Source organism: Paenisporosarcina sp. TG-14 (assembly GCF_000297555.1).
Classification (GTDB): Bacteria; Bacillota; Bacilli; order Bacillales_A; family Planococcaceae; genus Paenisporosarcina; species Paenisporosarcina antarctica.
The window spans coordinates 1-41,819 of record NZ_AMGD01000024.1; the positions used below are offsets into that span (position 1 = coordinate 1).

The following is a 41,819-nucleotide window of genomic DNA, read 5'->3' on the forward strand; positions in this document are numbered from 1 at the left end:
GCGACGAGGAGGCTGAAGCCGTGTCCGCGGAAAGCGTCCATCTGAAACGGGAAGCAACGGGATACTTGGTAGACTACATAAAAAATAATGCCGTAAAAGAGCAGTTTTACTGACTTTCTAGACAGTCCAAATAAATCAATCAATTATAGCCGACTAAAATTCATCACCAACGTCATTTGAAAAAGAACCAACATGTGAAAAAATAAATATACAAGGCCAAGGGATTGTCCCTTGGCCTTGTATATTTTTAACACATTATACGAAGTACAATCAAACCGCCTTGCGCAATTCTTTTGGTTTTTTGATTTCCAATAAATCTGTTCTCTTACGGTTAGTTGCAATAATGTAAATAGCAATACAAGCAATGAGAACGGCAATAAGTGTACCTAGATTGAAGATACCTTTTTGTGAGTACCATACAATTGAGTATCCAATGGACCCCGTTAACAGAGCATAGTACACAAATGGTAGGAATGTTTTCCGGATAATATCGCCTTCTTTTCCTACTAAACCTACTACTGCAGACGCTGCTACAACGTTATGCACAGCAATCATATTCCCTGCTGCTCCACCCACGGCTTGGAGAGCCACAATCCATGTAGCGTCAACACCCATCTGTGATCCTACATCAAATTGGAATAATGAGAACATCATATTACTTACCGTATTACTTCCAGCAATAAAGGCACCTAATCCACCAATAAATGTAGCGAAGAACGGCCAAAAATCTCCAGCTAGTGCTACTGCACCATTTGCTAATTCAATTGGCATTCTATCAAACCCTGCTGCTCCACCACCCGTGTTTAAGAATACTTGAACCATTGGAACTGTGAAAATAAGGGCTGTCGATGCGGCAATCATCGTTTTACCAGACTGAGTCCAAGCACGTTTGTATGAGCTAAAATTCATCCCGTGAAGGAAGTATGTGATTAAGGAAACAGCAATAAAGATTGTACCTGGCAAATACAATGGCTGAAAGCTTGATGTAATGCCCGAATCAAAAATATTCTCAAACTTTACTGTCCATGATTGCGCCCACCCAAGAAATGGTAGCGTTTTCAATCTTGTTAACACTAAGAATAACCCGATTAAAATATAGGGTGTCCATGCACGAATCATGCTCATGCTTCCACTCTTATGTGCGATATCTTTTATTTCAAGCTGCCCAACCCATTCAGGATTCCACTTTGATTTTTCTTCAAAATCCCATATTTCATCTTTAGGAGGCATAAGGAAACCTTTTTTTGCTGCAAAGACGACAATTGTTAAACCAACTAATCCCCCAATCATCGATGGGAACTCAGGACCAAGAACATTGGCTACAATTACATAAGGAATGGTCATGGAAAAAGCTGCGAACAATGCAAACTTCCAAACCTTAATTCCTTCGCTAAACGATTTATTTTTACCAAAAAATCCTGTCATCAATGCCACTACAATAAGTGGTACGAGTGTTCCAGCAATCATATGAAGAATTGCCACTTGGCCACCAATCGCGGTGACTAGTGCAAGAAAGTTATCCGTGATACTTGCATCTGCAGATAATCCTGTCTGGATTCCAACGAGTATTGGAGTTCCAACAGCACCAAAGGATACTGGTGTACTTTGAATAATCATTCCCGCAACAACAGCCGGCATAGCTGGAAACCCTAATCCGACCAATAACGGAACTGCCACTGCAGCGGGTGTACCGAATCCTGCAGATCCTTCTATAAATGAGCCAAACAGCCAAGCAATAATGATAACCTGAATGCGTCGATCTTCAGAAATATCTGTGAATCCCTGGCGAATCCTTTTAATTCCTCCACTTTCTTGCAGAGTGTTTAACAGCAAGATGGCACCAAAAATAATGAATAATAAAGTCCCCGCTACAACAAGACCATTAATACTTGCAGCTGCAACAGTTGCACCCGGCACTTTCCATATAAATAACGCAAGTACAATTGCGACCAAATAAGAAATGGGCATGGCTTTACTTGCGGGCCATCTAAGACCAACTAAAAAAATTGCTACTACTAAAATAGGTAAAAGTGATAAGAAAGCTAACATCCCAGTACTCATTTATATTTCCCCTTTCAAGAGTGTGCATATGTCATACACATAGATTAAAATCTTTTTGTATGCAGTTCATTATAAATTCAAAGAATATTCAGGTAATTTATTCGAAAAGTGAAAGACTATTAAGGGCAGCATCTTACACACATTGCACTTTTTCTTACACATCTTCGTTTAAGGATGTGACCACTTCTGTCTGTCTCTCACTCCTTTCATAGTAGGATACATTTTGACATTTCTGGTTGAAGTAAGTTATAAATTCCTTTAAAGCCATAATAGATTCCTGCATCAATTAAAACCTTAATTGATGACAGTAGTTTACTTATATAATAATATTATTTAAATAGTCAGACTACTATAGAGTAAGGACCATATTTATTCATTAAATATTTACAATTTTTGTCCAATAATACAAAAAACACAATTTTAAAAAAGGGTAATCCATTACTTTTTTGATAACATGCAAATTGCTGTGTAAATCATTGTTAAATCTTTCTTATCATTTAAATCAATTCCCAGCATCATTTCAATCTTATTTAAACGATATTTTAATGTGTTTTTATGAATATGTAATTCTTCTGCTATTTCGTGGAGAGAATCTTTCTTATGAAGCCATACTTCCAGATTGTGCAATAATTCTTCTTCTGCAAGAAGAGGAGCAATCGTGCGACTTAAAAATTCGTCCTGAATCTCTTTTGGAATAGAATAATAGAGTAATTCCAGTTTTAAATCTTCCTCAAAAATAATTTTCTCTTGTCTTTCAGAAACATCGACTGCCATTTCAGCTTGTAGAAATGATTTAGGAAGCTGATGAAAAGTATTTATTTCTCCAACTCCAATATTCACTTTTTGTTTAGTAATTTTCAGAATTTTTACTGATAAACTTTCTAATCCTACTAACAATTGTTCTTTAGGAATAGTAGGAATCAATAAAACAAGTTTTTCCATTCCCCAACGTACGATTTTTAATTTAGGATGGATCGTTTGAATATGTAACAAGTTCTCAATAAAGGTGATGTCAAACTGTTTATATGTTTGAATGACAGCAACTCGTGTGTAAAGTGATGGATCAATATCCAATAATGTGGCGCGTTTATCTATCGAATCGATACTAGCTTCTGTCATCAATAAATCAAAAACAAAAAATTCAATTTCACGAAAAACACGTTCTCTTTGTTCCCGCATGATAAACTCTGTAACAAATAGTTCTGATACTTTCCTAACTAGCTTTGCATACTTCTCAATCTCTAGTGGCTTTCCCGTAATCCCTATAACTCCAATAGGCGTATCGGAAATAACAATTGGCAAAACAATTCCTTGTCTGACTCCTTGAAGTTCCTCACACATATCCTTCGTTATATGAAGTTCCTTGCGATTTTCCATCGAAATAAACGCACCTTCATGATACGTATTTAAACGTGATGAATCCTTACTCGCAATCACTATCCCATTTTTATCAGTCACAATCACGCTCTGCTCAATTAAGCTTGCAAGCTCCAGCACGATTTGTTTCCCTAGCACCTGTAAATCAAACACCATCTCACCCTCCGTCACCTTTTAAAACAATAAAATAGTTTACCTGAAATACTTTTTCGAAAGAATTCAGGTAAACTTATGCTAAAAAATATTATCGGGTTTTTGCTTCAACTTTTGCTGCAATAAACGTATTTCGAAGAGACCCGATTTCCTTGATTTCACAATTAATGACATCTCCTACGCCTACTAGCTCTGCACCAACAGGGCTACCTGTTAAGATCACATCGCCTGGTTTAAGTGTCATTACTTTTGTTAGATAAGAAAGCATTTTGCGAATTGGGATAATCATTAATTCGGTCTCGCTATTTTGTTTTTCTATATCATTCAGTCTTGCTTCTACTTTGACTGTAAAAGGATCAAGCTCTGTTTCAATAACAGGACCTAGTGGAGTAAATGTGTCAAACGATTTACCGATTGTCCAATGCCCATCTTGATGGAAAAACTGGGGTGCTGTGACGTCGTTTCCAACGGTATAACCAAATACATAATCTAAAATCTCTGATTCAGATACATTTTTAGCTTCTTTTCCAATCACAACCGCTAATTCTGATTCGAATTTCACTTGATCTATTCCCTCTGGAATGACAATTTCCTCTTCCGGTCCAATGACGGATGAAACTGGTTTAAAGAAAAACACTGGAATTTCCGGCAATACACTTGGAATATCAGCTATTTTGGTTACGTAGTTTGCACCAATTCCGATAATCTGGTTCGGCTCTAGTGGTGCTAATAATTTCACTTCATCTACAGAAAACTCCTTGCCCGTATACTCCCAATCACCAAATATATTACCCTTTATTTCTTTCACCTTATCCTCTATCATAACTCCCTTATATATAGATGAATCCTTTACTTTAAATCTAGCAAATTTCATTTAAGTGCTCCTTTTCAACTAACTTTTTTTGTAAATTAATATACGACTTATTGCATTTGAGTAGACAAGGCATCCCAATTCAATAGAATGCCTAGTTTCCTTCTTCAGCTGCTAATTAGTAAGTCCATTTTGATTATTGTTTTATTGCTAATTTTGCTTTCGCTTCTAGACGTCGACGATGTAAGATTGGCTCAGTGTAACCGCTAGGCTGCGCGTACCCTTGGAATACAAGTTCGGAAGCTGCCTGGAATGCTACTGAATCTTCATAGTCCTTAGCCATAGGCAGGTAATTAGAGTCTCCTGCGTTTTGCTCATCCACTACTTTCGCCATCCGCTGTAAAGTTTCTACCACCTGTTCATTCGTACAAATTCCGTGGTGCAACCAGTTTGCCATGTGCTGGCTAGAAATACGCAGCGTCGCTCGGTCTTCCATTAGCCCTACATTATTGATGTCAGGCACTGTAGAACAGCCAATTCCCTGCTCAACCCAACGAACAACATAACCAAGGATGCCTTGAGCATTATTATCCAGTTCTTGCTGAATTTCTTCAGCACTCCATTGAGGGTTTATTTCAACTGGAATAGTCAAAATATCATCTCGTAGATTTTCTTCCGAATTTTTCGCTAGCTCATTTTGTACCTTTGTTACATCCACTTGGTGATAATGCAGAGCGTGTAACGCTGCGGCAGTAGGAGATGGAACCCATGCAGTGTTTGCACCTGCTTGTAAGTGTCCTACTTTTTGCTCTAACATATTTTTCATCAGATCCGGCATTGCCCACATTCCTTTACCAATTTGGGCACGGCCTTGAAAACCACTAGCGAGACCAGTAATTACATTCGATTTTTCATAGCCCTGTAGCCATTTAGAAGATTTCATTTCATTTTTACGTATCATTGGGCCCGCTTCCATCGATGTATGCATTTCATCTCCCGTTCGATCTAAGAACCCGGTATTAATAAACACAACTCGGTCTTTTACCTCACGAATGCAATTCTTTAAGTTCAACGAAGTTCGTCGTTCTTCATCCATTACACCAATTTTAAGTGTATTTCTTTCCATCCCAAGTAAATCTTCAACCCGCTCAAATAACTGATTGGCAAAAGCTACTTCTTCTGAACCATGCATTTTCGGCTTGACGATATATACAGAACCCTTAGAAGAGTTTTGGTATACACCATTGTTTAATAAAGAATGCTTTGCAAGCAAGCTCGTGATGACACTATCCAAAATGCCTTCCTGGATCTCATCACCGTTGTGGTCTAAAATTGCATTATTTGTCATTAAATGACCTACATTTCGGGCAAACATAAGTGATCGTCCTGACAATGTAAATTCTTCGCCCCTTGGAGAAGAATAGCTGCGATCAGGATTAAGGGTCCGCTTAAACAATTTTTTGTTTTTTGTGAATTCCGCAGTCAAATCGCCTCTCATTAATCCAAGCCAGTTACGATACACTAGCACCTTATCTTCAGCGTCAACAGCTGTTACAGAATCTTCGCAATCCATGATTGTTGTTAAAGCTGCTTCCAATAAAATGTCTTTAACACCCGCTCCATCCGTTTTACCAATCGGATGACTGCTATCTACCTGAATCTCAAAATGTATGCCATTATTTTTTAACAGAATAGCTGATGGACTTTGTGGTTTTCCTTGATAGCCAGAAAATTTCTCCTCATCTTTCAAACCAGTTTGATCTCCATTGACAAGAGTAACGGACAACTTTCCTTCGACGATGCTATAACTTACAGCGTCTTTATGAGAAGAACCTACTAATGGGACGGCTTGGTCCAGAAATTCCCTTGCATACTGTATTACTTTTTCACCACGAACTGGATTATAGCCATCTCCGGTATGTGAGTCTCCATCTTGACTGATGACATCTGTTCCATATAAGGCATCGTAAAGGCTACTCCAGCGAGCGTTAGCTGCATTAATCGCATATCGCGCATTATTTACTGGAACTACTAGCTGAGGTCCCGCTTGAACTGCAACTTCATCATCGACCGATTCAGACGTAATCTGAAAATCATCTACTTCTGGTTCTAGGTAGCCAATCTCTTCCAAAAATGATTTATATTTGCCCAAATTAAACTCTTTATTTTCAATATGCCATCCACTTATTTTATTTTGAATTTCTTCTCGTTTAGCTAATAATTCTTTGTTCTTTGGAGTTAAGTCATGTACAAGCTTTGAAAAGCCTGACCAGAAAAGCTCTTTTTCTATTCCGCTACCTGGAAGAGCCTCTGAATTAATAAAATCATAGAGAATGGGCGCCACTTGAAGATTACTTTCTTTTACATAGTTTACCATTTTATAATTTCCTCCTTTAAAATACCTGTTTTTATTTTTTACTATTTTACTTTAAGAAAAGACCGCTTCTTTCATCACTCTCTTAACTTCCCCACAGCGTCCTGGCGTAGGGAATAATTTTCCAGCATTTAATAGATTATGTGGGTTGAACACTTCTCGGATATTTGTCTGGGCGATAATTTCTTCATCCTTGAATACAAAACGCATTTCTTCTCTTTTCTCGATTCCAACTCCATGCTCTCCAGTAATCGTTCCACCAACATCGGCACATGCTTGTAGACAAGCACTTCCTGCCTCGATTGCCTTTTCAGTTTGTCCTGCAACCCTAGCATCAAATAATACAAGCGGATGAAGGTTGCCATCGCCAGCATGAAAAATATTAGCAATACGTAGACCTGATTCTTTACTAATTTGATTGATTTTGTTTAACACTTCAGGCAGCTTACTTCTAGGAATAACGCCATCTTGTACTAAATAATCCGGTGAAATCGCTCCCATTGCGCCAAATCCAGTTTTACGATTTGCCCACCAGCTCGCTCTTTCCTCTTCATCCTTAGCCGCTCTTACTTCCCGAACGTTTCTGTTCGTGCAAACTTCGAGGATTTGATCAATTTGCTCATCAATTCCTGCTGAAATTCCATCCACTTCTATCAGCAAAACGGCCTCGATGTCCTTAGGATGCCCAACAGGAAAGGCGGCGGCTTCAACACCTTCGATTGCTGTTTTATCCATCATTTCAAGAGCTGCAGGAACTATGCCTGCTGAGATAATATCAGACACTGCCTGACTTCCATCGGCAACACTATCAAAATAAGCAAGCACTGTTTTCTTGCCTTCAGGATTTTTCAAAATGCGCACGGTTATTTTAGTGACAATCCCCAAAGTACCTTCCGAACCCGTTAGGAGACCAAGTAAATCGTAGCCTGGCGCATCAGGAATTCCATTTTCCCCTAATTCGATAATTTCTCCATTCGGCAAGACAACTTCCAGACCAAGAATATGGTTTGTTGTTACCCCATATTTGAGACAGTGAGCTCCGCCTGCATTCTCGGCTACGTTCCCCCCGATTGTGCAGCAAGACTGGCTTGAAGGATCTGGTGCATAATAATACCCTTTGTCAGAGATTGAGTTTGTTAACTTAAGATTGATGTAACCTGGCTCCACGACTGCACGCCTGTTCTCTAAATCGACACTTAACAGCTTTTTCATTTTGACTAAGCTAATAATAACCTCTCCATTTAGTGGAGTCGCTCCTCCACTAAGTCCCGTACCTGCTCCGCGGGCAAGGAAAGGAAGCTGATTGTCAGAACAGTACTTTACGAGCTTGGCCACTTCCTGTGTATCTTTTGGAAACACAACTGCTTTCGGCGAATGCTTATGAATGGTAAACCCATCGCATTCATACGCTAGCAAATCTTCCATATGATATAGAATTGAACGTGCACTCCCAACAATAGTGGCTAGATTATTTATATGTTTATCCTTTGTTTCAATCCCTTTTACTGCCAATTCTCTCCCCCCTCTAAGCCATCCTCTTTTTGATATGCCCAATCCAATAGTTGAATTGTATGAACTACTTTTTGATTTCTTCCATATTTCTCTACGCCCATTGCCATCTGAAGCATGCAACCAGGATTTCCCATTGAAATCATCTCGACGTCTTCAGGGACATTCTTCATCTTATTTTCCAGGATATCTCCTGCCATTTCCGGATTCGTAATGTTGTAAATACCAGCACTTCCACAGCATCGATCTGCGTTTGGCATATGGACCATTTCGACACCTGGGATATTCAGGAGAATGTCCCGCGGTTCCTGACGTACACCTTGACCATGTGCTAAATGACAAGCATCGTGATAGGTAATACGTTTGTTTAGTTGTGCTTTTGGTTTTTCATAGCCCGTGTCATGAAGGTATTTAGTAATGTCTTCTACTTTTGCTGAAAACACTTGGGCTTTTTCGTGCCATTCTGGTTCTTCTTCCCTGAAAAGTTCTGCATATTCCTTCAGCATGCAGCCACATCCAGCAGCATTCACAATTATTTTCCCTGAATCTTTGAATGCTTCTATATTCTGCTTCGCAAGCTTTCTTCCTGTGTCACGGTCTCCAGCATGAACGTGAAGAGCACCACAGCATGTTTGGTTTTGCGGAATCTTCACATCATTTCCATTGCGTGTTAAGACATTGATCGTCGATTCATTAATATCACTGAACATGACATCCATTACACAACCAGTTAATAATGCCACTTCGTTCTTACTTTCACCCTTAGCTTTGACAACACTTTGATTTTTATATTTTTCACGAACGGATTGGTTTACTTTTGGCATTATCGCTTCCATTTCGACCAAATGCCTAGGCATAACTTTAATCAGCTTTGTTTTTCGAACAATTTTTTGAATGCCACTTTTTTGATAAAACCTCAGAAAACTACCGAGTGAATTTAGTCGATTTTGATGAGGAAACAGGCCCTGAAGAAAGAATTTACTTACCACCCCTTTCATTCCTGTTAATGGCATCGCCTGACGAATTTGACCCCGTGCCTCTTCAATCAATCCACCTACATCGACATTTGCAGGGCAAGCTGTTGTACATGCACGACAGTCAAGACAGGCAAAAACAGAATTCGCAAATTGCTTATTTACTTCCATCTTCCCTTCCGCCACTGATTTAATGAGATGGACACGTCCACGGGGAGAATGTTGCTCCTGTCCGGTGAGTTCATAGGTAGGGCAAGATTCCAAACACATTCCACAATGTGTACAATCTGCCCATTTATTTTCGTCTGGTTTATCTCTCCAAAGATAGTTGCTTAAACTTAAACTTTTGTCTGTTTGACATGCTGGAACTTTAAGTAAATCAAGTTCTTTTACACTCATTTTTATATCCCTCCAACGAATCGTTTAGGATTAAGAATCTTGTTTGGATCAACCTTCGACTTAATTCCTTCTAGTAAGAACAAATAGGAAGGTTTATCTCCCCAAACATCTACTTTCTTACGGAGATTTAAAGGCAAATGCTTTACAACCACGTAACCACCAAGTTTAGTAACAAATTCTCGTAGGTGATGAATGGCTAATACGATATCTTCGCTAGAGCCTTTTAGATTTACTTGGCATAATCCATGACCAAGTCCCCCATGCGCCTCCACCATTAAACCGAAAGGATCCTTTAAGAGCTCGCTTTCTTTTATCACCTGAAGAACATCCAAGTTAACTACCCCAATTTTCAAAGCTGCCTCAGTCTTCTTTCCTGAAAGTACGTCGGCTCCGTTTGGACAGATTGTGTAAAACTGATTCCAAAATATATGGGCTTTTTGTTGGGAAAGAATGCTCATATTTGTATCGGATGGCTGCATACTTTTGACAAATCCCTCTTGATAATGGACCGAACTTTCAACATCCTCAAAACTCATTGCTAATGTATAAGTAAATTGACCAGTTAGCTTTTCTGATAAAGAAGGGCTTAATAGTTCTAGAGTGACTGGTTCCATTGTTGAATCTAATAGACTTTTTGAAAATGTTCTGATCGCATCAAGATTTCCTTCTGGGAAAGATAGTAGAATAAGACTTTCAAATTTTGCGAGAGGACGAAGCTTTACAGTTACCTCTGAAACAACTCCGAGTGTTCCCATTGCACCGATAAAAAGTTTGTTCATATCATAACCAGCAACATTTTTTACGACTTTACCACCTGAACGAATGATACTGCCATCTGGATAAATATTTCTAAGTCCAATTACTACATCCCGCGAAGAACCATATCCAAGCCGTTTGGGACCGCTTTCATTTGCTACAATGATTCCACCAATCGTGGCAATCTCAGGCCAAGCAGGATCTAGAGAAATTTGTTGCTTGTGGATCGCTAAGTATTCTTGCAATTGTTTAAAGGGTGTTCCGGCCTTGACGGTCAGGGTCATGTCACCTACTTCATGCTCGACAATTCCTTTATGATTGACCATTGAGAGAAGGATATCAGCAGATTCAATTAAGCCACCAAATCCTCTTTTCGTTCCTCCACCCATCACTGATATTTTTCTCCCATGAGTGTTGGCGTATTTTAAGATAGCCGCAATCTCTTCTTCTGAAGTTGGAAAAACGGTCACCTGCCCCCCGTTACCAAGTGGATGATTTACATCTTCTCCACCTTTAATTTGTTCCTCAGAAATAATTGATTTCAAGTCTGTTAATAGATCTGTAACGTTCAAAATACAAACACCTCCACTTGTTTTTTCATTACAAATGCTCGTTCTTTAAATTCTACTAACATTCGCTTAACTGAAATTCTTTCCTATTCATGCGATGACTGTTGCAAAATGTAGCTTTGCAACATCTCCTCTTCAACAAAATTCAAATGCTCGCTCATCATCCTATGCGCTCTAGCCGATTCTCTTTCTTTAATTGCTTCATAGATTTGAAGATGTTGGTTATCTATCTTTTTAACCGTTTCAGGGTTTTTCTGTATGTATTGATGAAAATCAATCATTGCTTTTTTTGTCGTGGCAGAGATAAATTGCATGAACTGTATTAAAATTTCATTACCTGTTGATTTAGCCATCGCCATATGAAATTGGTAATCAGATTCCCATTTATTCACTGATTGGTTGTAAATACACTCTTCCATCTTCAGCAAATCCTGCTCTGACCTGTGAATTGCAGATTTTTCGGCTATTCCAGTTTCTAAAATTTTTCTTACTTGAAATAGTTCGATGATTTCTTTAGAGCTTGGAAGCAATAGATGATAGTTAAATAATTTTGATGGATCAAACTCACAAATAAACGTTCCTTCTCCCTGCTTCACGTAAACGATTCCTTTTCCACTTAGTGTTGTGATTGCATCTCGGACAGAAGAGCGTCCAACCCCAAATAATTCACAAAGTTCACGAACTGATGGCAGCATCTCGCCGGCCTTAAACGATCCCTTTTCAATTAGCTTTTCAATTTCTTCTGCAACCGTTTGAGATACTTTCTTTGTAGTAATCTTTTCAACATTCACGAAATATCCCACCTATTCTTTCACTTATCACATATGTGACAAGTGAAATCTTTCCATAATTAAAACACTTATTTATACAAATTTCAATAGTTTTTTGAATTTAATAAATATTTAGTGAATTTTAATTGGAATTTGCTTTGGTTTGTGTTTAAGAAAAACCGAAAAACGTTCATCTGATACTTTTTAGTTAGTCTTAGTGCTCAAGTTGGAATAGATAAAATATGAAATTATATATTCGTTTTTTTCTAGACAAGTTCTAAGGGGAGTTCCAAATTTATATTTTCTTATCTCATTAAAAAAAGACCTTTCAACAGTTCAATTGAACTCCCAAAAGGTCTTTTTTAATTACAAATGATAGTAATACAGAAAATTCCTGAGTCGTGTGGAAAGAAATTCTTCATTCATTAACCAACAACATCAAGAATATTGATTGTCCATCTCTTTAACCATCGTCCTACCCGAATAAGTCAACGGGAGCTTCAACATAACAAACTTATTTAATTTACGATTCAACATAAATAGGTCCAAAATACCTTTATTCTCAAACCAGGCATTAATAAAGAGAATCGCCTCGTTCATCTGGCCAATAATAGCGCGCTGACTCGTCTTCATATAACGGAGCACTTCCGCATGCTCCATATACTGCTCAATCTGATTCGGGGTCACACCATCTGCCGCCAAATTCTCCCGGATTCCAACACAAATCATATTGTCCAAACCTTTCAAATCCTTGGCAAGCAATGGACCCAACACAAAATGGTAGCGTGTCTTACTGTTCATGACCACTATGTACTTCTTACGATTAAGTACGAACAAATGCGAATGCCATGAATAGAACAAATCCTGATCAGCATGTGGTTTCTCCTGCAAATCCTTCTTCAAATAATCCCCTAGCTTCTTCGTGCATTGAATCGATAACATCCCATTACCCCCTTAAACACTTTGATGATTATTCATACATCAACACTCTAACATTGGCAGACAAACACGCGTTACCTTCTAATAATTAAAAGAAAGTCACTTTGTGCCACAGCCAGACACACGCCTAAATAGGAAAACAATCGACTCTTGAATCCATATTATATTACCATCTATCTTTTAAAACTATTTTTATGGGAATATAAGTATAAAAAGAAAATTTTATTATAATAACTATATTTTAGAATATAATGTATAATAAAGTAATTATTATTAAATAAATACCAAAATATTGGAGGAATTATTATGAAAAACAAATCATTCAAACATTTATTGTCACTTTTATTAGTTGTAAGCATGGTATTACATTCATTTAGCTTAGCATTTGCTGCTACTCCGACAGAAACATCGACAGATCTCGCAGAACCAACAAACCTTGTTGCTACTTCTGGAGATTCACAAGTCAATTTGACTTGGGCGTCAGTTACAGGAGCTACCTATTATAATGTTTATCAATCACTAGACGGTTTAACTTATAATTTAATTAGCACTCCTGCTTCAACAACTTATGATGTGACTGAACTAACAAATAGTACATTGTATTATTTCAAAGTATCTGCTGCAAACACAGTTGGGGAAAGTACTTATTCAACTGCTTTAAGTGCAACTCCATCAGTTGGACCCGCTCCAGTAAACCTAGGCCTGGCTGGCAATTTTGCTATTTTATCAAAATCAGGAATTTCTACCGTACCCAATTCTGCAATCACTGGAAATATAGGCGTTAGCCCAATTAATTCTACAGCCATTACTGGATTTTCTCTGACAATTGATGCTACTAATGAATTTTCAGAATCCACTCAATTTACTGGGAAGGCATACGCTTCAGACTATGCTTCTCCAACTCCGAGTTACCTTACTACAGCGGTAAGCAACATGGAAACAGCGTATAGTGACGCTGCTGGCAGAGCTGCCGATTATACAGAACTTTATACTGGAGACATTAGCGGTCAAACACTTACAGCTGGTGTTTACAAATGGGGCACCGGTGTTTTAATAAATTCGGATGTTACTCTCCATGGTGGACCAAACGATGTGTTTATTTTCCAAATAGCTAAAGGAATTACTCAAGCCAATGGCACAAAAATTATTCTAACGGGTGGAGCACAAGCCAAGAACATCTTCTGGCAATCATCTGAAACCGTTTCGATTGGAACCAATTCACATTTTGAAGGAATCGTACTTGGTAAGACAAATATCACTATGGGCACTAATGCATCGATAAATGGCCGACTATTTGCACAGACTGCAGTCACTTTAATTAAAAGTACAGTTGTAGCTCCTTCAGTGGAACCTGTGGCTCATAATTATTCTATTGCTACTACAGGAAACCCAACTTTAGAACTTGGGCACAGCGCATCTTACAGCAGTCAAATATTTGATAATGGTATAGAAGTGTTTGACCAATCTGTCCAATGGAGTTTGAGAAACCAAGACGACTCTACACCAACCATGGGTAGTATCACTGAAGTCACAGGAAATAGTGCAACAGTAAACGTTGGCAGTGATTCTAGCTATGTAAATAAATACCTCGTCTTATCTGCCACTTTGACAGATGATCCAAGTATCACCATAGAAAAGTTAATCCAAATCAAATAAGTTTCGTTTAGTGAAAAAGACTTACCCTCGGGTAAGTCTTTTTTTCATTCTATGATAACTGGGACTAACTACGGTAAAACCCTCCCTCTGAATTAATAATTTGACCAGTTATCCATTTTGCATCGTCACTAGCAAGAAAAGCTACTAGTCGTGCGGCATCTTCAGGAAGCCCAATTCTCCCCATCTTAAATTTAGGTAATAGATTCTCCCTTATTTCTTCTGTCATCCAAGTTGAATCGGTGGGACCAGGGTTTACACCGTTAACCGTAATTCCTATTGGGGCAAGATCTACTGATAATGACTCAGTAAAAGCTGAAATTGCAGCTTTAGTGGCAATATAAGCTAACTCACCGGGCATTGGACCTAACCCTTGGCCTGAAGTCATATTAATGATTCTTCCTGTCTCCAGATTCAATTCCTTATAGCGACGAGCGAATTCTACACATAGAAGAAAAGTTGTCCTCATATTGACTGTATAATGATCATCGAGAGTTTTAGCATCCAACTCCATATAACCATCACTTGTCGAATGCGCCGCATTATTAACTAAAATTGAAGGAAATCCTAATTTACCTGCAATGGTATCATATATTTCATATACTGCATTTGCATCAGACAAATCAATTTCCATGCTTTCGCAGCGTACGCCTAATTTCGTAATCTCTTTTTGAAAATTCTCGGACCAATCCGGAGCAGAACCCCAATGAGTAAAGAAAATATCTATACCTTGGCTTGCTAATTTTCTGCAGATGGCCGACCCCACATCTCTTTGACTACTTGCACCAGTAATAAGAGCAATTTTATTTTGTAAATGATTCACTTACTTTCCCCCTTACAATACGGAATGAGACCGCAGGCGTGGATTAATAATGAGTTCCACTATTAATCGCCATAAACAGGTAGTCCTTCCTCCGAATATTCACTCCTCCCTCACATCTTCGACCAGCGCATTCCAATGTCCTTCAATAGCTAATTTTTAGATCAATTTCATTAGTTTTGGAAAACTAATAAATTGACTCCTAGAACACACAAAAACGGCTGAAGATACAATACCAGCGAAAATTAACGATTAAGTATATTGCCTTTATGGAATTGTTCCTTAATTAATTGGCTTGTAATAGGTTTATTAGAATTGATCAAGTTGATTGCTCGTTCTTGCAACTCCTTACTCATATCTAAACACTCTGCTGCATGTTTTTTAGTACACGATTAAACTCTTTTGATTGTAATTCCCTCTTTATAATAATCCACAAACAAAAAACCAGCGATATCAGTACTTTTACAAGTACTAATTTCGATGGCGTTTTAACAATGTAAGGAAATTGGGTTAGACTACAGGGTGTGAAAAACCCTTATCAATGTGCAAACCAGGCTTCATAGTATCGGCTGGCTGCGACAGCATAATCTCCTCTTGTTACATTAGTTTCAGGTTTAAATATTGCTTGGATTGTTGGCTCTAAATCATATGGACCTTGTTCCACATTAAAGGTAGCATTCAAGATATTTAAGTTTAAAGCAACTTGTACATAACCTTTCATTGCTTGTGAAATTGTTCCGCTATCATTGATGGTAATTCTTTCATCATTATAAAGTACTGTTACTTCACCGGTATGCTCACGTGCTTCTTTTTCCAAGCCCAAAGCTTGAACGAGTGAGTATGCAAGTTCAGTTCTGTTAACTTCTCCACTCGGATTGAATTGACCAGTTGAGTTAAGTTGCATTACCCCGTTCTTGCTATAACCGATATCACGTATTGATGCGCCTTTTGAAACTACAGCTTGAATAAATGGGACATCAGAGCTCTTCACATCTTTAGGAGCTGCTGCTTGGCTTTGGCGAATACCAGTCCCCATAACAAGCGAGCGTGCCAATTCGTTACGCACGAGATTTTGGTTCGGTTTAAATGATCCATCTGCATATCCATCTATTAACCTTTCGTTTACAGCCATTTTTATCGCTGAGCCTGCAGCGTGTCCTTCAATATCAGATAAGCCGGTAAAACCACTCACTTTTGATAAAGTGAGTGACCCTTTTACGGTCTCAGGAAGGGCAATTCCAACTGGATTAGCTTCGTCTCCTCTTAATCCACGGATTTCAGATTTCCATTCACCCGATTTCGGTGAGTTAACCGAAACCGTCCGATCTGTATTAAGTGGGAACAACAGGCTCACTCCTGAGCTGTACTCAGTGCCATCTGGAGCGATTAAGACTAAATTAATTGGATTTCCAGTTTCCTCTAGAACCCCTTTGCCATTAACCTTCGCAGTTAGTTGAGCGATTCCTTCTTCAACTTGAAAAGTAGAGCTATTTGAATCTAATGTAGCAGGATTGTAAGCTACCTCAAAAGACGTTTTTTCGTTAGTTGTATCTACATTGCTATTAAATTCTTGATTGTTATTGAGCGTACTTCCATATAAATTTCCGAACATGACGCTATCAAGTGCCGCATAGGCATTCAGATAACCTGTTCCCGCTTCCCATGTTTCATAGCCAGGCATGTTCGTTGCTGTTTCTTGCAACACTTGCTTAATTTCGTCTGGTGATAGATTTGGTTGAGCTTCAAGCAGTAAAGCCACGACTCCAGCCACATGAGGCGTCGCCATCGACGTTCCGCTCATCGTCGTATAAAAAGGTAAAAAAGCTGGTTCAATCATTTCAACATCTGCTGTTGCTCCTAATGATGAAACCGGGGCAATGACACGAGTTGAAATAATATCAACGCCAGGTGCAGTTAATGCTGGTCGGTCTTCCCAAGTCCACGTCTTGCCGTCCAATTCAAATGTTCCTCCAACGTCTTTCGTTCCTCTTGAAGAGAAACCAGCTAGCTTACCGTCTTTTTCACCCGCTGCAACTGAGATGACCCATGGCGCTTTTGCATAAGGATTATGCGTATCTTCCCCTGGTCCTTCGTTACCTGCGGCAAATAAAACTGTTATACCACGGTCGTAAGCTGCCTTACTTGCAACGTTGATTGGATGATTAGGATCGAAATCTTCCGAAGACCCCCATGAGTTGGTGATTACACGTATGTTGTATTGTGTTTGATGAGTGATTGCGTAATCAAATCCACCAATTCCATCTAAGACAAACAATGCTGCACCAGATCCATATCCAACTAGATCAGCCCCTGGAGCCGCTCCTTCATATTTCCCGCCTGAGCTTGCACCTGTCCCGCCGACTGTCCCAGCTACATGCGTACCATGCCCAGAATTCGTATCAGTATTTGGCACATTTTCTGTGTAAGTAATAGGTAATAGCTCTGGTGCAAAGCTATTTAAGTTTGTGCTTCCCATAACATTTTGCACAAGATTTTTTCCAAGTTCATGATCTTTATGTGTTCCGTCAACACCACTGTCATTGACAACAACACCCACTCCTTTTCCACTTACTGGAAATCCTCCATTTGCCTTTTTCATCTCATCATCGGTGCGAGCCTTGTCTACACCAGTTAATTGATTTGCGTCGTAATTAAAGTAGTTTAATTGACTATTTAGGTAGAGAGATTTAACTCCATCTTCCGTCGCTAACTTATTAATTTGTTCCTTCGTAGCCAAGACACCCGCTATTGGCAAGGACTTCATTGTTACCCCAGTTGAAATGTCATGCCCTTTTAAAAGGTTTAGCTGTTCACTTGTTGGTGCGCCATTCCCTTCAAAAGTAACAATAACTTGTATAGGATCAGTTGCTGTTTCTAGAACTTCCGACAGCTTACTGTCGATCTTCACTGTAGATGCTGCCTTTACATAGCTTGGCTGAGTACCGTTAAACAGAACAGCTGTAAACATCATTATGCATATGAAACTATAAATTATTCTTTTCATAATAAAACTTCCTTTCATATTTTCTTCGTACTCTTATTATCTGAAAATTACATCACTATTACTATTCAGCAAAGGACGTAAATTATCTCGGTAAATGTACTATCTTTATGTCGTACAAAAGTAGTAGAGTTTCTAAACGGAAAGGGAATAACCTGTTAATTAAATTCCTAAATTTAACTATTACAATATGGATCGCGATTTTACAACGTTTCCTTCCATGATCACTACGTCACCGCCAATAATTACAACTGAGCTATCGCTCGACACTAGACCAATAGCTTTTGACGATGCGAGACACGTTACAATGGAGAAATTCTTCATAGCAATATAGCAGATCCATTAAATTAAGTAATAAAGCGACCGATTCAGTGTTATTTTCGCTTTCTTATACCGCTAAAAAAATCCTCCGCATAAGCCTGCGGAGGATTTCATTGATAATATTTAGTTTAGTGATTAGCTTATTTACTCTTTTTCACTTTTGCATTTGCATTAATGGACTGATTCATATTAATTGCGCCCTCAACAGCTGCATAGGCATTAACGTAACCAGATCCTGTTTCCCATGTTTCATAATCTGGCATGTCAGTAGCCGTCTGTTCAATCAGTTGTTTTACTTCAAGTGGTGTAAGCTGTGGATTCGCTTCTAATAGAAGAGCGACGATGCCCGCTACATGTGGTGCTGCCATAGAAGTTCCACTCATTGTTGTGTAAAAAGGAATGTATTCAGGTGGAATATTTGCAATGTCATCCGGTGATCCTAATAAGGGTAACGGTGAAATGACTCGTGTGGAAACAATGTCCTGTCCAGGAGCAGTGACAGTCGGACGGTCCTCCCAGTTCCATGTCTCACCATCTACTATAACGGTTCCACCTTTATCCTTCACCCCACGAGATGAAAAATTAGCTAGCTGACCTTGTTTCGTTCCAGCAGCAACTGTAATAACCCATGGCGCTTTTTTATAGTTCCCAGAAATTGTTGAATCTCCTGGGCCAGAATTACCTGCAGAGAAAACTGTAATAATATTACGGTCATAAAGTGTTTTTGTAGCTACATTTATCGGATTGTATGGATCAAAATCAGTGCCTGAATCACTTGTATCTCCCCATGAATTCGTGATAACCCGAATATTGTACTGAGCTTGATGAGTCAGAGCATAGTCAAACGCTCCTAACGTATCTAGAATCGCTACTGCTGTGCCCGAGCCGTATCCAACCAATTGTGCTCCAGGTGCAACACCTTCATATTCTCCATCTGACATCGTTCCTGTAGCTCCTACAATTCCTGCAACATGCGTCCCATGCCCTGAGCTTGTATCTGTGTTTGGTACATTTTCTACATAAGTAATCGGAAGAAGCTCACTTTGTGCGTGTAAGTTCGCACCACCAAGAACATTTTGAACGACATGAGAACCAAATTCAAGATCTTTATGTGTGGCATCAACTCCACTGTCATTAATGACAACACCAATTCCTTTACCTGTTACAGGCAAATCACCATTTGCATTTCGTACATGTTCATCGGCACGAAGTTGGTCGACACCCGTCAATTCAGTTGCCTCTTTATTTTCATACTGTAATTCCTTGTTTTCATAAATAGAGAAAACATGTTCATTAGTAGCAAGTGTTTCTACCTGTGTTTTTGTTGCTATGACTCCAGCAATCGGCAGTTCCTTCAATACTATGCCTGCAGAAATACCGACATCCTTCAAGATATTTAAAATTTCCGCTTGTGATTCACTGTCTTTCTTAAAGGTAACAATGACCTCCTGTGCAGCAACTGTAGTATCGAGAAGCTCAGTCAATTTAGGATCCACAACCGCTGGCGAAGTGGTAACAGCACTTACAGTCTCAAACGGCGCTACTACAAATGAACCGAAAATTAGACTTAGTGTCATTAATGCAGATAAAACCTTCATAAAATCTCCTCTTTCTCTGAATATTCATTCTTTAATACCAGTATGGCATCCATTCATAAAAAGTCCTATTCTACAGAGGCTGTATCTTAAACTAGCAAAGGTACTATTTTTGCTACTACTAAAGTATTACGACAACGGAACGAGCTGGTTTTGCACGGCATAAATCACTACTTGTGTTCGGCTCTTTACATCTAGTTTTTTGAAGATTTTACTGACATGGATTTTTACTGTCTTATCACTTATAAAAAGAGCTTGAGCAATCTCCTTGTTGTTCATGCCTTGAACTAGACAAAGCAGTACTTCCTTTTCCCTTACCGTAAGCGTATCTTCTTTGCTCTGGACCGGCTCAGGCTGATTAAAGCTAAGAAACTTTTTTGTCATGGATGATTGAATGACCGACTGTCCCTTCGACACGGAACGTATCGCATCAACCACATGCTGAGAAGGTGCATCTTTAAGCAAGTAACCATCAGCTCCCGCGCGGATTGCTGACATAAAGTATTCATCATGGTCATACATCGTTAACATCAAAATTTTAATATCTGGATAGTCATTTTTTATAATACCGGTGACTTCAATCCCGTTTTTATCTGGAATATTAATGTCCATTAAAATCACATCTGGTAAAAGGACTCCAACTTTTTCAAGAGCGTCATTTCCTGAAACAGCTTCACCGATCACCTCAATATCCGTTTCCATATCCAATATATTTTTTAAACCGTCGCGTAGTACGGCATGATCATCGACCAACATGAGTTTAATCATCCAAGTTTCCCCCTTCAATTCCCATCTTCGGCACGCTCAGAACAATTTCTGTTCCAGTACCCTCCCTGCTTTCTACCTGCAGTGAAGCACTAATTTTCTCTGCAGCTTCATTCATATGAAGAATACCGAAATGTGGCTCTTTACGTGCTTTAAGCATTGCATTATATAGAGAAAAGCCTATACCGTCATCCTTCACTTTTAATAACGCATGCTCTTTTTGATAGCTTAAAAGAACAACAATCTTATTAGCTTGTGAATGTTTGACCGCATTTTGGAAGCTTTCCTGAAAAATGTCGAAAATAATTTTCTCCGCCATTGAGCTTAGAGCAAATTCTCTACCTCGTATCTCCAGTTCAATTTTAATTGAATGTTCTTTTTGTATTACCGTAATTCGCGAAGAAATGGCAGCTTGCAAGCCTACTCTTTCTGTTGGATAAGGACGAAGAGCATAAATGGATTCCCTTACTTCTTTCAAACTTTGCCGTAATTTCTCTTTACTTTCTCGAACAAGACGAAGCGAGTCATTTGGCATTTTACTGAATTTTCGTTCGGCTGTTTCCAACTTCATGACTGCACCTGCAAGTGTTTGTGCCACTCCGTCATGAATCTCCCTAGCAATCCGGTTTCTTTCTTCTAGAATAATCGTTTTCTCCTGTTGTGTTATTAGCATCTTCGTTTTAATTAACACAGCCAATTGATTAGCAATAGTCGCTGCAGGTTGAATATCTTCTTCATTAAAACTTTTAGTTCTACTGCGTCCAAAAATAAATAGACCAACTACCTCTTCATCAATTAATAAAGGGGCATATAAGAAGGTGCGAAATTCTTTATCAAAAATTCCTGAGGCAGGCCCACCATCTTTTTTTGCATCATGAAAGATCGTTAGCTGCCTAATGTTATCAAATGCGGCTTTTGCTTCTTCTAGTTTTTCTTGATGATTTTTCGACAGTCCTGATGCAAATTTCAATTGCCAGGTATTGTTTTTCTTAATCCATAAAGCACATGCGTCAACATCGATAAACTGCTGTAAATTGTTCTCTAGAAAGCTGAGCCACTCTTCTGTTGCAATCTTTTTATTTAGCTCTGTCGATATATTAAAAAGAGCTTTTAGCCTTGCCTTTTCTTTTTTCAATCGAACAATGATAGAACTTAGTAAGGCCAATGCCACTAGTGGTGAAAAAAAGAAGAAAAAGGAAATAACATCAATATCTCCTCTATTCTGGCTTCCTAATACATAAAAAAGGACGAGATACACAAAGGAAATGAAGAAACTATTTAATTCCTGCAAAGACTTTTGTTTCCAGACTTTATACAAATAAGGCTGGGGCCTAACGGTTAAAATAAAGTCGACAATTAAATTATTGATTACATAAAAAGGTAAAATTATTAAGATAAATTGAATAATCCCTTGGATCAGCAAGGAATAATTGTCTAGGGGTACCAATGGAAGAACAGATATAGCAATTAAATGCGCACTAACGAAGCTAATGATAAGCTGAGCTGGATTGAAAAAAACAATTCTTAACGGGCGTCGTTTTAACAAATTTATCGTACAAACAATAAGTGCATAGGCCACTATGCTATATCCCAATCCATGCATTATGTATATGGTGTAAACGAGGGGAAAGCTTATCGTGGTAAAACCGCGCCAAACAGGCATCGGATATAACTCTACAATAAAAAGGAATAGTATTAAAAATCCGAAAATAAGAGGTTCATTGAGGACAGTCAATTCCATTAAACCAAATTTCATAAAAACCAAGATGCCTAAAATAGAGATGAACAAAATCATATTTCGTGCTAGACTCTCTGTCTTTTGTATGTTGACATTAGTTTTCATTTGCAGCCCCCCCTGTCAACTAGTATAAATCATAACTTTCTGATAACAGTGGTTTATTTTTATTTATTACTACTTCTTTCTATTAACACTTAGGAATAAAAACCAGATAGTCTAAGTAACATCACAGACAGAGACTAGGACAAATTAATTTTTTTGAATCTATTTTTTAACGACACAAAGATAAATTTCGGATATATATAATAGTTCAACCAACTTCCGCTTACCAGTTATCAAATTAAGCTACAACCCGATTTCCAAGCTCAAAAATAAAGTGATTTTAAATATTTCATTTGGCAAAAAAAGTATTATTTACCTGTATAATAAATGTAAACTGTAATCATATCCGTCTAGGTGGTTATGCACATGAAGAAAATCATCATTATTTATGAAGTATTTATGCTGGTTCTTGTTCTTATTTCTATATTCTTTGGCCTTTCAGAAAATAGTCGATTTATTATTTATGATTGGATTATTTGGGTGGTCTTCGTAGTTGATTATAGTACTCGTTTCTTTCTATCGAAAAAGAAATGGCAATATGTAAAGCAACATCCGTTTGAACTTGTTGCCATCATTCCATTTGATTCAATTTTTCGCATAGCACGATTCATTCGTGTTTTTCGTGTTATTCGCTTGATTGGAATTGCCTCACATTACTTAAAACCCATCAATAGTATTCTAAAAACTAATGGGTTAGACAAACTTTTGACCGTGACAGTGGGATTGTTATTTATCGTTCCTATCCCAATTATTTTAGTCGAACCATCAATCAATACTTTTTCTGATGCTCTCTGGTAGGCTATTGTCACAACCACTACCGTTGGATATGGAGATATTTCACCTACAACACCAATAGGACGTATCCTAGCTGTTTTTTTAATGTTTATTGGCATAGGCGTTATAGGTACATTAACAAGTGCAATTTCGAGTTATTTCGGGCAAAAAACTACATTATCCCATGATAAACAACTGTTAGAAATCCTACATTCAATCGAAAATCTAGAACATATTACTGACGGGGATATTGATCTAATTCAGCTTTATTTAAAAAGGAAAATATAATTCCACAGGAGATGCAATACTATGAAATTATTAAAACTTTTGGACATTATTGCTTTGATATCTATTTCACTGTTGTTGATTTTTGATTACTTTCCAAACCTTCCACTTGCTCGTACAATTCCAAAAGGTTTTCTCATTCTTCTTATTGTTCTATTTGTCTTCAGTATTTTATTTAGACGCTATATAAATCCTTCTAGTTTAGAAATATTCAAGTGGATGCTACTTTCCACTATATATCTCCTTTTCTTAATGGTATTGTTAACTTTCCTAGGAGGGAAATCAACAGTTGGGATTGCATTTACTAATGTTTTTCTTTGGATGGCTTTACTTTTAGCATCATATGATATTTACTCCCAATGGAAGAAAGCGAAAAAATCTGATGCATAGGTTTTTGCACATAGAATGACACACTGACCACTAATTAAAATCGTCCCAACCAAAATTTAACTAACACGAAAGGTGACGCGCCATGTCCTTCTTTTCAAAAATAATTGAAGCAAAAAATCGACAAAAACTCGACCGCTCTATTGAACATTACAACACGAAACACGGCCGGCTGATGAGCCAAGTTTCCGAATATGAAATGATTGAAAAACTTGATCCAACCGCCGAAGTACTAACACCCAAACGTCAACTCATGAAAGAAAAAATCATTCTTATTGAACGTAAACGTAACCAACTTATCCAGCAGCTGGAAACTTACATTGCCAAACATAAACCTGCCTCTGACTCGCGCTACCACGTCATGCTCAATAAACTAAACAAATAAAAGTATAGCTTTGGGGGCAAACAAAATGGAACAAACTAAAAAAGAGAAAAACGAGTTTTGGGAATGGACAAAAGCATTACTCGTTGCATTTGCGCTTGCCGGGCTAATTCGTTATTTTTTATTTACACCTATCGTAGTAGATGGCGAATCAATGATGCCTACTCTTAAAGATGGTGACCGGATGATTGTTAATAAAATTGGCTACGACATAGGTGAACCAGATCGCTATGATATCGTTGTATTTCACGCACCTGAAAATAAAGATTACATTAAACGAATAATTGGATTGCCAGGCGATCATGTCGCCTATAAAAACGATCAGTTATATATAAATGGAGAACCGCTGGATGAACTTTACTTAAAATCTAATAAAGAAGATCTCAGCGAAGGTGAAGGTACTTTAACAGAAGATTTCACACTTGAAGAACTTACTGAAGAGACAATCATTCCTGAAGGCTACGTGTTTGTTATGGGGGATAATCGGAGAAATAGTAAAGACAGCCGCATTATTGGGTTGATTTCAATGGATAAAATGATAGGCAAAACCAGTGTTGTTTTTTGGCCTCCAAATGAAATAGGACTTGTGAAGTAGTATTTATGGAGAATTACCAAGTTGATTAGACAAATGACTATCGGGTACATGTATAAAATGAGGCGGCTGAAGATTCAATTCAGCCGCCTTTTGCGTGTATCAGAAATAACTTCAAGTTGTAAATCATATAATTCCAATACAATATTTAACTCTGCTCCTTTTAAATTCACTCCCTTTGCACTCCAATACAATATTGTGATTAAGGTTCATTAACAACCCACACTTTGGAGGATGAATAACATGAAGAAACTGATGTTCCTATCAATCCTTCTGATTATGTATGGATGTACACAACAACAACAACCACAGCAACAACCACCTATTGAACGTCCTTCTTTACCGAATTATGATTTTCTCATTATCGCCCATCGCGGCGCATCAGCCTATACAACAGGTCATACACTTGCTGCTTATGAGATGGCCGTAAACATGGGAGCGGATTACATAGAAATTGATTTGCACATGACGAAGGATGGAAAACTTGTGGCCTTACATGATTCAGTTGTCACGCTTCACAATGCACAGCAAGCAGTAGCTGATGTCACGTTTGATGAAATTCAACTTCTTTTCCCTGGCAAAGAGTTTCATAAAAATCATCTAGCGTACACGTTACCCAATTTAGAAGATTTACGAGTTGTTGATTTGTCGGAAATTTTGTTTCACTTCGGTGACAGCATTAATTACTACATTGAAATGAAATCACCTGAAGAATATCCCGGTATTGAGGAAGAGCTGTTGCTACAGCTAAGGGAACATCACCTTCTTAATAGGGATGATGCCACTCCTAAAGTGATCATTCAATCCTTTGACGCTCCCAGTCTGAAGGAAATGTTTGCTTTAGAGCCTTCCATTCCATTAATTCAACTATATAAGTTTAGCAAAGAAGCGAAGCTTTCAAAAAAAGAACTTCGAGAACTGACTAAGTATGCATCGGGAGTCGGCGTAAATGTAGAAGCAGTAAATCGAAAATTTATTGATTCGATGCACCGCGCACGCTTGCTTGTTCACCCTTACACCGTCAATGATGAAGAATTGATGCGCAGTCTTAAGAAATTCGGTGTAAATGGAATTTTCACAGACAGACCAGATGTAGCATATCGTGTAAAAAACGAGAAAAGCAGTATAGATATTGACTAAAGGTATAGTTGCCACACCATAACCTATAGAAATAAGAAATGAGCTGTGATTTGAACATGATCACAACTCATTTTTTGTATTCCTGACGATATTCTTGCAACTTCCCACTTACCTCACAAAAACGTCGGCTGAAGATGCAATTTCAGCCGACTTTATACATTTCAACTAACCGATTTAGCTAGCAAAAATAAGTAGTAGTAAGAAAGGACTGTTACCAGTAAAGATAACAGTCCTTACATTATTGTTAACCAAGTGTGAATTGAGTTTCTTTTATACGTTTTGAAACGATGGATATTTAATTTTAATTATCCTACCTTTTAACTACCTTTCTAACTAAATTACCAGAGCGTTTTAATTTATTCCAACCCACTCGTGTACCTTTCATAGCAGCTAACATAGATTTCCAAGAAACCCATAATAACAAGTAACGGTAGAAAATTCTTTGCAAGAACAAAAGAATTAGTGGTTTAAGACTTAACTTCTCTAACCTGAATGCGAATAAACAAATAAGAAAATCAGTTAGAAGGTAACAAGAATAAAAAAATAATGATTTTTTTATATTCCCAGATAACATTCCCAAAACAAATACAATGTCTATAAATGGTGCAAACAAAGGGAATACAAATTGAAATAGCAACATATTAGGGAGCGCAACAAAACCTAATGATTTTTGTTTGATTCCACAAAAGGCTTTTTTATGCTTCCAAAAACATTGTAACGTTCCAAAGTTCCATCTATAGCGTTGTTTAATAAAATCTTTACTGTTTTCTGGCACCTCCGTATAAGCATATGCCTGTTCTTCAATGGTAATTTTATATCCCTTGCATAGTATTCTTAAAGACATGTCTGTATCTTCTGCCAATGTGTCAGATGTGAAATATCCAAGCTCTTCAATAACTTGTTTACGCCAAGCTCCGATTGCTCCTGGAACAACCGTAACGCAATTAAGCAAAGCAAAAGCACGTTTTTCTAAATTAAAACCTGTTACATACTCAACATGCTGCCAAACCGTTAATAAATTATGCATGTTTCCAACTCTAATATTTCCAGATACGGCAGCAACTTTTTCATCTATAAAATGACGAACAAGAAATGAAATAGATTCAGGTGAAATAATGGTATCTGCATCAACAGCGATAATAATATCACCATTTGCCTTTTTGATTCCCATATTAATCGCTGAGGCTTTTCCTCCGTTCATCTTATTTATAAGATGAACCTTTTCACTATTAGCAAAATTCTCAGATACAATCAATGAGGTTTGATCTTTAGAACCATCGTCTACAACAATTACTTCAAAATTTACATAATTGCTTTTTAAAACTGAATCTATAGTTCTCTTTATGACCTTCTCTTCATTGTAGGCGGAGATTACTACACTAACAAGTGGATTGAATGAATGTCCTACACTCGACATTTGAGTACGTTTTTTATGTTTAAATGCTAAGTAAAAAAGTATAGGAAGACGAACAATGAAAATAAATAACGCACTAAAAATTAAAATTAAAATAATATTGTTAAAACTTGCTACACTGACTAAAGCAACTTTGATACTCTGCATCAAAGGATCTTCTACCTTTGCAACAGTAGGCATCATGCTATCTCTTTTTGTATCCATCAGTTCACTAACTGTTACAAATGTAAAACCTTTACTTTGTAATTTTTCAATAATTTCAGGTAGTGCTTGAACTGTGGCTGTCCTGTCTCCACCACCATCATGAAGTAAAATAATATCACCGTTAGAAGCGTTTTTTATAACATTATCTACAATTTCTTTACTATTGTCTGTCTCCCAATCCTTCGAGTCAATATCGTAATCCACAGTGATATATCCCATTTGGGTTATCTCCATCATTCTTTGAAAATGGGATTTATCATAGGTATTCTTATTATCCCCATTATATGTATTCTGGTCATCTCCATAGGGAGTTCGGTACAATAAGGGTGAACGTCCAGTAATACCTTGAATGATGCGCTGAGTAGTATTTAATTCCAGTTTTAATTGATTATAAGATACTTTATTAATATTACTTGGATGGGAATATGTATGATTGCCAATTTCATGACCCTCACTATAAATTTCCTTAACCATACTTTGATGATCCTGCGCATTTTTACCAAGCATAAAGAACGTTGCACTTATTTGATGTTCTTTCAAAATTTCCAAAACATCATTTGTGTATATAGGATCAGGTCCGTCATCAAATGTTAAGACGATCTCTTTATTTTTTTTTGAGATCTTGCTTAAACGTTCAATCTCAGATTCTTTCGGAATAGAAATATATGATTCTCCGGAAATTAAACCAGATTTATCAAACTCAAGGCTACGTTCTCCCTCTTGCTGATCTGTTTTAGTACGAAAAATACTTCCTTCTCCATAATAATAGGTAGTATATCCATTCTTTACAGCAAGTAATTTATTGGTTTCATGACCTTTCACTATATCCCAGATAGATGGATCCTCAGTACCTAATCTCCATAATGCAACACCTTTAGCTCCACTTGAAATAGCCATTTTCCATTGATTGTAGAATGTAGCACTGTCTAAAAACCACAGTTCATGAGATTTATTTTTCTCCTTATATTTAATATAAGGATTTTTGCTCATATCATCCCACTCTACCTTTAGATTTGCTTTTTCTGCGATTCTCATAATCTCTTCAAAGGATACTGCTTTTCCACCTTCCTTGTTTTCCCAATCCCAATCGTATCCATAACTTCCTAGACTGACGATAAGTTTCTCCTTAGATGCTTTTGATAGACTTTCTGCATACCATGATGATGAAGCAATAGGACCTGGATTTATGAAGTTCTCATCATACAACATTAAAATCATACGATCAGAATACTTTTCAAGATTATTATAATCAAATGCCTGATTATCCGGAGGTACATCTATCGTTACTAAAAGACCAGATGCATGAAAAGTGCTATAAAGCTTCTTCATGAAGTTTGTTAGCTTGTCTCTATCACTTTTATTTATATTTTCAAAGTCAATGTTAATTCCATGATAGCCATGCTGTTTAATTTGTGTATGGAGATCTTTTATTAGTTTTGACTGTTCTTTAGGCGAATTCAATAATTTATGAATGATTTCTTGATTCCACTCACCATCAACTGTATTGTTAATTAAAGGAAGAACCTTAATATTATTCTTTTTTGCTAGATCGCCTATATCCTTTTGAATATCGCTTTCTAAGCCTAACTTAGAATTCAAGTTAAACCATTGCGGAATAAGAACGTCTATTTGGTCAATATTACGCCGTAATGAACGTTCACTATTCATATCCCAATCTACATAAAAAGCATAAAAATCATCGTTAGTAATTACGTTATTTTTTAGAAATTTTTCATTTGAAGTAGTTTTTAAAGCTTCGGAATTAACTACACTTCTTTTTTCAGATTGACTAATATCTGAAAATTCATTGACTTCCGTTGTTTTCCATTGAGGTAACATTGGATTAACGTATACACTTAAACCTAATAAAAATGTTATTACGAGACCACAAATGATTAATAGTGAAAAAATACTTATTAATACTCTCCATCTTTTTTTTGAATCTTTTTCAAAAATAAAATTAGCACTGTCATCTATGTATAAGTTAGTTTTTTTATTCTTCCTTCGACTGTAAATATAATTAGTTATCTTTCTAAACATTTAACCACCAGCTTTATATTATTTTTATCCGATGTCCTAAGGTCTATTTTTAGCTACCTAAAATAGTAAGACAAGGATAAAACACCCTCTGAATTGAAATTTCCTTAATAAGGAAAAATAAACAGGGATGTTTCTTTCGTCTATAATATCCTTCATCTACCGTATAAAAGAATCTATAGGTTTAAATTTGCCTATAGATTCTTTTATTTAGTTAACATTTAAATGTTCTTTCAACATGGTAGAAAGTTCTGTGCGCTCTGATTGAGGTACGATGTAGTAATAGTCTCCCTTGATTTCTGTTCCCTTACCATCAATTTGTACTTGTTGTATATCATGACGGGCTGCTTTGTAGTTAGCCTGAATGTTTTTCATGTCATTAAATGTTAAGTTTGTTGTCACGTTTTCACCAATTACATCTAAAAAATCACTATAATTTGCTAGAGATTTTATGCTTGCTCCTTTGTTAATAACTGCTTGAATGATTAGGCGTTGTCGATCTTGACGACCTAAGTCACCGCGTGGATCTTCAGAACGCATACGTGAATATTTTAATGCATCTGTACCTTTTATTTGTATCTGACCTTTAGGAAAGTGCTTACCCTCATATGTGAAATCAAGTGCATTGTTAACTTTTACTCCCCCTAGTGCGTTTATAATATCTTTAAAGCTTTCCATATTTAATTCAATATAGAAGTCAATTGGTACATCTAAGAAATCTTCTACTGTTTCAACGGTCGTGTCAACGCCACCAAATGAATAGGCGTGATTAATTTTATCTTCTTTTCCTTGACCAGCAATCTCGGTACGTGTATCACGCGGAATGCTAACCATTTTAGCTGATTTATCTTTAGGGTTCACTGTCAATAAAATGAGTGAATCTGAACGTCCACGGTCAGACTTACGTTCATCAATACCTAGTAATAAAATGGAAATAGAGTCTTGCTTGCTGAAATCTATCTTTAGGTCACGATTTTTTGATACTTCATTATTTAACGGTTCGTGTGTACTATTTAATGTATTTGCTACTGATTTGTAAACTGAAAATCCGTATAGACATACACCAATAATAAGAAATAAAATGATACCAATTATAATGTTGAAGCTAGTTAGTTTCTTGCGTTTTTTATGTTTCGAATTTTCTTCCATATTCAGTCTCCCTGTAATTTGAAATTAAAGTAATTATTTTCCTTATTTAAAAAAATTCACAATTACTTATCTATTTTAACAGAAAGACTAAAGAGTTTATTGAATTCTACAAAAGATGGTATTATACTATGTGGAAAAAAGAAAAAGGAGGTAATTTTTCGTTACTTTTGTAGTGCTTATATTCCAGGACCCTTGATGTTTATCGGAGTAAGTGCATTTTTATGCAACGAGAATACAAGAGGGGAATCACTTTAATTGATGTTTTTTTCGAGTATTCTACAGCTAACGGGGGAAGAATCTGCGAACCTAGCTTCTATGTTTTGTCGTAATAATAACGCTTGTACCCACTTGAGAAGAACTGAACTAAGAGTTCTGCTCTTGTTTTGGAAAAGGGGACATATCCAAGCTAATTTAAGGCTACAGAAGAAGCAAATATATAGTATCATCTAGTTGAAAATCACATAGCAATTCAAGAAGATAGAAACATCACTCAGCAGTTAATTGGTGACATTTCTTCATTACAATAAACTATGACGTATTTCCTCACTAAGTGTATTTTTTATAACTTAAGTATGGAGGATTATTCTGATTTCCCTGTCCTTTGAACATCAAAAATAGCACTTGTTAAACTACGCTTCCCTTCAGCATCATGTCCCAGCTCCCATAGCATCATCCCACCAAATCCGTTAGCAATAGCCAGTTTGGTTTTCTTTATAATTGTCTTTTCTCCATTATAATGATAGGTCGTCCCATTCAAGTTAACTCTGTCTCGTTCAGCATTTGCAGGATCATGATTAATGATAGCATCATAAGATACTTGCTTATTCGTTGAGTCTTCTGGTTGTGCATAAAAAGGTACTCCTAATACTAACTTTTCCTTTGAAATTCCTTGTTTGTCAAATAAATTAGACCAATAGCTTACGATATTCTCAGTGAATGGATATGGTGATAAATTTGCAGCATTATATCCCCCGTCCCACTGACCGTCATATGCCATAATATTAACATGGTCAACATGATGAAACATGGATGGATCATAAACAACTGATTGAACTTCTGTTCCTGTTAGACTATGAATCTTTGAATATACGGCTATAGATAACTCCTTGTCATTTAAGTGAAGCCTTTCGCCCAATATTTTTGTAAAATCAGCTAGATATTGTGCGTCCTCTTTTGAACGAGGGTGCTCAAAATCAATATCAATCCCATTAAGATTCTCTTCATTCACTATTTCAATAAGCTCGTCAATAAGCTTCTTGCGAGAAGTGGGATTTACTATGGCAGCTTTAAAATAGTCATAAGATTCTCCGCCTTTCAAGTGGTCCGCGCCACCCACAGCAAGCATCACCTTTGTACCTTCTTGATTTGCTTTTTGTACCAGTTTGCGAAGATTTGATATTGCCATCTCACCATTCATAATAAGACTTCCATCTTTTTCTGGATGGGCAAATGAAAAAATTATATGTGTTAACTTCGAATAATCGATCGATGCCGGATCTCGAAAATCCTGTACATATCCTATTAATACTTTTGTTTCCTTTTTAATAGGTTGTTCTGATTTAGCCGTTTCTTTTACTTTGAGTTGATTTTGATTGTTACTTGTAAATATAGATACTAAAAAAAATCCTCCTATGAAAATTAGCGATACTGCTATTGTTAGAAGGAGGTAGTATTTCTTCATTAAACAACACCCCTTTTCGTAGAAAATCGTCTTTTAGAATAGTATCAAAATTAATACTCCACCTCAACCTGAAGTAAGCATCATGGACTCTGAATTTGCTGAAATGGTGTGAAACAAAGCCCTTCGTGATTTTAGAAAAGAACAAATCTTCGATATCTACGGCACTGCCCTAAATAATTATACTTGCTTCTGATGTCATTAAGCTCCGCAGAGCATCTTCCTGTGATGAAAGTTCGTTGAAAATCACACAGCTAATCGATGAACAGCTTTCTCAATCTACTAGCTTCCTTTTGATTTAGTTCGTCTTCAAATCGCGTGTCGAATTTCCCAGTCCATGTATTCCAAACCCGTATAAAAACGCTGTCCTCCGTACGGTCATGCAAATGGAATTCGAGACACACCACACGTAAGCTCTTCTTCAGATCAACCGAACAAATTTCTTCAATCAGTTTCTGACCATTCTCTACTAGAAATTCATAACCCGAGTCCTCTATCATCTGTTTGATGTGTAACTCATCCAGGTTCTTGACATCGACCAAGTCGGTTTCATTTTCAAATCGAAAATCTGGTATATTTCCGTCCTCATCAAATACATTGCGACTATAATCTCGCTCCAAAGACTCATTATGGTAAGAGCTAAATGCAATTTCCACATGCTCGTCCATTGGATCATGCGCAAATGTACCTTTGGTTAAATGCATCGAGCCACTAGTGGTTAGTTGATAGGTGGTCTCTAATTTTTCAACCATCTTATTTTGCATCATTAACTCTAGCATATGCTCAACAAAAATGGTTTCAACCGCCAATAATTCGCTGATTTCATTTGCCTGCTTTACTTCCAATCTGTCCAAGATTTTCAGAATCATTTTCATCAGTACATCCATTTGACTTCGAACAACCGTTTTCATTTTAATGTCCGCTAGTTGAAGAGGAAAAGTCCAGCTGTCACTACCTAGCAAACGCAAGTGGGATTGCTCTAATAACATGGCTGATATTTTCGATATTTCTGTCTCTACTTGTAGATTTTTACTCAAACCATCACTTCCTGCCTACACTAGTTTCCAATTGTTTCAGTCCTTCATGTTGCTTCACTACTTTTAATACGTGTTGGAACATAGCCTTTTGCGACTCACCATGTGCTTTTTGTGTAAACATGTCCACGCTGCCCACAATCATTAGAAGTTCACGTGCCCTAGAGAGCGCGACGTTCAATCGTCGGTAATCCTTCAAGAAACCAATGTTCCCATCAGGTTGATGATGATTGCGTACAAAGCTCAGGATAATAACGTCCATCTCCATGCCCTGGAATTTGTCCACGGTACCAGTTCTACAATGTAGATGTGGAAGGTCAAGCTCTTGACTGAGTAAGCGATTCACTTTCTTCACTTGCTCCCCGTAAAAACTGATAATACCCACCTTTTTCTTCACAGTATGATCCAAACGACCTTCCCGTTTCGCTGATGCAGTAGCCTCGTTTAAATCTAGCAATAATTCTCGGATTTGCTTCAGTTCAGCTGCATTGTAATAGCTACGGCTATGCTGCTCACGTTCCTCTAAGAACCCTCGCTCATTGGGCATGTCGTACCAGAGAATATGCTGACCTCGTTTGAATAACTTGCCATCAAGTAAGTGATCCCGCTCCTTATTGGAATTAACTAGACCGCAGGCCAAACCATAATTTTTCTCACGGTAAAAAGGATTGATGGTTTCCATAATGTGCTCATGCATTCGATATTGAATACGAAGCGTTGTTTTGCTATCTTCAGGTAAATCCTTAAATAAACGTTCAAAAATGGATTCCTTCAAAATCGATTTCAATTCGGCTTTCTCTGTTGGATCTTTTATATCCTCCAGCGTCTCATCCATCGTGTCCTGCCCCACTAAAGGAGGAAGTTGATGATGATCACCTACCAAAATGATTTTCTTTCCTTTTAACATCGGCAGTAGTAGTTCCGGTGGTGTTGCTTTTGAAACCTCATCAATAATAACTACGTCAAAATCGGGATATTGGTTCACAAAATCTTTACTTGCTGAAATCGAACAAGTTACGCCAATCACATTTGCATACTGGATGTATAACTTTTTAATTTCATCTAAATCATAAGCAGTTGATTCCTCTAACATGCTCTTCCATTCCAAACGAATATCATTGGACACTGAGAGGAATGTTTCTTTACGTTGCAACTCGTCTAATTGCAAGACCGTTTCCTCGCACGTAAAATGAATTCTCTTCAGTTCATCTTCAACTTGAAGCGCCAAAATGACTTCCAATTGTGGCATTTGCTCTTTTAATACAGCTTGATTAGCCAGTTTAACGTCCATTTGTTGTTCCAATTGTGCGATATTATCTTGAAACTGAGTAATCTCTTGTTGTTGTTTTGAAACTTTTTCGTTATACGAGTTCATGGAACGCACCAGAGAGTCAACAAAGGCATCTTCAGTTCCCATTTGCACAAGCAAACGTTGTTTTTCAGCAAACTCCTTTTTCATCTCAACTTCGGTCCCAAAGCTTCCTTTATGGTGAAAATTCTTGCGTAAATCCGATAAGACTATATCCCATTCAGAGATTTCGCTATCCTTTTTTTCTACATGAGATTTCATTGAAGTGAATTCTTCACTCAGCTCTTTTAAGCGCTTAGCCATCGCTTGTCCAACTGCTTCTTTCAGCAGCTCAAACGTCTGCAATATTTCCTTCTTCAATTGCTCGTTGTCACTATTGGTTACGCGTTTACTACGACTGACGGCATCTCTCGATTTTTTGGCAATCATCAGGTTTTCATAATACGTGGAGAGTGTCATCCTATCTGTCTTATTCAACGGTTCACGGAAACCATACATTTTTTTCACATAATCACGAAATTCGTCGACCAGTTCCTTTACATGAGAATCTGTCACTTCCGACTTATCTAGTAGTGGATTCATCATAATTTTCTTCGCTAACATTTTCATATTGTAGTGCTGTGCATTCAGTTTCTGCTCGGCATAGTCAATTGCCTTGTTTAGGGTGTCATCCACTTCAGGCGAACCTTTGAATGTTTGATTCAATTTTTCATAAGTGAACTGCTGTTTTTCCAATTGACGTTTTACTGACAGTACTCCATGCGAATACGTCCACGATTCGTCACCCATCAGTTCCTTTAAGTCAGCAAGTTTTTTGACGGTTGTCACTTCACTCATTCCAACCTGCACCGCTAGTTCTTTTACATGAATAGCCTTAAGTTTACCAACCAGTACTTGACGATCAATTTTTTTATCCGTTAGGGATAGCTCAGCATCTAAGTACTTCAATTGATTTTCAATTTCGTTCATTTCCAATTGGATCTTGGCTTGCATAGTCGAAAACTTGTCTGTTCCATTAAAGAGAGTCACTTGTTCTTTTGCGTTTTTATAATGATTTTGCGCTTCTTTCAAAATCTCACGCGACGTTAGCACTTGAGTCTCGAATGCCTCTTTTTTTCGGTATGACTCAGCCACAGTTGAATGAAGGTCTGATACTTCCCGTTTCAGGTGATCAAGTTTAACTTCAGCTTCCCGCTTCTCTTCCAGCTGTAACTCTAGATGTGCTTTTTCAGTCAAAAGTGTATCCAGTGTTCCTTGTGTTTTTTCAATGGCAATTTGAATAGCTGGACCATTTTTTTCAAACTGATTCACATGAGTTTGAATGGACGAAAGCGTCTGGTGTTTCCAGTACAATGCCACTTGTTCCTCGACAAAACGTTGGCCTTCTTCTTCGATGCTTTCAGTTCGCCCAATCCGTAAAATACGAATTTCCTGATCAGTCAGCAATTTTCCGAGTGCGTTGTCCACAGCCAAATTGGATTGTGAAGCAACAAGTGTTTTTAACCCCATTTTCGCATGTTGATAACAAATTTCAGAAATCACCGTGGTCTTGCCTGTTCCAGGTGGCCCTTGGATGACATATAAATCCTGTGCCGCCATCGCACCCTCTACCGCTTGACGTTGGAAATCGTTGAGGTTTTGTTTGAAGGTTAAATCTTCCGGAACTTTCCCTTTTCGCACCGTTGGACGTTTCTCAAATAAGAGTTTTTCTAGGTTTGGATTGACAGCCCAACCGTTTTCTAGACGTTTAAAGCCATCCTTTAGGCGATTGATTTGCGCCATTTCTGCTACATTATCAAAAGCGAGCTTTCCGTTAACGGGAACTCTCCATTTTCCTTCTCTCGCCTTTTCTTGAAGATCTTTGCCAAGTTCCACATCGATTGTTCGTTTGCCCATTTGGACTTGTACGACACTTCCGAGGTTTTGGTTCGTCTCGACCAATTTAACTGCCGATTTTCGGTAGTATTTATCAAATCCGTTAGGCAGCTTCTGTAGCTCAAATGTTACTTTACGAAAATCTAGACTTATACGAGCGCCACGAATCCCGATTTCAAGTCTCTCTACATCTGCATTTCGTTCCATCACACGTAAATAAGATTCCCAGCTAGAAATCCGTTTCTTTACGTACTCCGATTGTTCTGAAGCTATGGGTAGAGCCTGAATGATTCTGTATAGAGAAAGAGTCATTTCTGTTGATACAAGACCCTTTCGATCAAACGCCATCTTCGCTTTCATATGTCTATTATTGCCTAATTGCAAACGCTTTTTAGTCACATAGAAATGAGCAACCTCAAGTCCATTACCAATCCATTCGCACTCCATTACCGGGGTCCCTGATACTGTTTCTGATTCTATATATAATGACACACGTTTTTGATTCACTTGACCATCTGAAAGGCGTTCCATATGAACATTAAGGATCGGAGACGCATTTAACAAGCTAGTCATCTCTTCAGCCATTTTCGGTTTACTTCTTCTAAACCGGCTGCTCACGGACAGATTACACCGCGTTACATCCGAACTTTTAACCACACTCACTGCGTTACACACTCCTTACCCGTTCAAACCATATCTTCCTATTGTAAAGGATTATCGCCCTCAAATCGACCGCTCATCAAGAAACCTTTTTGTCAGTTTTGGCAAATAAACCATCGCCACCTTCGAACACAGAGAAACGCCGCTGAAGTAAACCCGAACAAAGATTTCGTCGATTTCCGTTACGGGTGGTCGCTTTCCGCGGGTGGTCCGTGTGCCTCCTCGATCGCGATGCTCTATGTGGGGTCACACCTGGACACACTTTTCCCGCCGGAAAGATATTGGACGAACTGTCATTCGTCCAATATCTTTCCGACGAGTAACCGCAGGAGCACATGTTTTTCTCGCCACCCTTCACTCCAATCAAATAACCGGAATAATTATTTACAAATTCAAAGGATTACACTTCAAATATTCGTATATCATTCATCAAAAGGCATTTATGAAATTGATTCAACTAAACGATTATCTCTAGTTATTTTTGATGCAATCTCATGAAAGTAATTAATAGAATCCACCCTAATTCTAAATTATAAGCACTTGTCAGCATTCTAATTACTACTAAGTTGCGCTGTTACAGTTTTCTAGTTAACCGTCTATGTAATACGTCTATATACATTTTTTTTTCGTGAATAAACTATAAAGGATATAGAGGTTAGTAGAGTAGGACAAATCAAAAATGGGAGGGAGATTAATCTGTCTAAAACAATTGGAATTCTTGGAGGGATGGGACCATCAGCCACAGTTGATTTATTTAATAAAATTATTTCCAATACACCAGCGATTTCAGATCAAGATCATATTCACATTATTATTAATAACAACCCCAAAATTCCTTCTCGCATTAATGCTTTAAATCCAGGAAGCGAATCTCCTTTACCAGAGCTTATTAAAGGTGCTCAAATGCTTCAAAAAGCAGGAGCGGATTTTATTATCATGCCGTGTAATACTGCACATATCTGGTATCAGGAAATTACTAAGTCCATTAATATTCCTTTTTATAACATGATTAATAATACGGTTGACCAAACATTAATCCAAATCAATGAAAATAATCCGACAGTTCTACTACTTGCCACTCACACTACTATTAATACAAGGTTATATCAAAAGGCATTTCAAGAATCCGCTGTTACTTTAATAGTTCCTAGCCTTACAGAACAAATTACGGTGAATGAAGCTATAAGCAAGGTAAAAGCAGGATTAATTAAGACCAACCCGTATCTAAAGGAATTAAATAAAATGGTAGATGATTATGCAAATAAAGGTGTAATCCACATTTTAGGTGGCTGCAGTGAATTACCTCTTTTATTTCCCTTACTAAGTGAAAAAATCAACAAATTAGACCCAACTCTAATGTTGGCACAATTTGCTGTATCTAAAGGTCTCTAATTCCTTTGGAACGTTACAAAAAAATTAAAAGGAGATGTTTAAACTGTTTTTAATCAAGATAGCAACTCAATTAAATCCAAATTTTCTTCATATAAATCAATTCACTCTACAAGAAATTAATACCAAGTCCAACAGAATCGTGTTGCACTTTGGTCAGATTTCAAAACAACTCTTTTTGATAATTGATAATCGATTACCAGACTATCAATTATTAATTCCTCAAAATACATTTGGCTCTATTATTATTCCTGACCTGCCCTATGATTGTTACTTTCAAGAAAACAACTTATATTTGGGACCAGTTATAGGTTTTATTCCTCAGGAAAAGTTCTATAAAGATCCACAACAAATGCTCATGCGTTTTGCAAAGTATGAAGAAATTAGAGGTCTAATTTTTTTGTTTAGACCCAACAATATTAATAGAATAAATAACACAATCGAAGGGTATTACTTCGATCCAAAAAACAATGAATTCATCAAAGGTCTCTTCCCATTTCCAGATGTTGTTTATAATAGAATTCGATTATCAAAAAAAACTGCTAAACTCTTTACTACTATTTTTAATTACCCCAATAACATTAATAAACTAAAATTCTGGTCACTACTGAGAACCCACCCGGATTTAGAATCTCATATACCTAAGACCATGAAATATGTAAATATTAAAAGCGTGCTGAATATGGTTGAAAGCTGTAACTCTATTTATTTAAAGCCTTATAATAAATCTCAAGGCAAAGGCATCTTCCACTTGAAAAAGAATGCAGAAGGTTATCAGTTAACGGATGGTTCTTTCAATACAATCCTTATTAAAAATAAAAAACAATTGAATAGGGTTCTGAAAAAAAAGCTTAAAGGTTCCTATTTAATTCAACAGGAAATTTCCAGTATAATAGCAGGGAAAAAAATAGATTTTAGGATTTATTTACACAAAAATCAAAATAATAAATGGTTTCTATCTGGTATGGAATCCAAAATAGCTAAAGAAGGTAGCATCATTTCAAATTTCATAAATAGAGAGAATATGATGTCTGGTGAAAAAGCCCTGCAACACTATTTTCAAATAGATTCCGAAAAAATTGAGCAGTTAAAAAAAATAATCTTCAAGTTATCTAAAAAGGCCATAATCGAAATCGAAAAATCCGGATATGAAGTTGGAGAAACAGCTATAGATCTAATAATAGATGAAGAATTAAACATATGGCTTCTTGAGGCTCAACTAAATTTTGCAGCAGAAAAAAAACTAATAAGATCCGATGCTGAACAACTTGTTCTTCCAACTATTCTTCCTGCACCCTTTCTCTATGCAAAAGCATTATCTGGATTCTGAAACTAAAAGAATCTTTCGCCTTCGAACATAGAAGAACACGGCTGAAGTTAAATTTCAGTTGCCATATTGAAGACACTTTTACCGTCCTGACTATGGCGTCAGCGAGCTCCGCCACTCATCAACTTTCTTTATAGAAGGTAAGAGAAAAGCGCCAATGGAAAAGATGACGTACTAGTGTAACCTTTGAAAAAAGATTGATTGAAATTTAGCGAGAATCCTCAATTTCTAGGTATAAAACAAACCTCGTATTTTGAACAAGTATTGATCAAAATGCGAGATTTTATCTGTTATTTTGGTCGTATTGTATCTTGAATCCTTTACTCTTAAAAGACGTATACTAATTAAACTAACGAATGGAGGTGAAAAAATGGATCTCATTTTATGGATGACTGTTTTGTCCGGTGCATTTATCGCAATATTCGCTGATAATAGAAAATGCAAAAAGAAAAAATGTTAAACACTTTCATATCCACCTGATGTATTCTTGGTAATTTTTAGACTATATAATAATTTTCTTTTTCAGACTCGAATAACTTACCTTTTTTAAAAAAAGCCCCTCCCTTAGATAAAAAATCCAAAGGGGTCAAGCTTCGTGACTTTTTTTAAAACATCGGGACTTTATTTCAAACCAACAACTAGCTCTTTCATTGGCGCCTTTACAATTAGTTTAGTCTTTCGTATTTTTCTTATATTTTCCACGCAAGTAATCGATGACCGAAAACGTAATTTGTTCATACGCATTCAATCCATTTCGCAACAATTGTTGCGTTTAGACAACTGATTGCCTGTTCCGTAAATCACTTCATCTAAGCCTCCCAAGAGGAATCTGCTCTTTTTCTATCTGCTCAATTCATTATCCTGCTCACGCTGAATTTCTTTTTTATGAGTCTTTTCAAATTCAGTCCGTTCAGGCTCCAGTCCCACTCTCTCACGTGCTTGCAACGTTTTTCCCTTAACTTTGTCCGCTAACTTTCAAGACAGCTAATCAAGGTTCTTGAAATCCATTTCAGGACTTTCTGTAAAACTATCACTTAATGATTCAACTTTCCTTATTTTAACATCACACGACGAGTTCATTGATAAGCGTAGCATATTATTTTCTAGTACAACGATATCGTAATCACCATAAATGGTTTAATGTTTAAAGATTCTGGATTGGACACTACCTGTTATTAGTAAACTTATAATACAACAAAAACAAGCAATCTTTTCCTCGACAAATTGAGAAAAGGATTGCTTGTTTTGATTGAAAAGCCGGGGGCACATTCTGTTAGATTTTGAACAGATAAAGGATCCTCATCCTTTTTAGATGAAAGAAAATATATATACAAGTGATTGAAGTGGAAGGCGGCGAGAAAACATGTGCTCCTGCGGTTACTCGTCGCAAAGATATTGGACGAATTACAGTTCGTCCAATATCTTTCAAGCGGGAAAAGCATGAGCTGAAGACCCCTCGTCGAGGAGGCTAAGGCCCAATGTCATCAAGCTAACCA

At 37.3% G+C, this 41,819-nt stretch carries 28 protein-coding genes; 9 read left to right on the top strand and 19 right to left on the bottom strand.

Going from position 1 to position 41,819, the window contains the following annotated elements:
* Window positions 1–270 precede the first annotated feature (270 nt).
* The 9 genes from C406_RS0108930 to C406_RS19415 form a co-directional block, all read right to left on the bottom strand.
* Complete coding sequence (locus tag C406_RS0108930; RefSeq protein ID WP_017380265.1) at window positions 271–2,061, bottom strand: L-lactate permease; 1,791 nt, start codon at window positions 2,059–2,061, stop codon at window positions 271–273.
* Between the two features lie 438 nt (window positions 2,062–2,499).
* A complete protein-coding gene (locus C406_RS0108935; protein WP_017380266.1) occupies window positions 2,500–3,594 on the bottom strand; it encodes a sugar diacid recognition domain-containing protein in 1,095 nt (364 codons plus the stop codon).
* Between the two features lie 88 nt (window positions 3,595–3,682).
* On the bottom strand, window positions 3,683–4,465 hold the full coding sequence (locus C406_RS0108940; RefSeq protein WP_017380267.1) for a fumarylacetoacetate hydrolase family protein: 783 nt from the start codon (window positions 4,463–4,465) through the stop codon (window positions 3,683–3,685).
* Window positions 4,466–4,598: 133 nt separating this feature from the next.
* Window positions 4,599–6,779 carry a malate synthase G gene (locus C406_RS0108945; RefSeq protein WP_017380268.1) on the bottom strand — a complete coding sequence of 727 codons (2,181 nt, stop codon included), beginning with the start codon at window positions 6,777–6,779 and terminating at the stop codon, window positions 4,599–4,601.
* A gap of 51 nt (window positions 6,780–6,830) precedes the next feature.
* Window positions 6,831–8,288 (bottom strand): FAD-binding oxidoreductase, encoded by a 1,458-nt coding sequence (locus C406_RS0108950; protein WP_017380269.1) that lies wholly within the window; start codon window positions 8,286–8,288, stop codon window positions 6,831–6,833.
* Window positions 8,279–9,658: a (Fe-S)-binding protein gene (locus C406_RS0108955; RefSeq protein WP_017380270.1), complete on the bottom strand. Its 1,380-nt coding sequence runs from the start codon at window positions 9,656–9,658 to the stop codon at window positions 8,279–8,281. Before C406_RS0108955 ends, C406_RS0108950 begins: the two co-directional genes overlap by 10 nt.
* 2 nt (window positions 9,659–9,660) lie before the next feature.
* Complete coding sequence (locus C406_RS0108960; RefSeq protein ID WP_026045650.1) at window positions 9,661–10,989, bottom strand: FAD-binding oxidoreductase; 1,329 nt, start codon at window positions 10,987–10,989, stop codon at window positions 9,661–9,663.
* An 80-nt stretch (window positions 10,990–11,069) separates the two neighbouring features.
* Window positions 11,070–11,774, bottom strand: coding sequence for a FadR/GntR family transcriptional regulator (locus C406_RS0108965; RefSeq protein ID WP_017380272.1), 705 nt, complete (start codon window positions 11,772–11,774; stop codon window positions 11,070–11,072).
* A 417-nt stretch (window positions 11,775–12,191) separates the two neighbouring features.
* Complete coding sequence (locus tag C406_RS19415; protein WP_017380273.1) at window positions 12,192–12,695, bottom strand: DUF6933 domain-containing protein; 504 nt, start codon at window positions 12,693–12,695, stop codon at window positions 12,192–12,194.
* A 303-nt stretch (window positions 12,696–12,998) separates the two neighbouring features.
* On the opposite strand from C406_RS19415, the gene C406_RS19875 reads away from it, so the two are divergent.
* Window positions 12,999–14,348, top strand: coding sequence for an ice-binding family protein (locus C406_RS19875; protein ID WP_017380274.1), 1,350 nt, complete (start codon window positions 12,999–13,001; stop codon window positions 14,346–14,348).
* A gap of 64 nt (window positions 14,349–14,412) precedes the next feature.
* Here the strand turns inward: C406_RS19875 and C406_RS0108980 are convergent, their stop codons facing one another.
* The 5 genes from C406_RS0108980 to C406_RS0109000 all read right to left on the bottom strand — a co-directional run bounded on the left by C406_RS0108980 (window position 14,413) and on the right by C406_RS0109000 (window position 22,690).
* Entirely contained in the window at window positions 14,413–15,168 is a 756-nt protein-coding gene (locus tag C406_RS0108980) for an SDR family oxidoreductase (RefSeq protein WP_017380275.1), read from the bottom strand.
* A gap of 535 nt (window positions 15,169–15,703) precedes the next feature.
* Window positions 15,704–18,169 (bottom strand): S8 family serine peptidase, encoded by a 2,466-nt coding sequence (locus tag C406_RS0108985; RefSeq protein WP_017380276.1) that lies wholly within the window; start codon window positions 18,167–18,169, stop codon window positions 15,704–15,706.
* 458 nt (window positions 18,170–18,627) lie between these two features.
* A complete protein-coding gene (locus C406_RS0108990) occupies window positions 18,628–20,085 on the bottom strand; it encodes a S8 family serine peptidase (protein ID WP_017380277.1) in 1,458 nt (485 codons plus the stop codon).
* Between the two features lie 126 nt (window positions 20,086–20,211).
* A complete protein-coding gene (locus C406_RS0108995) occupies window positions 20,212–20,850 on the bottom strand; it encodes a response regulator (protein WP_017380278.1) in 639 nt (212 codons plus the stop codon).
* The gene (locus tag C406_RS0109000; RefSeq protein ID WP_017380279.1) at window positions 20,843–22,690 is read right to left on the bottom strand and encodes a GAF domain-containing sensor histidine kinase; all 1,848 of its coding nucleotides are present in this window, start codon (window positions 22,688–22,690) and stop codon (window positions 20,843–20,845) included. The genes C406_RS0108995 and C406_RS0109000 overlap by 8 nt, the downstream gene beginning before the upstream one ends.
* 363 nt (window positions 22,691–23,053) lie before the next feature.
* Here C406_RS0109000 and C406_RS21025 point away from each other — a divergent pair, with 363 nt between their 5' ends.
* The 6 genes from C406_RS21025 to C406_RS0109030 all read left to right on the top strand — a co-directional run bounded on the left by C406_RS21025 (window position 23,054) and on the right by C406_RS0109030 (window position 26,247).
* Window positions 23,054–23,485: a hypothetical protein gene (locus C406_RS21025; protein WP_017380280.1), complete on the top strand. Its 432-nt coding sequence runs from the start codon at window positions 23,054–23,056 to the stop codon at window positions 23,483–23,485.
* 3 nt (window positions 23,486–23,488) lie between these two features.
* Window positions 23,489–23,749 (top strand): potassium channel family protein, encoded by a 261-nt coding sequence (locus tag C406_RS21030; RefSeq protein ID WP_272943000.1) that lies wholly within the window; start codon window positions 23,489–23,491, stop codon window positions 23,747–23,749.
* A gap of 21 nt (window positions 23,750–23,770) precedes the next feature.
* Window positions 23,771–24,136, top strand: a complete 366-nt coding sequence (locus C406_RS0109010) for a hypothetical protein (protein ID WP_017380282.1) — start codon at window positions 23,771–23,773, stop codon at window positions 24,134–24,136.
* A gap of 82 nt (window positions 24,137–24,218) precedes the next feature.
* Window positions 24,219–24,518, top strand: coding sequence for a hypothetical protein (locus C406_RS0109015; protein ID WP_017380283.1), 300 nt, complete (start codon window positions 24,219–24,221; stop codon window positions 24,516–24,518).
* A gap of 25 nt (window positions 24,519–24,543) precedes the next feature.
* Window positions 24,544–25,110, top strand: a complete 567-nt coding sequence (lepB, locus tag C406_RS0109020; protein WP_017380284.1) for a signal peptidase I — start codon at window positions 24,544–24,546, stop codon at window positions 25,108–25,110.
* 240 nt (window positions 25,111–25,350) lie between these two features.
* Entirely contained in the window at window positions 25,351–26,247 is an 897-nt protein-coding gene (locus tag C406_RS0109030) for a glycerophosphodiester phosphodiesterase family protein (RefSeq protein WP_017380286.1), read from the top strand.
* A gap of 310 nt (window positions 26,248–26,557) precedes the next feature.
* Here C406_RS0109030 and C406_RS19430 read toward each other — a convergent pair whose 3' ends face one another.
* From C406_RS19430 to C406_RS0109060, 5 genes are all read right to left on the bottom strand, one after another.
* Window positions 26,558–29,905, bottom strand: a complete 3,348-nt coding sequence (locus tag C406_RS19430; RefSeq protein WP_017380287.1) for a glycosyltransferase — start codon at window positions 29,903–29,905, stop codon at window positions 26,558–26,560.
* A 207-nt stretch (window positions 29,906–30,112) separates the two neighbouring features.
* Entirely contained in the window at window positions 30,113–31,051 is a 939-nt protein-coding gene (gene tagU, locus C406_RS0109040) for a polyisoprenyl-teichoic acid--peptidoglycan teichoic acid transferase TagU (protein ID WP_017380288.1), read from the bottom strand.
* Window positions 31,052–31,631: 580 nt separating this feature from the next.
* Window positions 31,632–32,732, bottom strand: a complete 1,101-nt coding sequence (locus tag C406_RS0109050) for a glycoside hydrolase family 18 protein (RefSeq protein WP_017380290.1) — start codon at window positions 32,730–32,732, stop codon at window positions 31,632–31,634.
* Window positions 32,733–32,983: 251 nt separating this feature from the next.
* Window positions 32,984–33,766 (bottom strand): hypothetical protein, encoded by a 783-nt coding sequence (locus C406_RS0109055; RefSeq protein ID WP_017380291.1) that lies wholly within the window; start codon window positions 33,764–33,766, stop codon window positions 32,984–32,986.
* A gap of 4 nt (window positions 33,767–33,770) precedes the next feature.
* Entirely contained in the window at window positions 33,771–37,532 is a 3,762-nt protein-coding gene (locus C406_RS0109060) for an AAA domain-containing protein (RefSeq protein ID WP_017380292.1), read from the bottom strand.
* Window positions 37,533–38,321: 789 nt separating this feature from the next.
* Here C406_RS0109060 and C406_RS0109065 point away from each other — a divergent pair.
* Together C406_RS0109065 and C406_RS0109070 are read left to right on the top strand one after the other, a co-directional pair.
* Complete coding sequence (locus tag C406_RS0109065) at window positions 38,322–38,999, top strand: aspartate/glutamate racemase family protein (protein ID WP_272943001.1); 678 nt, start codon at window positions 38,322–38,324, stop codon at window positions 38,997–38,999.
* A gap of 34 nt (window positions 39,000–39,033) precedes the next feature.
* Window positions 39,034–40,326, top strand: coding sequence for a YheC/YheD family protein (locus C406_RS0109070; protein WP_017380294.1), 1,293 nt, complete (start codon window positions 39,034–39,036; stop codon window positions 40,324–40,326).
* Window positions 40,327–41,819: the final 1,493 nt, after the last annotated feature.

Coding starts and splice junctions, on each gene's coding strand:
- C406_RS19875 (WP_017380274.1), top strand. CDS start 12,999: ATGAAAAACAAATCATTCAAACATTTATTGTCACTTTTATTAGTTGTA.
- C406_RS0109015 (WP_017380283.1), top strand. CDS start 24,219: ATGTCCTTCTTTTCAAAAATAATTGAAGCAAAAAATCGACAAAAACTC.
- C406_RS0109050 (WP_017380290.1), bottom strand. CDS start 32,732: ATGAAGAAATACTACCTCCTTCTAACAATAGCAGTATCGCTAATTTTC.
- C406_RS0108930 (WP_017380265.1), bottom strand. CDS start 2,061: ATGAGTACTGGGATGTTAGCTTTCTTATCACTTTTACCTATTTTAGTA.
- C406_RS0109030 (WP_017380286.1), top strand. CDS start 25,351: ATGAAGAAACTGATGTTCCTATCAATCCTTCTGATTATGTATGGATGT.
- C406_RS19415 (WP_017380273.1), bottom strand. CDS start 12,695: ATGTTATCGATTCAATGCACGAAGAAGCTAGGGGATTATTTGAAGAAG.
- C406_RS0109000 (WP_017380279.1), bottom strand. CDS start 22,690: ATGAAAACTAATGTCAACATACAAAAGACAGAGAGTCTAGCACGAAAT.
- C406_RS0109060 (WP_017380292.1), bottom strand. CDS start 37,532: ATGGCTGAAGAGATGACTAGCTTGTTAAATGCGTCTCCGATCCTTAAT.
- C406_RS0109010 (WP_017380282.1), top strand. CDS start 23,771: ATGAAATTATTAAAACTTTTGGACATTATTGCTTTGATATCTATTTCA.
- lepB (WP_017380284.1), top strand. CDS start 24,544: ATGGAACAAACTAAAAAAGAGAAAAACGAGTTTTGGGAATGGACAAAA.
- C406_RS0108955 (WP_017380270.1), bottom strand. CDS start 9,658: ATGAGTGTAAAAGAACTTGATTTACTTAAAGTTCCAGCATGTCAAACA.
- C406_RS0108940 (WP_017380267.1), bottom strand. CDS start 4,465: ATGAAATTTGCTAGATTTAAAGTAAAGGATTCATCTATATATAAGGGA.
- C406_RS21025 (WP_017380280.1), top strand. CDS start 23,054: ATGAAGAAAATCATCATTATTTATGAAGTATTTATGCTGGTTCTTGTT.
- C406_RS0108985 (WP_017380276.1), bottom strand. CDS start 18,169: ATGAAAAGAATAATTTATAGTTTCATATGCATAATGATGTTTACAGCT.
- C406_RS0108990 (WP_017380277.1), bottom strand. CDS start 20,085: ATGAAGGTTTTATCTGCATTAATGACACTAAGTCTAATTTTCGGTTCA.
- C406_RS0109070 (WP_017380294.1), top strand. CDS start 39,034: ATGTTTAAACTGTTTTTAATCAAGATAGCAACTCAATTAAATCCAAAT.
- tagU (WP_017380288.1), bottom strand. CDS start 31,051: ATGGAAGAAAATTCGAAACATAAAAAACGCAAGAAACTAACTAGCTTC.
- C406_RS0108935 (WP_017380266.1), bottom strand. CDS start 3,594: ATGGTGTTTGATTTACAGGTGCTAGGGAAACAAATCGTGCTGGAGCTT.
- C406_RS0108945 (WP_017380268.1), bottom strand. CDS start 6,779: ATGGTAAACTATGTAAAAGAAAGTAATCTTCAAGTGGCGCCCATTCTC.
- C406_RS0108995 (WP_017380278.1), bottom strand. CDS start 20,850: ATGATTAAACTCATGTTGGTCGATGATCATGCCGTACTACGCGACGGT.
- C406_RS19430 (WP_017380287.1), bottom strand. CDS start 29,905: ATGTTTAGAAAGATAACTAATTATATTTACAGTCGAAGGAAGAATAAA.